Here is a 55223-nt window from a genome sequence, read left to right on the forward strand (position 1 = left end):
CGCCGTCGTCTCGCTCGAAGAAGGCTACGGCGACTTCACGATCGACAGCTACGTTCCGCATGTCGTCGGCGGCGTGAAGTGGACGCAGGGCTGGGGCGCGATCACCGGCGTCGTTGCTTACGACAGCAACTACGAAGAGGTGGCCGGTAAGGTTCGCCTCGACGTCACGCCGATGGAGAACCTGTCGCTGTTCATCATGGCCGGCTACGGCACGGACGACAACTACACGGATACGTCATATGTATTCGACGCCAACGGTCGCGGCATGTACAAGCTGTGGAGCGGCAATTGGGCAGTCTGGGGCGGTGGCACCTACACCATCAACGAGAAGACCTCGTTCAACACCCAGGTCTCGTATGACGAGGGCAAGAATCTCGGCGTCGTGGCGAACATCGCCTATGACATCGTCCCCGGCCTGACGATCACGGCGGAGGCCTCCTACTTCAGCTTAGGCGAGGATTCTGTCTCCAACTGGACCGGTGCGGACGACGACGACAGCTTTGGCGGCCAGCTCCGCTTCCAGCGCTCGTTCTAAGGGCTGGGCTTAAAACAAGTGAAATTCCAGCCCGGGCGCTTCAATGCCCGGGCTGTTTTGTTTCGTGACCTGGATCAAGGCAAACAGAAGGAACAGGGGGTAACGGTAGCTGAATAAGGTCCGTGGGAAGATTTCGTGGGATTCGTTGATGGCGGATGAAATCACAACTGCGTGATCAAAACTCTTGAAAGGACGCTCCCAGGCAGATAGGGCTGACCTATCCACTCCGGGGGTGTGGCAAGACAATGACAAACGAAGCGATTCAAGAGGGTGCTCCCTCTGACCATTTTTCGATGTTTTCTTCTCAAAACGCAAAAATAAAATACAGTTATAACAAGATCAGAGAAGTAAAGTCGTACAAGGTCGGGGAGCTGTTTTCAGCATACCGAGACATACTTTGGGATGATGGGCGGCATAAATACAATGTCAGCTCCTTCATCGGCGAAATAGACGAGATTCTCCTTGGGGAGCGTTTCAGCGCCTTTGACCAGAGTACCCTGGACAACCTTATCGGCACCTTGCGCCAGCGCGGCAACAGCAACGCAACCATCAATCGAAAGATGGCTGCTCTCAGCAAACTGCTGCGCAAGGCTCACAAGATGGGGGATATCCACAGCCTGCCCGAGTTCCGCCGCCAGAAGGAGCGGGCGGGACGGATTCGCTTCATCGAGCGGGATGAGGAAGCCCAGCTGTTCGCCGCCATAAAGAGACGCAGCGAGGACGCTTACCGGCTTTCGGTCTTTCTCGTCGACACCGGCTGTCGCCTCGGCGAGGCGCTGGGCTTGATCTGGAATGATATCCAGGAGCATCGCGTCAGCTTCTGGATCACCAAATCCGGCCGCAGCCGCACCATTCCACTCACTGCCCGGACCAAAGAGGTGATCAAGCTGCCGGTCACCGAGGGCCGTCGGCCCAAAGGTCCTTTCACCAAGCTCAGCCAGGCGCAATTTCGCGCCATCTGGAACGATGCGAAGGCCGAAGTCGGCCTTGGCGCCGACGAACAGGTCGTGCCGCACATATTGCGCCACACCTGCGCCTCGCGTCTCGTCCAGGGCGGCATCGACATCAGGCGTGTGCAGATGTGGCTTGGCCACCAGACGCTTTCGATGACCATGCGTTACGCGCATCTTGCCACGAACGACCTCGACGGCTGCGTCGTCGTGCTGGAAACCCCTCGGTGCAATGGATCGGAGGCGGAACGCCCTCTGTCTTCTGCGGAACCAAGGAGCGAGCCGGTCGCGGCGAAAGCCTCATCCAAGGCGCCCCGGAAAAATTCGAAGTCCGCGTAAGCCAAATTCAAGTAAAAACCTCCAGGATCGAAGTCGATCCTGGAGGTTTTACTTCGAGCCGATCTGCTGTTCGGCCGTATCCAGAAAAGCGGCGATGGCGCCGGGCAGGCCGCCGGTCTCGAGGAAAGGCGCATGGCCCTGGCCCTCGACCGTGATCGTTTCGATATGGGGAACACGCTTTCGCATCTGTTCGAGCGTCTCAGTGGACAGCAGCTTCGAATTGGCGCCACGTATGGTGAGCAAGGGCACCGCCGCCAGCGCCTCGAACTGCGGCCACAGTGCCGGCAACGGCTGGGTGAGATCGAGACCCGCCAGCGTGTCGACCAGCTTCGGGTCGAAATCCGGCACCAGCCCGTCATCCGTCTCTCGGTAGAGGGCCGATACCATGCGGTCCCAATCCACCTCAGTCAGGGCTGGAAAGTCGCTGCCATGCGCGCCGCGCAGGGCGCCGACCGCCTCGGCATGGGTTTTCGGCTTTGGCGCGCGCTCGAGATAGGAGCGGATATGGGCGAGGCCGCCGGCCTCGACCACCGGGCCGATATCGTTGAGAACGATGGCCCTCAGGATGGTCGGTCGCATCGCGCCGAGCACATGAATGATCAGCCCGCCACGTGACGTGCCGATGAAGCCCGCTTCCTCGATATCAAGCGCCGCCAGCCCGGCGAGAACATCACCGGCCTCGACGCCGACATTGTAGTGGCCGATATCGGGGTCGTAGGCGGACTGCCCGCGCCCGCGATAGTCGAAGGCGACGATTTTGCGCGGATTTTTCGCTCGTCGCGACAGGTGCAGCGCCAGCTCATGAAAGTCGCGGCTATTGCGGGTGAGGCCGGGCAGGCAGACGACCGGCCAGCGTCCGGAGTTCGCTTCGCCGTAGATACGGGCGTGGAGTTGCAGCCCGTCCGGCGAAGCGTAGAAGAAGTCGGAAAAACCGCTCGACATTTGGACTCGATTCCTCGCCGTTGCCGGATCGTCCCGACTGCTACAGGCGAGGGCAGGTAGGGTCAAAATCGACTTAGCCGTCGGCAGGACAGAGGGGGCGCGAAGGATCGCCAGCCTCTGGCTTAACCTGCCTTCCTTGGTTCAACTCCGCCCGTTCACCAGGTCGCCCACAATGTCGTATTTGCCGGAAATACGCATCTTGTAGACTTCGTAATTCTCCATCACGCGCTGGACGTAACTTCTTGTTTCCGTGTAGGGAATCCGTTCGATCCAGTCGACGACGGCGTCGATGTCCTTGCCGCGCGGGTCGCCGTATTTCGCCACCCACTGGGCGGCGCGGTTGGGGCCGGCATTGTAGCCGGCAAAGGTCAGCACGTAGGAGCCGTCGAAGCGGCCGAGCTGCTCGCCGAGGAAGGCGGCGCCCAGCGTCGCATTATAGCCGGCGTCGGTGGTCAGCCGCGCTTGCGAGAAAATCATTCCGGCCTTCTTTGCCAATTGCTTGGCGGTCCCCGGCATCAGCTGCAGCAGCCCGCGCGCGCCGGCGCTGGAGACGGCGCCGATGTTGAACTCGCTTTCCTGGCGGGCGATCGCATAGGCCAGCGCCTTGCCCGAGCCGGAAATGTTGGCGGTGTCGGGAATGACGCCGAGCGGATGCGACAGCGCGCCGACATCGATGCCGCGCGCGCCGGCGATCTTGCCGACTTTCAGCGCCAGGAAATGATTGCCCTGCTTTTCCGCCATCATGGCCAGCAGCGCCAGCTCTCCGGGACTGCTTAACTGTCCGGCGAGGTCGCGGTAAAGCGTGTCGGCATAGCGCTCATAGCCCGCCTCCTGCAGCCGCCTGATGGCGCTGACAGCTTCGCGGCCGGCGAAATTGCGGCGGTCGGTGGTATCAGGCGAGGGATAGGCGATGTTGAGCACCTGCCGGCCGACGCGCTCGCCGGCGAGTTGGCCGTAGAACGTCGTGCCATAGGCGGCGGCACGGGTGAAATGATCCTTCGCATTGCCGGGACCACCGACTTCGGCTGCACGGCCGAGCCAATAATAGGCGCGCGACAGCGATATCGGCCCCTGAGTGAGATCGGCGATCCGCGCGAAATGCTTGGCAGCGGTATTGGGGTCGTTGAGGCCGCGCAGCGCGTACCAGCCGGCATGGAACTCCGCATCCGCCGCATTGGCGGCACTTTCGGCGGCATGTGCTGCTACGATCCTGTAGGCGGTCTTCATGTCGCCCTGGTCGACCAGTTCGCGCGACAATACTCGACGCTCGGCCCACCAGGCATCCGGGTCGGCCAGCGCGTTGCGGTCGCTCGGCGCCTTCATCACCATTGCGACGGCGTCGGAAAGCTTGTCTTGCTTGCGCAGATATTGGGCTTGCGCAAAGAAATAGCCGGCCGAACGCTGCGCGGCGGGCACGGCCTTCAGCAGTTTGGCCGCGTTCTTGTCGCCCTTGGCCGCCGCCGCCCAGGCGTCGGCCAGTTGCTGGGCGTCGGCAAGGCCGGCGACGCGCAGCGCGGAATTGACCCGGTCGGCATAGAACATGCGCTCCATGCGGAAGCGGTGGTCGGCTGCGGGGATCAGCTTGCCGAATTCCTGGATGATGTCAGCTTCGTCCTTGGCTTCCAGTTTTTCGGTGCGCCAGAAAGGCGACAGCACCGAGCGCGCCGCCTTGACGTCGCCCCGCGACACATACGAGCGGGCGAGGATCACCACGCCCTCGACTGTTTGCGGCTGGCTGCCGCCGAATGCCTGCACCACGATCTCAGGCGCGGGGTTCTCGCGATAGAGCGCGCGCTCGCTGTTCTTGCGCAAGGCGATCATGCCCGGCCAGTTCGGCAACATCTTCGCAGCATCGGCGATGTCGCCGCTTGGCACCTTGTCGCCGCCATAGAGCGCGATCGCCCAGGCAAGGATGTGCCGGTCGAGCGACTTGACCGGCAGAGCCTCGCGCACTTGACGCGCTCCGGCAACGTCGTTTGCCGCCAGCGCGTCAAGGCCGCTCTTCAGCCTGGCGACGCTGGCGGATGGGGATCTCGTATCCTGCAGGCCCGTACCCTGCAGGTGGGGCATCGGAATGGCCGACGTGACCTGCACATCGATCTTGCCGGCGGCCACGCCGCTCGGCATCAGCAGGAGGATTGCGCCAAGCAGCGCAAAAAAATGAGGCTGCTTGGTCGGCATGGTCTTCATCATTTCCTGTCTACACATTACCAACAGGCACAGATCAACTGAAGCCTAGTTGGCTGCTATGAAGAGGCCGTAAACAAAGCGCTACCAAGGTCGTTCAAATTGCGCTTGCTGGCACTACTGCCATGCTTGCCGCGCAACGGTGTCGAGACTATGGTGCGCCGCTTCGCTTTCGGCTAGAAGGCGCGCACGACAAACCCGAGAAGTCAAAACCCGAGAAGTCCCAAGGAGTTGGACGACATGCTGAGAGGCTCGCTTACCGCGCTCGTGACACCGTTCGAAAAGAGCGGTCGTTTCGACGAGAAAGCCTTTCGCGCCCTCGTTGCCTGGCAGATCGCCGAAGGCACGACCGGTTTGGTTCCTGTCGGCACGACAGGCGAGTCGCCGACCCTGTCGCATGACGAGCACCGCCACGTCGTCAAGGTGTGCATCGAGGTGGCCAAAGGCCGCGCTCCGGTCGTCGCCGGCGCCGGCTCCAACAACACCGAAGAGGCGGTTGGCCTGGTGCAATATGCCGAGAAGGCGGGCGCCGACGCGGCACTGGTCGTCACGCCTTATTACAACAGGCCGACGCAGCGCGGCCTCTATGAACATTTCGCCGCCGTCGCCAGGGCGACCAGTCTGCCGATCATCATCTACAACATCCCGCCGCGCTCGGTGATCGACATGATGCCCGAGACGATGGGCCGGTTGGCTCACGACTTCAAGAATATCGTCGGCGTCAAGGACGCCACCGGCAAGGTCGAGCGGGTTTCCGAGCAGCGTGCGACCTGTGGCAAGGATTTCATCCAGCTTTCGGGCGAGGATGCCTCGGCGCTCGGCTTCAACGCCCATGGCGGCGTCGGTTGCATCTCGGTGACGTCGAATGTCGCACCTAGGCTGTGCGCCGAATTCCAGGAGGCGACGCTTTCCGGCGACGGCGCCAAGGCGCTGGATTTGCAGGACCGCCTGCTGCCGCTGCACAAGGCGATCTTCATTGAACCCGGCGTGTCCGGCGCGAAATATGCGCTGTCGAAGCTCGGCAAGGTCGAGAACGTGCTGCGCTCACCGCTGGTCACCGTCGAGCAGTCGACCGCCGAAAAGATCGATGCGGCCATGAAGCACGCCGGCTTGATTAATTAGCGAGCCCGTTTGGAAATTCTACTCCTGCGGCCATCTGAAGGCGTCACCTGCGCTTCCGGTGCTCACGTACTATATGTACGCTCCGCTCCGGGTCTCGGTGCCACCATCATCTGACTCGCAGGAGCGAGTTTCGAAACGGACTCTAGACGTCATGAATCAAGTCAGAAAAGCCGATCCCAACAACAAGACCGTTGCGGAAAACCGCAAGGCACGGTTTTCCTATGAGGTGCTCGACACGATCGAGGCCGGCCTGGTGCTGACCGGCACCGAGGTGAAGTCGCTGCGCCAGGGCCAGGCCAACATCCAGGACAGTTACGCCTCGGTCGAGGGCGGTGAGATCTGGCTGATCAACTCCTATTTGCCAGAATATCTGCAGGCCAACCGCTTCAACCACGAGCCACGCCGGCGCCGCAAGCTGCTGCTCAACAAACGCGAGATGGCCAAGCTGTCGCAGAGCGTCGATCGCGAAGGCATGACGCTGGTGCCGCTAAAAATCTACTTCAACGACCAGGGCCGGGCCAAAGTGCTGCTCGCCGTTGGTCGCGGCAAGAAACTGCACGACAAGCGCGAGACCGAAAAGCAGCGCGACTGGTCGCGCGAGAAAGGCCGGTTGCTGAAGGAGCGTGGGTAGGCTGGGAACCACTCTTTTGAAGAACCGGATCGTTCTTTGGGGTGCGGCCAGCCTGATCCTCGTGTGCGTCGTCGCGGCCGTCGGCTATTTCTACTTCCAGACGTTTTCTCCGGACCGAAGCAAATATCCGGTCAGAGGTATCGACGTTTCCCATCATCAGCGGCAGATCGACTGGCGCCGTGTTGCCGCCGACGATGTCGCCTTCGCCGTCATCAAGGCGACCGAGGGCGGCGACCATGTCGACGACGCCTTCGCCGCCAATCTGCGTGAGGCGCGTGCGGCCGGGCTGGCGGTCGGTGCCTATCATTTCTTCACCTTCTGCAGGCCTGGCGCCGATCAGGCGCGCAATTTCATCTCCGTCGTGCCGCGCGATCAATCGCTGCTGCCGCCGGTGGTGGACATAGAATTTGTCGGCAATTGTCCGCGGCGGCCATCGCCCGAAGAATTGAATGTCGAACTCTCGGCTTTCCTGCGCCCTGTCGAGGCAGCTTTCGGCAAGACAGCGATCCTCTATGTGACCGACGAGGCTGCGCGGGTCTATGCCGGTCAGATCGTCGGCCGACCGCACTGGGTTCGTTCGCTGGCGCTGTGGCCAGGTCATGACGACTGGATCTATTGGCAGTACCACGACAGGGGTCGCGTCGACGGCATCAGTGGCGATGTCGATCTGAATGTCCTTCAGGGCGGGCAGGAGAAATTGGCCGAGCTGTTTGCGCCACCGCCCGAATCTATCTCTCCAGAAACGCGGCTATATCACTGAACACGTTGACGAACATCGTTTCCGTCAGCACGCCGGTGTTGGTGTTGTAGCGCGAGCAATGATAGCTGGAGAACAGCGTGACGCCATTGGTTTGCTGCTGTCCGCCGTGGCGGAAGGGATAAGCGGCAACACGCCCACCCAGCGCCCGCACGGTCGACTGGTGCGCGATCGAGCCCAGCGCCAGCACGGCGCGCAGGTTTTTAAACCGCGCGATCGTCGGCACCAGGAACGTCCGGCAGGTGGCAATCTCGGCGCCGACCGGCTTGTTGTCCGGTGGCACGCAGCGCACCGCATTGGTGATCGCCGTGCCGACAAGCTCCAGCCCGTCATCGGGCCGCGCCTTGAATTGGCCGCGCGCAAAGCCGTGCGCGATCAGCGTGTTGTAGAGCAGGTCGCCGGCGTAGTCGCCGGTGAAGGGACGCCCCGTCCTGTTCGCCCCACGCAGGCCTGGCGCCAGCCCGACGATCAACAGTTTAACGGCATCCTCGCCCTCGGGCGGCAGGAAGGTCGGCACCGGCGCATTGAACCAGGACGGCTCGCGCTGCCGCCATTGCGCGATAAAATCATGCAGCCGCGGGCAGAGCGGGCAGTCGCGATCAGGCTCGGGGGATGCGACCAAGGGAGCGGTCAAGACCGCCGCCGTCAATAGTCGTCCTCGTCGACTTCGGCCGGCTCGGGCCGGCGCACCGGCCGCTCGGACGGATCGCGGCCGACCTCGCTCTTCAGCGTCATCAGGTCGATGAAATGGTCCGCCTGGCGGCGCAGATCGTCGGAAATCATCGGCGGCTGTGAAGCCATGGTGGAGACGATCGAGACCTTGCGCCCGCGCCGCTGCAGCGCCTCGACCAGCGTGCGGAAATCGCCGTCGCCGGAAAAGATGACATAGTGGTCGACGACATCGGCAAGTTCCAGCGCATCGACCGTCAGCTCGATGTCCATATTGCCCTTGATCTTGCGGCGGCCGGTCGAGTCGGTGAACTCCTTGGCCGGCTTGGTCACCACCTTGAAGCCGTTATAGTCGAGCCAGTCGATCAGCGGCCGGATCGAGGAATATTCCTGATCCTCGACCAGCGCGGTGTAGTAGTAAGCACGCAGCAGGTAGCCGCGCTTCTGGAAGCTCGACAAAAGCTTGCGGTAGTCGATGTCGAAGCCGAGCGCGCGCGACGTGGCGTAAAGATTGGCTCCGTCGATGAAAAGAGCGATTTTTTCACGAGGGTCGAACATGGAAAATATTCCTTTTCGAAAATAAGCGGCCGTCTAAATGCGCGTGACTATCGGTCGGCTTGAAATAACCGGCTGACCTTCGTCATTCGAGATAACGCCGGTTTTACGGCAATCCAAGGATATGATGCTGCATAGCAAGCAATTGTGATCGGTGCCGTATCGTCGCAGGCGACGCGCGCCCAGACCACGCCTTGGCCGGCCCCGGACTTGACCCGGACCTGGCCCCGGACTGATATTGCCAAAAAGCTTGTATTTTGGCGGCGTTCAGGTTATGGACCGCGCCTGTTTTCCATTAAATCCAGGCATGAAAGGGGCAGCTCATGGCCCGCGTAACCGTTGAAGATTGCATCGACAAGGTCGACAACCGCTTCGAGCTCGTGCTCCTGGCCGGCCACCGTGCCCGTCAGATCAGCCAGGGCGCGCAGATCACCGTTCCTCGCGACAACGACAAGAATCCGGTCATCGCGCTGCGCGAGATCGCCGAAGAGACGCTGTCGCCCGACGATCTCAAGGAAGACCTGATCCACTCGCTGCAGAAGCATGTCGAGGTCGATGAGCCGGAAGCCGATGGCGAGGCGATCGCCGACCAGACCGGTGCCGCCGCTGTGGCTACCGATGCCGACGACACCGAGGACAACATCACCTTCGACCGCATGACCGAGGAAGACCTCCTGGCCGGCATCGAAGGTCTGGTACCGCCGGAAAAAAGCGACGATTATTAATCTTCGCAACGACTGCCGACACTTTCGCGTCGGCGGTTTCGTGGTTATCTATGACATGCGCCGTACGCCAGTGCGGCGCATGATTCATTTCAGCACTGCGAGATCCCGCCCATGATGCGTCAGTATGAGCTTGTCGAGCGCGTCCAGCGCTACAAGCCTGACGTCAACGAGGCGCTGCTCAACAAGGCCTATGTCTACGCCATGCAGAAGCATGGCCACCAGAAGCGTGCCTCCGGCGACCCTTATTTCTCGCATCCGCTCGAAGTCGCCGCCATCCTCACCGAAATGCACATGGATGAGGCGACCATCGCGGTTGCGCTGCTGCACGACACGATCGAGGACACCACGGCGACCAGGGCCGAGATCGACGAGCTGTTCGGTCCGGAAATGGGCAAGCTGGTCGAAGGCCTGACCAAGCTGAAGAAACTCGACCTCGTCTCCAAGAAGGCCGAGCAGGCGGAAAACCTGCGCAAGCTCTTGCTGGCGATCTCGGAAGACGTTCGCGTGCTGCTGGTCAAGCTTGCCGACCGCTTGCACAACATGCGCACGCTCGACCATGTGCCTGAAGCCAAGCGCCTGCGCATCGCCGAGGAAACGATGGATATCTATGCGCCGCTGGCCGGGCGCATGGGCATGCAAGGCATGCGCGAGGAACTCGAGGAGATCGCCTTCCGCTTCATCAATCCGGAAGCCTACCGCGCTGTCACCGCGCGGCTCGCCGAAATCTTCGAGCGCAACAAGGATGTGCTGTCCGAGATCGAGAAGGCGCTGTCCGCGCTGTTCGAGAAATATGCGATCAAGGCCGAGGTCAAGAGCCGCCAGAAGAAGCCGTGGTCGGTGTTCCGCAAGATGGAAGCCAAGGCGCTGTCCTTCGAGCAACTGTCCGACATTTTCGGCTTTCGCGTCGTCGTCGATACCGTCGAGGACTGCTACCGGGCGCTCGGCGCCATCCATACGACATGGTCGATGGTGCCAGGCCGCTTCAAGGACTACATCTCGACGCCGAAGCAGAACGACTACCGTTCGATCCACACCACCATCGTCGGGCCGTCGCGCCAGCGCGTCGAGCTTCAGATCCGCACCTACCAGATGAACAAGATCGCCGAATATGGCGTTGCCGCGCATTCGATCTACAAGGACAGCGGCGGCAAGGTGAACGGCACCGCCCATGCGATCTCGAAGGAGACCAACGCCTATGCCTGGCTGCGGCGCACCATCGAGCAGCTTGCCGAAGGCGACAATCCCGAGGACTTCCTCGAAAACACCAAGCTGGAACTGTTCCAAGACCAGGTATTCTGCTTCACGCCCAAGGGCATGCTGATCGCGCTGCCGCGCGGCGCCACGCCGATCGATTTCGCCTACGCCGTGCACACCGATGTTGGCGACACCTGCGTCGGTGCCAAGGTAAACGGCCGCATCATGCCGCTGATGACCGAACTGAAGAATGGCGACGAGGTCGAGATCATCCGTTCCAAGGCGCAGGTGCCGCCGGCGGCGTGGGAATCGGTCGTCGTCACCGGCAAGGCGCGCTCGGCGATCCGCCGCGCCACCAAGAATGCCATCCGCAAGCAATATTCGGGTCTCGGCATCCGCATACTGGAACGCGCCTTCGAGCGGTCCGGGAAGACCTTTACCAAGGAGAGCCTGAAGTCGGTGCTGCATCGGCTGGCGCGCAAGGACATCGAGGATGTGCTGGCTTCGGTCGGCCGCGGCGAACTTGCTTCCACCGATGTCATGAAAGCGGTGTTTCCCGACTACAAGGACGAGCGCGTCACGCTGGCCGCGCCCAAGCAGCGCGAGGAGGGCTGGTCGAAGATCCGCAATGCCGCCGGAATGCTGTTCCAGATTCCGGGACGCGCGGCACGCAAGGATAAGGACCAGCCAAGGGACGGCGCCGTGCCGATCCGTGGCGTGCGCGGCGACCTGCCGGTGCGCTTCGCGCCGGAAGGTGCTGTGCCCGGCGACCGCATCGTCGGCATCGTGCAGCCGGGAACCGGCATCACGATCTATCCGATCCAGTCGCCGGCGCTGCAGGCTTTCGACGACCAGCCCGAACGATGGATCGACGTGCGCTGGGACATAGACGAGCGCACCAAGGAGCGGTTTCCGGCGCGCGTCTCGGTCACCGCCATCAACGCGCCGGGCTCGCTGGCCGACATCGCGCAGGTCGTTGCATCCAACGATGCCAACATCCATACATTGTCGATGGTGCGCACCGCGCCTGATTTCACTGAAATGCTGATTGATCTCGAAGTCTGGGATCTGAAGCACCTGAACCGGCTGCTGTCGCAGCTCAAGGACAATTCGAGCGTCAGCGATGCAAGGCGCGTGAACGGCTAAAAATCACTAGCGTGCTGGAGACAAGCGTGTTGGAGACAGGGCAGAGATGAACACCGACGAAGTGCTGGGCATTTTCCGTGAAGCCGGTGCCGTTTTGGAAGGGCATTTCATCCTGACGTCGGGTTTGCGAAGCCCGGTCTTCCTGCAGAAGGCACGGGTCTTCATGCATGCCGACAAGACCGAGCGCCTGTGCAAGGCGCTGGCCGAAAAGATCCGCGCAGCTGTGTCCGGCAAGATCGACTATGTCGTCGGCCCGGCGATCGGCGGGCTGATCCCGGCCTACGAGACTTCGCGCCATCTTGGCGCACCGGCGATCTGGGTCGAGCGGGAAGGGGGCGAGTTCAGGCTCCGCCGCTTCGAGATCGCCAAGGGTTCGCGCGTCGTCATCGTCGAGGACATCGTCACCACCGGACTGTCGATCCGCGAGACCATCGATTGCCTGCGCGCGCTTGGCGCCGAGGTCGTTGCCGCCGCCTGCATCATCGACCGCTCGGCCGGCAAGACCGATGTCGGCGTGCCGTTGATAGCGCTCGCCGAATATGAGGTTCCGGCCTATCCAGCCGATAGCCTGCCGCCCGAGCTCGCCGCCATTCCGGCGATCAAGCCGGGCAGCCGCAACATATAACGGAGGCGCTGCCGTGATCGCCGGCATCGATCATTTCGTGCTGACGGTTCGCTCCGTCGATGACACCTGCGCCTTTTATCAGCGCGTGCTCGGGTTCAGGCGTCTCGACACACCGAACCTGCCGACGGCACTGCTTTTCGGAACGCAGAAGATCAACGTGCATGAGGTAGGGCGCACCTTCGAGCCCAAGGCGAAAGCGCCGACTCCGGGCACCGCAGATTTCTGCCTGGTCGCCGCCCGTCCGCTCGCCGAGATATGCGCCAGTCTGGAGGCCAATGGCGTTGCCGTCGAAGTCGGGCCGGTCGAGCGGATCGGCGCCCGTGGCCCGATGATGTCGGTCTATTTCCGCGACCCGGACGGCAACCTCGTCGAGGTCAGCGACTATGGGCTGTAGATAGCTTGCGGGTTGCTGCTGATCTCCGCGCCGAACTCGCCTCCTCAAATCCGCCGCGATTGTACTGTGTTCGAAACGGCGAAACGCCGGCGCCGCAAGGTCGCTGCAAGCGGGCGCCCGACGAGTTCCGGTTGTTCTGCGGCCGGCGTATCGCTATATCAAGGTCGTTGTTGCCTTTCGACGGCCGCAAAGCGCAAGATGTGGCTGTCACGCCCGGCCCGGGATGGTCAGAGCGGCAGCTTTGGATATCAGGACAGGAACAGAGTGCTTTTTCGACGCCGCAATCCTGATGGTTTTCTCGAGCGGGTGCGTACCTATCTGTGGCCACGCCGCTCTATCTCGCGTTCGCTGCGATACTTTTCCAAGCGCATCCTGCGGCTGAAGGCCACTCCGCACGCCGTGGCCGCCGGTGTCGCGGCGGGCGTGTTCGCATCATTCTTTCCGCTCGGCTTTCACTTCATCATCGCCTTTGCCGTCTCTTGGCTAATCGCCGGGAATCTGGTCGCGGCAGCGCTCGGCACGGTTGTCGGCAATCCGCTGACCTTCCCGCTGCTGTGGGGCGCGTCGTGGGAGACCGGCAAGCTGGTCCTGCACGAGCGCCTGCCGGCGCATGGGCCGCCCGCGCATCTCGGCGAGATGCTGCACAATCTTTCGTTTTCGCAATTGTGGGGACCGGTGCTGAAACCGATGACCGTCGGCGCCGTGCCGCTTGGCCTGATCTTCGGCCTCTTGTTCTACGGCATCACGCGCTGGGGCATGGCCACCTTCCGCGAACAGCGGCGCATGCGCCTGGCGGACAGAGCTGGAACGGCCGGACGGGAAGTTCCTGCCGAATGATCATTGGCATCGGCAGCGACCTGATCGATATCAGACGCATCGAAAAATCGCTGGAGCGCCATGGCCAGCGCTTCATTCAGCGCATCTACACCGAGGTCGAACAGGCCCGCTCCGAAAGTCGCGGCGCCCGCGCCGCCTCCTATGCCAAGCGTTTCGCCGCCAAGGAAGCCTGCGCCAAGGCGCTGGGCACCGGTATGGCGCAAGGTGTTTTCTGGCGCGATATGGGCGTCGTCAACCTGGCCAGTGGCAAGCCGACCATGGCACTGACCGGCGGGGCGGCGGCGCAACTGGACAAAATCCTGCCTGAACGGCACAGGGCGGCAATCCATCTCACCATCACCGACGACTTTCCGCTTGCTCAAGCCTTTGTGATCATCGAGGCGTTGCCCGTCGAAGAAGCGCCATATTGATTGCATCTGACCACCGGCATGACGTTGCCCAGCGCGCGCCGAGCCCCTATACCAACCAACGCATAATCGAGGACGACATGAGCGTGGCTGAAAAATCCCAGAAGAAATCCGGCGGGCTTGGCGAAACCGTCAGCGTCATCGTCCAGGCGCTTTTGCTCGCTCTGGTCATTCGCACGCTCCTTTTTCAGCCATTTTCTATCCCGTCCGGGTCGATGCGGCCGACCTTGCTCGAAGGCGACTATCTCTTCGTCACCAAATGGTCCTATGGCTTTTCCCGCTATTCGCTGCCGTTCGGGCCGGATCTCTTTTCGGGCCGCATCTGGGGCGCCGAGCCGAAGCGCGGCGACGTGGCGGTGTTCAAGTTCCCGCCGGACCCCTCCGTCGACTACATCAAGCGCGTCATTGGCCTGCCGGGGGACAAGATCCAGGTCAGGGATGGCCAGCTCTTCATCAACGGCGTCGGCGTGCCGCGCCAGAAGGTCGGGCAGATCGACAATCGCGACATCACCGAGGAGAGCGGGCCGGTCGACGTCTATCGCGAGACTTTGCCGAACGGCGTCAGCTATGACACGCTCGACCTGACGCCGAACTCGATCGGCGACAACACCCGCGAATTCGATGTGCCGCCCGGCCACTATTTCATGATGGGCGACAACAGAGACAATTCCTCGGACAGCCGCTTCACCGTCGGATTCGTGCCCGACGAGAACTTGGTCGGCCGCGCCAACCTCATCTTCTTCTCGATCGGTGGCAGCGCCAGCCCGCTCGAAATCTGGAAATGGCCGTCGCTGATGCGCGCGTCGCGCCTGCTCCATTTCGTCAATTAGGGCCATGGCGGCGACAAAACGGCTGTCCGCAGAAGCGCTCGCCGAAGCGCTCATGGAGCGCACCGGCCATGCCTTTGCCGACCGCCAGCGCTTGCAGCGTGCGCTGACCCATGCCAGCGCCCGCAGCAGCAATGCCGGCGTCGACTATGAGCGTTTCGAATTCCTGGGCGACCGCGTCCTCGGCCTGGTCGTCGCCGACATGCTTCTGGCGGCGTATCCGGACGCTGCCGAGGGTGAGCTTTCGCTCAGGCTCAATGCGCTGGTCAATGCCGAGGCGCTGGCGGAGATCGCCGAGGAGATCGGCCTGCCGGAGCTGATCCGTGCCGGCTCGGACGTACGCGGCCTCGACGGACGCAAGCGCGTCAATCTGCGCGCCGATGCGCTGGAATCGCTGATCGCCGTGCTCTACCTCGACGGCGGGCTGGAGGCAGCCAGCGCCTTCATCCACAAATACTGGCGGCCGCGCTCGCAGGCCATCGGTGCCGCCCGGCGCGATGCCAAGACCGAACTGCAGGAATGGGCGCATCAGGCGGCAGGCGCCGTGCCGGTCTACATAATTGACAGCCGCGAGGGACCGGACCACGATCCGCTGTTCACCATCAGCGTCAAGGTCGGCGCCTATCCGCCGGCGACCGGCAGTGGGCGCTCCAAGCGCGAGGCCGAGCAGGCCGCCGCCACCGCACTGCTGTTGCGCGAAGGCATCTGGCTAAATAAGGGGAGCGCGGCATGACCGCCACCGACGACGTCCCGCCGGCAACAGAAGCCGCCGCAACACACTCCGGCTTCGTCGCGCTGATCGGCGCGCCCAATGCGGGAAAATCGACGCTGGTCAACCAGCTGGTCGGCGCCAAGGTGTCGATCGTCACCCACAAGGTGCAGACGACGCGCGCCATCGTGCGCGGCATCGCCATCCACAATAACGCACAGATAGTTTTCGTCGACACGCCGGGCATTTTCAAGCCGAAGCGGCGATTGGACACGGCAATGGTGACGACCGCCTGGGGCGGTGCCAAGGACGCCGATATCGTGCTGTTGCTGATCGACGCCGAGCGCGGCATCAGGGGCGACGCCGATGCCATCCTGGAACGGCTGAAGGATGTGCGGCAGCCGATGGTGCTGATCCTCAACAAGGTCGACCGGGTCAAGCCCGAGGCGCTGCTGGCCCTGTCCGCGGCAGCCAACGAAAAGGTGCCCTTCAAGCGCACCTTCATGGTCTCGGCGCTGACCGGGTCGGGCTGCAAGGACCTGCTGGATTATCTGGCCGAAACCCTGCCTGCCGGCCCCTGGTATTACCCGGAAGACCAGATCTCTGATCTGCCGATGCGTCAGCTCGCGGCCGAGATAACCCGCGAGAAGCTCTATCTCAGGCTGCATCAGGAACTGCCCTATTCTTCCCACATCGAGACCGAGAAATGGGAAGAGAAGAAGGACGGCTCGGTGCGTATCGACCAGACCATCTATGTCGAGCGTGACAGCCAGAAGAAGATCGTCCTCGGCCACAAGGGCGAGACGATCCGTGCCATCGGCCAGGCGGCACGCATGGAGATATCAGGTATCCTCGAACAGAAGGTGCACCTGTTCCTATTCGTCAAGGTGCGCGAGAATTGGGGTGACGACCCCGAGCGCTATCGCGAGATGGGGCTGGAGTTTCCGCATTAGAGCATGTTCCCGAAAAGTGGGAACCGGTTTTCGGAAAAGATCATGCTCAAGCAAGAAGTCACTATCGACACAGCTCTGGTGAGCCGGCTGGTCGCCACCCAATTTCCCCGCTGGAAGGATCTTGCCGTCAGGCCGGTTGCATCAGGCGGATGGGACAACAGGACCTTTCATCTCGGAGACCACATGCTCGTGAGGCTGCCGAGCGCGGCGGCCTATTCCTTGCAGGTGGAAAAGGAACATCGCTGGTTGCCAAGGCTTGCGCCTCTGCTGCCGCTGCCTGTCCCGATTCCGCTGGCGATGGGAGCCCCGGCCGACGACTATCCCTGGCATTGGTCCATCTACCGCTGGATCGAAGGCGAGACGGCGACGCTGGAGCGTATTGCCAGCCTGCCGCAGTTCGCGGCCAGCCTGGCCCAGTTCCTGGTCGCCTTGCAACACATCGATCCAGCCGGTGGACCGGCGCCGGGGCAGCACAACTTTTTTCGCGGCGGACCACTGAGCGTCTATGACGATGAAACCCGGCAAGCCATTGCAGCCCTCGACGGCAAGATCGACACACGTGCCGCGAGCGCGGTGTGGGAAGCGGCGCTTGCCGCGACATGGCACGGCGCGCCCGTCTGGTTCCACGGTGACGTCAGTTGGGGAAACCTGTTGGTCAGGCAAGGCAGCTTGAGCGCGGTGATCGACTTCGGGACTTCCGGCGTGGGCGATCCCTCGTGCGATCTGGCGATTGCATGGACACTCTTCGAAGGGAAAAGCCGAGAGGTGTTTCGCGTGGGTCTTCAGGCCGATGAGGCAACCTAGGCGCGAGGCCGTGGTTGGGCGCTATGGAAAGCGCTGATCACGGTCGCTGGACATATAGACATCAATCCAGTCGAAGTTGAAAAGTCGCGACGCGTGATCGATGAAGTGCTTGCCGACCACCAGCGCGCGGACGGTTGAAAGCCTAATCTTGATTTCGCCACCGAACCGGTGACAAGCTCCGTTCATGGAATGGCGCGACGAGGGAATCATTCTCGGCACCCGCAAGCATGGCGAAACCAGTGCCATTCTTGAGGTCATGACCCGTGCGCATGGCCGCCACCTCGGCCTCGTGCGCGGTGGCCGCTCGCGCAAGCAACAGCCCGTTCTGCAGCCCGGCAACCGTGTCGACCTCTTGTGGCGGGCGCGGCTTGACGAGCATCTCGGCACCTTCCAGGCCGAGGCCCTCGAGATGAATGCCGCCCGTCTCATCGACAGCGCCGTCGCCATCTATGGGCTGCAGACCATGGCCGCGCATCTGCGCCTATTGCCCGAGCGCGACGCCCATAGCGGCCTCTACGAGACGCTGGCCGTGATGATCGCCCACCTCGACGATGCGGATGTCGCCGGCGAGCTGGTGGCGCGCTTCGAGCTGCTGGTTCTCGACGAGCTCGGTTTCGGCCTCGATCTCAGCCAGTGTGCCGCGACCGGCACCAGGCAGAACCTTGCCTATGTCTCGCCGAAATCCGGGCGTGCCGTGTCGCGCGCGGCAGGCGCGCCATGGCGCGATAAGATGCTGGTGCTCCCCGCCTTCCTGCAGCGCGGCTCCGGCCTGCGCGCCGATCCGGCGGCGATCGAGGACGCCTTCCGACTGACCGGCTTCTTTTTTACCCGCCATGTCTACGAGCCGCGCGGCATAGAGGCTCCCGGCGCCCGCGCCGGCTTCCTCGCCGCCTTGCGCAAGCACCACGCGCCCGGCAAGACCCTGATCGAAGAACCCGCCGCCGGAGAAATCACCAGATGAGCGAAGTGGAGCTCTATCCCGGCCGGGTCTCGCCGCTCGGCCTCGGCACCATTCCGCACGGCGACATTCTCGAGTATACCGGCCTGGAATTGCTCCAGCGCATCATCGACAACAAATACCCGGCGCCACCGATTTCCTTCCAACTCAGTTTCGACCTGACCGAAGTGTCGGAAGGACGCGCGGTGTTCCGCGGCATGCCGAACGAGCGCTATCTCAACCCGCTAGGCGGGGTGCATGGCGGCTGGGCCGCGACGCTGCTGGATTCGGCTCTTGCCTGCGCGGTGCAGACGCTGCTCGACAGAGGCGAGGCCTATACGACGGCGGAGTTCAAGGTGAACCTGACGCGGCCGATCACGCCGAAGACCGGCGAGGTGGTGTGCGAGGGCAGGGTGGTGCACAAGGGCCGCACACTGGCGGTTTCGGAAGCGACGCTGAAGGATGCCAACGGCAAGCTGCTGGCTTTCGGCACCGAAACATGCTCGATCTTTCCGGCCGCCAATCTGGCGGCGCGCTGACCCGGCCGGCCGTCTGGCCGCCGCATTTGTCAGTAACTACTGGCCTGGTTTGGGGGAACCGCCATGTTCGAAAGCCTGATCGGCCTAGTCGCGATCATCGCGCTGTTCGTCATTATCTCGCGCCAGCAGAGCCGCATCGGCCTGATCGAGCGTGAGCTTGGTGCGCTGCGCAGCCTCGTGCTTTCGGGCGCGCATGTGGCTCCGCCGCAGGCCAAGCCGGTAGAACAGGCCGCAAACGACAGCAAGCCAGCGGACGCGGCAGTTGCAGCCGTGACCGACATTGCCCCGCCATCGGCGGGCGAAGTTGAGGAAAAGCCGTCCATAGAAGTTGAAGCCGGGGAGGCCGCATCCGGACCGTGGGCTGCGGGCGAAGCGGCGCCAGCTGGATCTGCACCTGCGCAACCGGCCGCAGCGACGGCGAAAGCGGCCCAAAAACCCGACATTGAAACGGCGCTCGGCACCCGCTGGGCGGTCTGGGTCGGCGGCATCGCGCTGGCGCTGGGCGGCCTGTTCCTGATCCGCTACACCATCGAGGCCGGCATTTTCGGTCCCGGCGTGCGGCTAAGCATGGCAGCAATGCTCGGGCTGGTGCTGGTCGCCGTCGGCGAGTTCATCCGCCGCACCGGCTTCAGGGTGCCCGTACAGGGCGTCGCCGGCGCCTATATTCCGGCGATCCTGACGGCGGCCGGTGCTTTCATCCTGTTCGGCACGGTTTATGTCGCGCATGGCGTTTACGGCTTCATCGGGCCGGCGCTTGCCTTCACGCTGCTCGGCGCCATCGGCGTGGCGACCATCGCAGCCGCCCTCATCCACGGCCAGGCGCTGGCCGGCATCGGCCTGCTCGGCGCGGTGGTGACGCCGATGTTGGTCGCCTCGCAGGCGCCCAATCCCTGGGCCCTATTCGGCTATTTGGCGATCGTGCTCGCCGCCACCGCCATCATCGCACGCCTGCGCGACTGGAACTTGCTGATGGCGGCGGCGTTGGTCGGCACCGGCCTCTGGACCGTTCTCTACATGACCGATGCGCCGGGCGCCAACCTGCCTGTCATCCTCTTTATCAATGCGGTGACCTTGGCCGTGCTTGCCTTCGTCTGGCTCGGCCGTCGTGGTGGCGAAACTGAACCCGCCAGAGGCTTCGACTGGCCGTCGATCGCACCGGGCTTCTTCGTCGGCCTTTCGGCCATGGCGTTGTTCGTCGACCCGGCATACGCTGCCGCCGGCGATGCTCTGCCGGGAGCAGCCCTTATCGCAGCCCTGGTCGCGGTGGCGCTCTACCGGCCGCTGGCGCTGGCGCTTCTGCACGCCGCAGGGCTGGCGACGGTGCTGGTCTATCTCGGCATCATTCCGCCAACCTCCGTCGCTTCAGACTTTTCAGGTGGCGCTCTCGGCGTCGATGGCCTGACGGCGACTGTCTCCGACACGCTGATGCTCAGGATCGGCATCGCACTCGGGCTTGTCTTCATCGGCGCCGGCTTCTGGGCGGCGCGCAGATTTGCCGCATCGGCTCACATCCGCGCCGCCTCATGGGCGGCATGGGGCGTTATCGCGCCGCTGGTCATTTTGTTGGCGCTCTGGTTCACCTTCGGCAATCTCGACCGCGATCTTGTCTACGCGGCGGTAGCAGCCCTTCTGGTCGTGGTCTTCGCCGCTGGCGGCGAGTGGGTCGCGCGCGGTGAAAAGCCGCCGTTACAGGGCGGTGCGGCCGTCTCGTTCGCGCTTGGCGGAGCAGCAGTCGCCGCCTTGTTGATGCTCTGCATGGCCTTCGGATCCGGTTGGACCACCATCCTTCTGGGTGCCGCGGCCATCGTGCCAGCGCTGGCCACCCGCTGGCGCGCCTATCCGGTGCTTGGCTGGATTTCGGTTGGCGCGGTCATCGCGGTGCTCGGCCGTGTCGCCTTCGATCCGACAATCGTCGGCGCCGAATTCCTGTCGACGACGCCGGTGTTCAACTGGCTGCTGCCGGGATACGGCGTGCCGGCGCTCGCCTTCGGCTTTGCCGCCTGGCAACTCGCCCGCACCACTAATGGCCGGCCGCGCCTCGCCATGGAAGCGGGCGCTGCGCTGTTTGCGCTGCTCACCGTTGCGATTCTGGTGCGCCATGCCATGCATGGCGGCGTCATCGACACGGGGGCTGCGACGCTCGCCGAACAGGCGATCTACACGCTGATCGCCCTCGGCGCCGGCGCCATCCTGGTCGCCATCGACATGCGCTCGCCAAGCTCGGTGCTGCGCTATGGTTCGCTTGCCGCGGGCGTGGTCTCGGTCGCCTTCATCGTCGTCCAGCATTTCCTGGCGCTGAACCCGCTGTTCACTGACGAATCGACCGGCCGGATCCCGGTGTTCAATCTTCTGTTCCTCGCCTATCTCTTGCCGGCCGTCGCTGCCGGGGGGCTCGCGCTCTATAGCAGAGACAAGCGGCCAAAATGGTACGCCGCGATGCTGGCTCTGGTGGCGGCTCTGCCTGCATTCACCTATGCGACGCTATCGGTCCGGCGGCTGTTCAAGGGTGAGTTCATTGGCCTGTGGAGCGGCCTCGGCCAGCTCGAAACCTACACCTATTCCGCGCTGTGGCTGATCATCGGCGTGGCGCTGCTCACCGCCGGCGTCTGGCTGAAGTCGCAGGTGCTGCGCGTCGCGTCGGCCGCGCTGATCTCGGTCGCCGTGCTGAAAGTCTTCCTCTTCGACATGTCGGAGCTCGAAGGCGTGCTGAGGGCGCTGTCCTTTATCGGCCTCGGCGCGGTGCTGATCGGCATCGGTCTGTTCTACCAGCGGCTGCTGACGCGCGCGGCCAAATCCGAACCCGGATAGTATTCAGGCCAGATCGGTCTGCAAGAAATCATTGCCCTTGTAGAGCAGGGGTACCCGGTAGGCCTTGGCACATGCATAGCTGAAGCAGTCGCCGAAGTTCAGCTTGGCGGGATGGCCGACATATCGACCGTAGTCGCGGGCGGCTTTGACTGCGAGTTCGCGAATGGCGGTATCCAGCGGAACTTCCACGGCCTTGAGTTCGGCCAGGAAGCCAATGACAATCGTTTGGCATTGATCGATCAGAGCAGGCGGTGTCGGAGCTTGATCGCCACTTTCAGCTACAGATTTTCTGCGGGCTATCCCCAGGATCGCTTCAAACGCGGAACTCGGCGAGAAATAAAGCGTCTCGGCAGTTTCAATCCTTCTCAGCAGACGATCCGCATCTGCCTCTCTCAAAATCAGCGCAATGATGGCGGAAGCATCAAGAAACATCGGGTTCCCCCCAGGCCTCGTCCATGAATTTCTTCATATCGAAGGTGGGGTCATCGGGACCAAGTGCGCTCGCGGCATCCTGATATTTTTTGATACGCTCTCTCAGCGGAAGGACAGAGTTCGCTCGTTCAAGCTCGCGCTTGAGAGCGATCCGCACTGCTTCAGTCTTCGTGGGGGCCTTGATGGCGGACTGTAACTGACGAGCCAGGGCGTCGACCTCATTATCGCGGATGTACAGAGACATATCAATTTCCCCGAACGTATATTCCAAGTCGGATATACCAAATATATAGCTTCGAATATACATCCTTCAGGGTGCGCTTTCAACCTCAGGCTTCTCATTCATGGCGCACGGTGCCTTGATAGGTGACCCTCCAGCCCTGGCGGGAATAAACCGGTCCGCGCCAGCGTTATTGCATTGCTTGGGTGACCGGGGCGGCGGACCGCTTCGCGCCGGCCACTTGCGCCGCGCCGTGAAGGCGCGTTCAATCGGGATGAACAAGGCACCTCAGAACCAGCGGTCATGGACGCAAAGAAGGCAGCAATCCTTGGCGAAATACCGCGTCTGCGCCGTTATGCGCGCTCGCTGTTGCGCGACCGCGATTCCGCCGACGACCTGGTTCAGGACTGTCTCGAACGGGCGCTTGTGCGGCTCGACAATTGGCAGACTGGAGAAAGCCCCAGGAGGTGGCTGTTTACGATCATGCATCATTTGTTCATCGACCAGATGCGCAAGGTGAACCGGCGCGGCGAGGGAGCGATGCTGCCGCTGGAAGCGGGCGAGGCGCAGGCAGCACCTGCCGAGCAGGTGGAGAGCATCGCGTCACGCGAGATTATCGACGCATTGCAGGCGATCAGCCCCGACCGGCGCGCAGCACTCGTCATGGTCGCCATCGAAGGCTTTTCCTATGCCGAGGCCGCCAACATCCTCGGCGTGCCGGCCGGCACGCTGATGTCGCGCATCGCGCGCGGCCGTGATGAGTTGCGCGGGCTGCTGGATGACGCCGCGCGTCGCCGAGCGATAAGGATCGTCGAGAAATGACCCGGCGCGATTTTTCCGAACGCGACATCCATATGGCCCTCGATGGCGAGTTGCCGGTTGACGAGCACGTGGCTTATGATGCTTGGCTCGATGCCAATCCCGAAATGAAGGCGAGGGGCGCCCGCTATGTCGCCGACCGCGCAGCGCTGCGCGCCGCCTTCGCCGGCGTGCTCGACGAGCCGGTGCCGGCGCGGTTGCAGAAGGTCGTGTTCGGTGAGGCGCCGGTCAAGGCGCCAGTATCGGGCTCGCGCTGGTGGCTTGCGGCCGCCGCAGCCGCGGTGCTGGCCATTGGCGGTGTTGGCGGTTACGTCGCAGGCATCGGCCATTTTGGTCTGGAAGACCCGGCCAAGGACCAACTCGCAGAGCAGGCGATCGCAGCCCATGTCATCTATGCCGCCGAGCAGCGGCATGCGGTGGAAGTGCCCGCCAGCGACAAGGATCATCTGCAGACCTGGCTGTCTAATAGGGTCGGCCTGAAGCTGGTCGCACCGGATCTGGCGGCGCAAGGATTTCAGCTCGTCGGCGGCCGGCTGCTGCCTGCAGGCGAGAACAAGGCCGCGATGCTGCTTTATGAAGACGACAAGGGCGAGCGCATCTCGCTGTTCGTCACGGCTGAATCGGCAGAGAAGGCCAAGGGCACTTATGGGTCGGAAGAAGGCGGCCCCGAGGCGATTTACTGGCTGGACAAGGGCTATGGCTGCGCCGTCGTCGGCTCGCTGCCGCGCGCGCAGATGACTGCGGTGGCGAAGAGCGCCTACAGCCAGCTTCTGGCCGGGCTGGCCAGCTGAACCGCGCCTGTTTTCCGAAGCTGACGCCACGGTCAAAACAGAGATCCTCTTCAAGCCTTTGCACTGATCTACAGGGCCACGTGCCCTCATGCGCCGGGCTGAAACTGTCACAATTCGGCCCGAATCGAGGTGCGATAGCGCTTGACGGATGCTGGCGCTTCGGCTGGTGTTATCAACGTTTCGACCAGGGCCTTCTCCACAACCCAATCGAGGTTTTCCGAGCCCGCATGCCTGCCGAGATTCGCACGGCCCGCGCGTCCGACGTCGATGACCTCGCCGTCATCGAGAAGGCTGTTTTTGCGACCGACCGCATTTCCCGCCGCTCCTTTCGCCAGTTGATCGAACGCGAAAGCGCCGAGCTGCTGGTCGCCGAAAACGACGGCCGCGTCGCAGGCTATGGGGTCGTGCTGTTCCGCAAAGGCAGCGGCGTCGCGCGGCTCTATTCCATCGCCATCGGCCCTTTTTTCGGCGGGCTCGGCATTGGCCGCATGCTGCTGGCATCGGCGGAAGAGACCGCCTTCAAGCACGACCGCATGATGCTGCGCCTAGAGGTGCGCGAGGACAACAGCCGAGCCATCCGCATCTACGAGCAGAGCGGCTACCGCAAGATCGGCCGCGAACCGGGCTATTACGAGGACGGCGCCACGGCGCTGCGCTACGAAAAGACCTTGCGGGGCGACATTCCGGTCGCCACCAAGGTGCCGTTCTATCAGCAGACCTGCGAATTCACCTGCGGCCCATGCTGCCTGATGATGGCGATGGCCAATTTCGATTCCGGCTTCGTGCCCGATCCGGTCATGGAGATCCGCTTGTGGCGCGAGGCGACCACTGTTTTCATGATGTCGGGGCCGGGCGGCTGCGAGCCGTTCGGTCTCGCCGTTGCCGGTCACGAAAGCGGGCTCTCTGCCGAGATATATGTATCCTTCCATGGCGCGCTGTTCCTGCAGTCGGTGCGCAGCCAAGACAAGCGCCGGGTGATGGAACTGGCGCAGGTCGACTTTCGCCAGCGCGCGGAACGTTACGGCATCCCGGTGAATTACCGTCCATTCGCCATCGACGATATCCGCACCGCGATCGCAGAAGGAAAACTGGTGTTGGTCCTGATCAGCGGCTTCCTGATGTTCGGCAAGAAGGTTCCGCACTGGGTGCTGGCCATCGGCGACGACGGCGACCATATCCTGATCCACGATCCCTGGGTCGAGGACGAGAGACAGGAGACCATCCTTGATGCCGCCAACATTCCCGTGCCTTACGGCATCTTCATGAACATGGCGCAGTTCGGCCGCGACGGATTGCGTGCCGCCATCACCCTCGGAAAGCGCGACAGACAATGACCTGGGTCATCCTTACCGGCAGGCAGAACGATCTCGATCAGGTGGCGACACCGCACAAGATCATCACCAACCGCGATTATCTTGCGCATCCGGCGCTGTTTCGCGGCCAGCGGCCGAAGGTCATCAACCTGTCGAACAATTACGGCTACCAGAGCCGCGGCTACTATGCCTCGCTGCTCGCCGGCTCGCGCGGCCACAAGGTGATCCCGACGGTCGAGACGATGATCGACCTGTCCGAGCGCAAGCTCTACGAGCATGCGCTGCCAGAGCTGGAGTTGGCGCTGAACAAATGCCGCAAGGATCTGGGCGGCGCCTTTCCGCAAAAAGTCTGCATCTTCTTCGGCATCGGCCCGTCGAAGATATGGGATCGCTTCGCCAAGCTTCTGTTCGACTGGTTCCGAGCGCCGGCGCTGGAAGTCCACATCACCGACAGCGCCGAATGGGCGTCGATCCGCAAGATCGGCTTCCATCCGCTGGCCAGGATGACCGAGGAGGAAGAAAAGCGCTTCCTTCAGTGCCTTGAGACCTACACCAACCGCGAATGGCGCGACACCAAGGGCCGCACCCCGTCACGCTACACCTTCGCCACGCTGGTCGATCCGCATGAGGAACTGCCGCCATCGGAGATCTCGTCGCTGCGCTACTGGGCCAAGATCGCCGAAAAGATGGGGGTAGAAATCGAGCCGATCACCAAAAAGGATCTGGCCAAGCTCGCCAATTACGACGCGCTGTTCATCCGCGAGACCACCTCGATTTCCAACCACACCTACCGTTTCGCCCGCCGCGCCCAGCAGGAAGGCATGCCGGTCATCGACGATCCGCTGTCGATGATCCGCTGCACCAACAAGGTCTATCTCAACGAGCTGATGACCTACAACAAGGTGCCGGTGCCGCCCACCGTGATGATCGCGGGCACGTCCGACCTTGAAGTGGCGGCGCAGACGCTGGGTTTCCCGCTGGTGCTGAAGATCCCGGACTCGTCGTTTTCGCGCGGCGTCAAGAAATGCGCCACCTTCGAGGAGCTGAAGACGCTTGCCACCGAATGGCTGGAGGATTCTGACCTTCTGATCGCGCAGAAATTCATTCCGACTGAATATGACTGGCGCGTCGGCGTGCTCGGCGGCCAGCCGCTGTTTGCCGTGCACTATCTGATGGCCAAGAAGCACTGGCAGATCGTCAACCACAAGGCCAATGGCAAGCCCGACCAGGGCGGCATCAAGACCTTCACGCTGAAGGAAGCGCCGGCCCATGTCGTGGAGACGGCGGTGAAGGCGGCGCGCTGCATTGGCGATGGCCTCTACGGCGTCGACCTCAAGGAGACCAAAGACGGTGTCTTCGTCATCGAGGTCAATGACAATCCCAACCTTGACCATGGCTGGGAGGATTCCGGCGAAAAAGATGAGGTCTGGGTGCGGCTGACGCAGTGGTTCCTGGAGCGACTCGACCGGCCGGGGCGGTAGACTTACCGCTCGCACCGTTCACGGGCGCAAATGAGGGGGGCGGTTTGTTCAGATATATTTACCTGATAGTTTGGTCGACTGTCCTGATGCTATATGTTATGGTAGTGATTTCGGATGTTATTTTCTATTCGCGCATAGGTTGGGAGTTTGGTCGGGATAACCCGCTTAAGGAAAGTAACGAATTTTATTGGGGAGAAGGAAAAGAACCATTTCACAGAATTTGAAATAAAACTAGAGTTTTGGTATTTCACCCGTTAATAACTGCGTTCCTTTCGACTGTGCTCTACGTGCTAATTTTTCTATTTTAGATTACAATTTACGTCCGGCCTGTCGCACTCAGCCTGATTGCCTGATCCCTGCGCGCGACTCCAGCAAGCGAGCGATATCCGCCGCCTTCGACGGTATGCCTATCAGGTAACCTTGGGCCTCGACGCAGCCTTCCTTTCTCAGGAACTCAAGTTGCGCTTCGGTTTCGACGCCTTCGGCGGTGACGGTCGTTCCAAGCTGCGCACCGAGCCCGATGACCGTGCGCACGATCGCGGCCGTGTCGCGGTTGTCGATGTCGCGGATAAAGGAGCGGTCGATCTTGATCTTGTCGACCGGGAAGCGGCGAAGATAGCCGAGCGACGAATAACCGATGCCGAAATCGTCCAGCGCGATACGGACGCCAAGATCGCGCAACTGCCTGAGCGTCTTGAGCACCGTATCGCTCTCGTCCATCAGCACTGTTTCGGTGATTTCCAGTTCAAGCCGATCGGCCGGCACGCCGGAAAATGCCAGCGCGGAGATGACGCTGCGGGCAAAGGTGCCGCTTTTGATCTGCACAGCCGAGACATTGACCGCGATACGCAGCCCATGCGGCCAGCCCGCCGCAACCGTGCAGGCTTTCCTCAGCGCCCATTCTCCCAGCGGCACGATCAGCCCAAACTCTTCGGCGACCGGAATGAAGTCGTCCGGCTGCACCAAGCCGCGTGCCGGCGAGTGCCATCGCACCAGGGCTTCGGCGCCGACGATTTCGCCCGAGGCGATGTTCATGATGGGTTGGAAAGCGAGTTCGAATTCCCGCCGCCGCAGCGCTGCCTCCAGATCGGTTTCGAGCGCGCGTCGTGCCCGCACCATCGCATCCATGGCGGGCTCGAAGAAACGATAGACGTTGCGTCCTTCGCTCTTCGCCCTGTAGAGGGCCATGTCGGCGTTTTTCAGCAGCGTGTCCGCATCCCTGCCGTCATCGGGGGAAAGGGCGATGCCCACGCTGATGCCGACATGCATGTCGCGGCTTTTGTCGCGAAAGGGTTTTCCGATGATGTCGACGATGCGTTTTGCCAGTTTTTCCGCATCGCCAGCACCTTTGGGATTGAACTGGATGATGACGAACTCGTCGCCTCCGAAACGAGCGACCACATCCGTTTCGTTGCGTAGGCAACGTTGCAGCCGCTCGGCCACGCATTTCAGCAGCCAGTCGCCCGCCGGGTGCCCCCAGGTGTCGTTGACGGCCTTGAAGCGGTCGAGGTCCAGAGAGAATATCGCCAGGTCCGTGGCCTCGCCCAAGGCCTGGTCGAGCCGTTCGCGGAACATCGAGCGATTGGGCAGGTTGGTCAGAGTGTCGTGATGCGCAAGGTGGGTCATGCGCTCTTCGACGCGCCTGCGCTCGGTGACGTCGTCGAACGTTGCGACCCAGCCGCCGCCACTCATCGGCTGCCGTACCACCAAAAGGGTCCTGCCATCGGCAAGATGGCGGTAGGTCGACCGCATTTCCCCGGCTTGAAGGCAGGCTGCGGTTTTCGAGATTTCGCCGTCGATATCGATTTCTGCATAGATACCCAGGCGGGCGAGCTGCTCGAGCGCGTCGCGGTGGCTCATGCCAAGCGGAAAATCGGCCGGCGTCACGTGGTAGAGTTCCAGGAAACGTTCGTTGCGGACGATCAGCCTGCCGTCGGCGTCATACATCAAAAGGCCTTGCGACATGTTGGCCAGTGCTGCGTCGAAGCGGCGGTGCTGCTCCTTCAGCTCCTGCTCGGCACGCCGTTGCTCGGTAATGTCCTCATAGATCGACACCCAGCCACCCGAAGCCAGCGGCCGGTGCGAGATGTTGATAATGCGGCCATCCGACAGCGTTTCTTCGTAGGTCGAGGGTTTCGCCCGGTCGATGTAGGGCTTGCGGATGGCGTAGAGTTCTTCGGCGCTGTGCGAGGCGACACCGATGTCGACGCTGTGCTGAAGGATGTCGAAAAACCGGACGCCGGGCTGCACGATCTCGGCGTTGAGGCAGAAGATGCTGATATAATTGCCGTTGCAGATGATCATGCGCTCGTCGGCATCGAACATGCACAAGCCATGCGACATGTTCTCGACGGCGGCCGAAAAACGATCATTCTGCTTACGCAGTTCGTCCTCTATCCGCGGCAGGCCTACGCCTTCGGCCCTCCGTCCGCGGACGGGCGAACCAGCCTTGACATGAGCGACGGACATGAGGCGTGCCTGCAGACCGTGATCGAACAAGGCACTGTTATCCCTTCCGGTTAATTTACCGTTTTTCAGTCGGCGGGCTGCACCGTTTGGCGCCGTGATTTCTCGATGGTCGCATACCGTTTGAGGAACGCGTCTTGCGCCCAGGTCACCGAACGCGGGGTGAAATCGAAGCGGTCGGCATTGAACCCGCGCGGCCGGCCGAAGAATTCGGTCGCCTCGGCGGTCGAAAAGCCGGCAAGCATTGTCGCCTCGAAATAGGCGGCGATCTGGTCGGCGCGCTTGATCTCCTTGCGCAGCTCTGCATCTGGTTCGACCGGCAGCGAAAAGCGCAGGTGGATGGCGCGCTGCAGCCTCAGTTCGCACTCCTTGTAGCTGCCGCCCATCACCGATTTGAACGGTGAGATCATGTCGCCGATGACATATTCCGGCGCGTCGTGCAGCAAAGCCGCCAGCCGCGCATCGGGCGGAGCGTCCGGCACCAGCTCGCTGAAAAGCGCCTCGACCAGCAGCGAATGCTGGGCGACGGAAAAGGCGTGGTCGCCGCTGGTCTGGCCGTTCCAGCGGGCGACGCGCGCAAGCCCATGGGCGATGTCCGAAATCTCGATGTCGAGCGGCGAGGGGTCGAGCAGATCGAGCCGCCGGCCCGACAGCATGCGCTGCCAGGCGCGCGGCGGCGCGCCGGGACGATCGGCCGCCATCAGGCCCCCTCCGTGCCGACGGGTTCCTGCGGGCCAGCAGTTTCCGGCGGAAAAGTGAACTTCGCCCAGGCGGGGATGGTGAGCGACACAGGGACATCATCCGCCATGATCGGCTGGCCGGCGTCGAGCGCTGCCTTGACGCGGTCGATACGGGCTACGGCGAGGCCTGTCTTGCCGGCGGTGGTGCCAAGCGTGCCGACCGGTCGCCCGGCAACGGTCAGTTCGGTGCCAGGAGCGGGCAGGGGCCGTTCTGCCCTGGCGATCAGCACCCGCCGTCTGGCAGTGCCGCGATGCTGCATGCGCGAGACCACCTCCTGGCCGACATAGCAGCCCTTCCTGAAGCCGACGCCGCCGGTCTCGTCGAGCAGCACATCGTGCGGGAAGGCATCGCCGAGCTGGTAGTCGCTGCCGCTCTCGGCGATGCCATGGGTAATACGCAAGCCCTGCCATGCGGCGAGGTCGCCGTCGTCTGCACCGCTCCCATAGAAGCGGCTGACGGCCACATCGCTGAAGCGCGCATCGGCAACCCTGGTTGAATCAAATTGTAAAGCGGTTGAATCAATGCCCCAGGCAACAGCGACAAGCCCTTGGTCGGCCTTGGCAATTTCGACCTTGGCGCGCAATTTGTAGAGCATCAGCCGGCGCACAAAATCGTCGGCGACATCGGCGCGACATTCGAGGTGGAAGGCATTGTCGCCGGCGCGCGAGATCAGGAAATCGAACAGGATCTTACCTTGCGGCGTCAAAAGCGCGCCTGGCTTTGCCTGGCCGGAAGCAAGCGTATCGAGATCGGTGGTGAGGATGTTCTGCAAAAAATGCTCGGCATCCGGGCCTGACACCGAAATGAGCGCACGGTCTCTAAGCAGGGAAAAGGGCATGGGCTGGAAAAAACCTGATCTTGCAAAACGGTCGGCCTTTACGTAAGCCGGCGACACTCCCCCCGCAAGAGACCGGATCGGCATGGCCACGACCTACGACCTCATCCTGACAGGCGGTATCGTGGTCAACCACGATGGCGAGGGTCGGCGCGACATCGGCATCAACGGCGGGCGCATCGCGGCAATGGGCAATCTCGGCCAGGCGTCGGCAGGCGAGACCATCGACTGCCGCGGCCTGCACATCCTGCCGGGCGTCATCGACAGCCAGGTACATTTTCGCGAACCGGGGCTGGAGCACAAGGAGGACCTGGAGAGCGGCTCGCGCGCGGCGGTGCTCGGCGGCGTCACTGCTGTGTTCGAGATGCCCAACACCAACCCGCTGACCACCAGCGAGGCAGCCCTTGCCGACAAGGTGCGGCGCGCCACCGGCCGCATGCATTGCGACTTTGCCTTCTGGGTCGGCGGCACCCGCGAGAATGCGAGGGATGCCGGCGAGCTCGAGCGGCTGCCGGGCGCGGCCGGGATAAAAGTGTTCATGGGCTCGTCCACGGGCGACCTCTTGGTCGAGGACGATGAGGGCGTCGCCTCGATCCTGAGGAACACGCGCCGTCGCGCCGCTTTCCATTCCGAGGACGAATTCCGGCTGCGCGAGCGGCTTGGCGAGCGCATCGAGGGCGATCCGTCCTCGCATCCGGTGTGGCGCGACGAGATCGCGGCTCTGCGCAGCACCGAGCGCCTGGTGCGCATCGCGCGACAGGCCCGCGCCCGCATCCATGTGCTGCATATCTCGACCACGGAGGAGATTGCCTTCCTCGAACAGCATAAGGATGTCGCGACCTGCGAGGCGACGCCGCATCATCTGACGCTGAGCGCGGATGATTACGCTCGGCTTGGCACGCTGATCCAGATGAACCCACCGGTACGGGCAGTGCGCCACCGCGACGGCATCTGGCACGGCGTTGCGCAAGGTATCGTCGATGTGCTGGGTTCCGACCACGCCCCGCACACGCTGGCCGAGAAGGCAAAACCCTATCCGGCCTCGCCGTCGGGCATGACTGGCGTGCAGACACTAGTGCCGATCATGCTGGATCACGTCAATGCCGGCCGGCTGACGTTGCAACGTTTCGTCGACCTCTCCAGCCACGGTCCGCAGCGCATCTTCGGCATGGCCAGGAAAGGCCGCATCGCCGCCGGCTATGACGCCGATTTCACGATTGTCGATCTGAAGCGCCGCGAAACCATCACCAATGCCCAGGCCGGCTCCAAGGCCGGCTGGACGCCTTATGACGGAAGGAAAGTGACTGGCTGGCCGGTCGGCACAGTCGTGCGCGGCCGGCGCGTGATGTGGGAAGGCGAGATCGTCACCCCCAGCCAGGGCAGAGCGGTGGAGTTTTCGGAGGCGCTGGCGGTCTAGGCGGGCTTGTGGGCAGGGAGGGTGATGCCGCTCAATCCCCTGCGACGAAGAACGTCCACTGTCCGGCGGGCGTGATGCCGACGCGGTAGAAGATGTAGGCGCCGAACTGCTTCATGCTGTCATAGTCGCCAGCGGTGACGATCTTGAAAAGCTCGACCCGCTGCCTGGCGTCGAGCTTGTCCAGCGGCAGCGCGAAGAAATATGGCCAGACATAGAGCTCCTGCGGCGTGCCGGCATCGACATGGACATAGCCGGCATTGAGCACCTCTTCCAGGATGGCGAGGATCTCTTGGCCTTCCGCGTCGCCCGAAAGACCTTTCAGGAAGGTGATCGGGTCGCCTTCGATCTCGCTCAGCGACAATTGAGTCATCGTGTCGCCCTTGCCGATCAGTGGCCGGAGCCTTTCGATGTCGCCGCTCTTGCAGGCCTCGACGATCAGATCGTGCATGCGCCTGACCGGCTCCGGCAGCTTGCCGAGATCATAGACGACCTCGGGCAAGGGTTCATCCGGATCGGCATGCGGATTGGCCATGCCACCATCGTTCGTTGGTCCCTCTGGTTCGACCTGTTCCGGCTCGTCGGGCTGCGTTGGCTGGCTGGCCGCGGGCGGCGGCGTGCCGAGCGGGTCGGGCATCGGCACCGTCGTTCCGGGCGGCGACATGTCGTCATCGGCGGGCGGCGCGACCGGCGAAGGAAGGTCCTCGCGCTTGATTTCACTCAGCGTATAGGCGGGGCTGCTTGCGAGGCAAAGCGTGAGCGGAGCCGCGGCGCAAAAAGCAGCGAGCCGGATGCTGAGGGCCAAGCCACGCGGCTGGCCTGACATCGAAAAATTCACCGCCTGCCTCTCCATGATTCCCGGGCCCTTAGAAGAGCCCCAGGCCCTTACAGGTGCCCCGGCCCTTACAGGTGCCCCGGCCCTTACAGGTGCCCCGGCCCTTACAGGTGCCCCGGCCCTTACAGGTGCCCCGGGGCAATGATGCCCAAGCGGCACGTCCTCGTCAAAGAGCCTGATGCCGGTTCAGTGCCGCAGCCGTCCTGGTTCGAAGGCCCCGGCTATCACCTTTTCACGCATGCGGTCGAGCAGGGCAAGGGCTGAGGTCTCGCCATTGGCGCGCAGCATTTCGCCGAAGGCGGTTTCGAGGGCCGCCTCGGCGATGATTTCCGGCTCGATTCCGGCCGAAAGCCCTTCCGCCCAGGCCTCGCTGTGGCTTTCCACTGCGGTCAGGCGCTTTTCTTCCCTGACCAGCGCGTCGATGTCGTTGACGCCATGTTCCATTGCGATGTCCACCCCTTTTCAAGCGGCGATCCGACAGATGCGGATCAGGCTTGGGCTGTCCTTTTTTACACGCAGGTTAAGTAAGTACTTGTAAATACGAAATTTCTAGGGTCGCTTCCGACAAGTCTCGTCGCGTTTTGTAAACCTGCGCTCGATCCGATTCAAAACTTAGCCGATTAGGCCGGCGAGCGGGACGAAAACCTTCAGTTTGAGTTAATTCCACATCCGCGCGGTAACGTTTCGTTAATACCGTTGCAGAAGTGCAACACAAGGATTGCACTAAGATGCCACCGGACACAAGCAGGCCGGACACAAGCAGGCAGGTGTCAAGGTCAGTTGCCGTAGCGCGAGGCGATGTCGCGCGACAGCGTCTCGCCTTCCTTCATGTAGCGGCTGATGGCTTCGGTCGCCGAGGCGGTGCACTGCGTGTAGGTGCTGCCGAACGAGCGGTAGCCGCGGTTGAAGCTGGCGATGAAGCGGGCGAGCCGCTCTGGGTCCGGGTTTTCCGAAGCAATCAGCTTCTCCATCTCGACCCGCCACTGGTCGCCCTTCTCGCCGCATAGATTACGCAGAAAATGCAGCGACCCCAAAACCTCCGCCAGCCGCATCAGCCCCGGCTCGAACGGCGACTCGGCGGCCAGAGCCGGCTGCGGCCCGATCGCCGTGCTGGCGGCGAGGCAAGCTGCAAGGAAAAACGAGGCGCGGATCATAAGTCCTTGTGGCGAAACATACTGTCGCCTGCAAGGCGATTTTCGAGGCTATGCCCCTTCGTTCCTGAGCAATCCGTCGGCAACGGCAAACACCGAAGCGGCAAGCGGCAGCGCCGTCATTTCGCTGAGCGTATAGAAGGCGGCGGTCTCGGCGTCGTCGCTGGCCACGGGCTCGCCGCCGGCATAGGTGGCGCCGAACACCGTCAGCAGATAGTCGACCGGGTGCCCGTCGCTGTTGCCATCGATGTGGATTTCCCGAAGGAGGCGGTAGTTGTGCGCCTGCAATCCGGTTTCTTCCAGCAATTCGCGTTGCGCGGCTTCCTCCAGCGTTTCGCCGGCCTCGACCTTGCCGCCTGGAAACGCGTAAAATCCTTGCGAAGGCTGCCGCGCCCGCTTGACCAGCAGCACGGTGTCGCCGCGGACGATGGCGACCGATACAGCCGGGAGTATTTTACGAACCTCGTCCATGGGTATCCGATCGTCATTTGCTGTGTCCGTTGTGGACCGGCCGGCGAGAAGAAGCATTAGCGGTTGCGCAACGCCGGTTCCATCGCCACCTTCGCATCCGACCAACTCAACGAGTTTTTAGCTTATGTGCGGACGCTTTGCCTTGACCGCCACGCCGGACCAGACCGCCGCTTTTCTCGGTCTGGCGGAGCTGGAGGATTTTCCGGCCCGCTACAACATCGCGCCGACGCAGCCGGTGCTGGTGGCGATCGCCGGTTTGCCGAAGGCGCCAGGCTCGAATTTGCCCGACCGCCAGCCGATGCTGGTGCGCTGGGGGCTGATCCCGGCCTGGGTGAAGGACACGCGTGAGTTTCCGCTGCTGTTCAACGCCCGCTCGGAGGGAGCAACGGAAAAGGCCTCGTTTCGCACCGCTATGCGCCATCGCCGCGCTTTGGTCCCGGCCTCCGGTTTCTACGAATGGCGTCAATCAGGCGGCAAGAAGGGGCAGCCCTATTGGGTGCGGCCGAAGCATGGCGGGCTTGTCGCGTTCGCCGGGCTGATCGAGACCTATGCCGAGCCGGGTGGTTCGGAAATGGACACCGGCGCCATCCTGACGGTCAACGCCAACGCCGACATCGCCCATATCCATGACCGGATGCCGGTGGTGATAAATCCGCAGGATTTCGCCCGCTGGCTGGATTGCCGCATGCTGGAGCCGCGCGACGTCGCCGACCTGCTCAGACCGGCACAGCTTGATTTCTTCGAGGCTGTCCCGGTTTCCGACCTCGTCAACAAGGTCGCCAACACCGGACCGGAGATTCAGGAAAAGGGCATCGTGGGGCCGGAGCCCGAGAAGACCAGGCGCCAGAAGTCCGGCGCGGACGACAGTCAGATGACCTTGTTCTAGCTGCTATTTTCCCGGCATACTTTCGGCGCCCTCATTGCCGGCGCATGGCGCCGGCGGACGTCACATCAGGCAGCGCGCGGCGATGTGATCTTCTGCGCCGGCTTTTTCTTCTTCGCGGTATGGAGAAGGGCCGCGACGATCGCGGCCGGGCCGATCGCTCGGTATTGGCTGGCGAGCGCCGGTTGCTTAGCGCTGCTGGAGTCCTGCTTGGTTCGGGGCATTTTTCTCTTCCCTGGTAACGTCTTCGTGTCCGCGTTTGCTGGTCGAATCCGACCAAATCGTGACATCTGGTGATCTAGCCGGCGAATGTTTCATGACTGTGCCGACATGTTTAATAAAATGTTTCACTGCGTCATAACCTGTGAATCAACGACTCTTTTGCCGAAAGTTGCGACTTGACGGCAACACTGGCTGAGGCGATAAAGCCGCTCATGAGAACGTCTTTCGCCATTTGTGGCATTTGCATTATTGGCTAGCCTCGCGCTGGTCCGGACGTTTTCGCCTATCTTCCTTCTAGAGTGGACAAACGCCCCGGCCAGCAGGCTGGCGCCTGATTTGCGTCTCGGCGCAAGGAAGACTCCAGCTCGAACAAGAATATCGGACCGGGAAGGCACGGAATGTCTGACGCATCGAAGGGCCTGCGCCTCTACAACACGCTGACGCGGACGAAGGAAGATTTTGTTCCGATCGATCCGCGCAATGTGCGCATGTATGTCTGCGGCCCGACGGTCTACGACTTTGCCCATATCGGCAATGCGCGGCCGGTGATCGTCTTCGATGTGCTGTTCCGCCTGCTGCGCCATCTCTACGGGCAAGCGCATGTCACCTATGTGCGCAACATCACGGATGTCGACGACAAGATCAACGCCCGCGCCTTGCGTGATTTCGGCGGCGAGATTGCCTCGGGAAAACTGTCGCTGAACGAGGCGATTCGGCGGGTCACCGAAAAGACTACCGACCAGTTCCACAAGGATGTGGCGACGCTCGGCTGCCTGGAGCCGACGGTCGAGCCGCGCGCCACCGAGTTCGTCGAGCCTAGGCCAGACGGCAAGACCGACATGATCTCCTTGATTCAACGGCTGATCGAACGCGGCCATGCCTATGTCGCGGCAGGCGAAGTTCTGTTCGACACCGCCTCGATGCCGGACTATGGCCAGTTGTCGAAGCGCAATCTCGACGAACAGCAGGCCGGCGCCCGCGTCGCCGTCGATGCGCACAAGAAGAACCCTGGCGATTTCGTGCTGTGGAAGCTGTCCTCGCCGGAAGAGCCGGGCTGGGACAGCCCGTGGGGCAGGGGCCGGCCGGGCTGGCACATCGAGTGCTCGGCGATGTCGGCCGCCTATCTCGGCGAGGTCTTCGACATCCATGGCGGCGGGCTCGACCTGATCTTCCCGCACCACGAGAACGAGATCGCCCAGTCGCGCTGCGCCCACGGCACCGAAACGATGGCCAAGGTGTGGATGCACAACGGCTTCCTGCAGGTCGAAGGGCAGAAGATGTCCAAGAGCCTGGGCAACTTCTACTCGATCAACGAGTTGCTGGAGACGGAGACCTTTGGTGGCCGCAAATGGCCGGGCGAGGTGCTGCGGCTGGCGATGCTGATGACGCATTATCGCGAGCCGATCGACTTTTCCGTGCGCAAGCTGGAGGAGGCGGAAAACACGCTGCGCAAATGGAAGCGGGCAGCGGACCTTGCGCCGGCGGCGGCAAAGCAATTGCCAGTGGACGTGGTGGAAGCCCTGTCGGACGATCTAGCAACCTATTCTGCGTTCCAGGTGCTGACGCAGTTGGCCGGCGAGGCTGTGGATTTCAATGCTGCTGCTGGCGGCAACGCTGGCGCAGCGGGCAACGATGCTGCCGCTTCGCTGAAGGCGGCGCTGTCGTTCCTCGGCTTCGATGTCGGCGCGGCCAAGGTCGATGAAGGCGAGATCGCCAGGGCGATCGCCAAGCGCCTGGAACTGATCGCCGCCAAGAACTGGGCGGAGGCCGATCGCATCCGCGACGACTTGCTGGCGCAGGGTGTTCAGTTGAAGGACGGCAAGGACCCCGTCACGGGCGCCCGCGTAACGACGTGGGAGGTCAAGCGGTGAGGATGGTGCCAAGCGCCCCCCTCTGGCCTGCCGGCCATCTCCCCCTCAAGGGGGGAGATTGGACGTCACTTCGGCTTTCGCCAATCGCCTACGTTGATGATTGGGCGCTGTCGGCGAAGCCGCCGATCTCCCCCCTTGAGGGGGAGATGGCCGGCAGGCCAGAGGGGGGCGCACTGCGATGACGCATTTCCCGGTACCCGCCAACAACCGCAGCAATGCGCGCAAGATGCGCAGGGCTATGACCGACGCCGAGCTGAAGCTTTGGAATGAGATTAGAGCGCACAGGCTGATGGGACTAGCCTTCAGGCGCCAGATGCCTATCGCCGGCTACATCGTCGATTTCGCCTGCCCCACCAAAAGGTTGATCGTCGAACTCGACGGCTCTCAGCACGCTCGGGCCGAAGCTTCGGCATCCGACGCTGCGAGAACAGCTAAGCTTGAGGCGCTGGGCTGGATCATCCTGCGCTTCTGGAACGACGACGTCATCCGCGATATCGACAATGTCTGCCAGCACATCGTGATCGAGGCCGGTCTGGCCCGTGCCGAAATGCCGGCCGACGAACATAGGAGGGAGGCAGTTCCATGATCGATCATCTCGGCATCACCGTTTCCGATTTTGACACCTCCAAGGCCTTTTACGACAAGGCGATGGCGCCGCTCGGTGCGTCACTCCTCTACATGGTGCCGCAGGAATATACCGGCGGCGCCAAGGTCGGGGGCTATGGCCGCGACCGGCCGGTGTTCTGGCTGCATGCCGGCAAGGACAAGACGAAGGACCGCCAACACGTCGCTTTCACCGCGCGCAGCCGCGCCGAGGTCGATGCCTTCCACTCAGCCGCCATCGCCGCCGGCGGCAAGGACAACGGCGCGCCGGGCCTGCGTCCGCACTATCATGCGAACTATTATGGCGCCTTTGTCTTCGATCCCGACGGCAACAATGTCGAAGCCGTCTGCCATGTTCCGGAGTGATCGATGATGAGCCTCGACAACAGACCGGTCTACACAGGCGGTTGCCAGTGCGGCGCCGTGCGCTTCCGTATCGAAGGCGCTCTGGGTGACGCCTCCGTGTGCCATTGCCGCATGTGCCAGAAGGCGAGCGGCAATTTCTACCTGCCGCTGGTGTCCGTGCGTGACGCAAAACTCGACTGGACGCGCGGTGAGCCCAAACGCTTCCGCTCGTCCAGTGCCGCATTGCGCGGTTTTTGTGCCGATTGCGGCACGCCGCTGACCTTCGAGGCGCCCGACGGCATCGCGCTCGCCATCGCCGCCTTCGACGACCCGGAGGAGATCGCGCCGACCATCCAATGGGGCATCGAAGCAAAACTCCCCTATGTGGATCACATCCACGAATTGCCCGGCGAGGACACGATGGCCGACGTCTCGTCGGCCTCCTATCTTGCCGATCTCGTCTCTTACCAGCATCCCGACCACGACACCGAACAATGGCCGCCGGAGGAAAGATCATGACCGAAACCGTTCGAACCGGCGGCTGCCAGTGCGGCGCCGTCCGTTTCCGTATCCGTGGAGCACTCGGGCGCCCGTCCATCTGCCATTGCCGCATGTGCCAGAAACAGTTCGGTTCCTTCTTCGGCGCGCTGGTGACGGTGCCGAAGGACGGCGTCGAATGGGTCCGTGAGGAGCCGAGTTATTTCCAGTCGTCTGTCAACATCGATCGCGGCTTCTGCGCCCGATGCGGCACGCCGCTGACCTACAGGCAGCCCGGCGGGCTCGAGATCGCTATCGGCGCTTTCGACGACCGTTCCGACCTCGCACCGCAGATCCAGGTCAATTACGCCGCGCGGCTGCCCTGGGTGGAGAAGATCTTCGACGCGCCGGTCCACGAGGATCCTGACTATTACACCCGGCAGGAATCGATCATCTCCTTCCAGCATCCGGATCACGAGACGGCCAACTGGCCGCAGCAGGGCCTGAAATTATGAGCAGTGAACTCCGCAACCTCTATCCCGAGATCGAGGCCTTCGAGTCCGGCATGCTCGATGTGGGCGACGGCCATCAGGTCTATTGGGAGCGTTCCGGCACCAGGGGCGCCAAGCCGGCTGTGTTCCTGCACGGCGGACCGGGCGGCACCATTTCGCCGAAGCATCGGCGGCTGTTCGATCCTAAGCTTTACGACGTCATCCTGTTCGACCAGCGCGGCTGCGGAAAATCGACGCCGAACGCCTCGCTCGAGGCCAACACCACCTGGCATCTGGTCGCCGACATCGAGCGCCTGCGCGACATGTGCGGCTTCGACAAATGGCTGGTGTTCGGTGGCTCGTGGGGCTCGACGCTGGCGCTGGCCTATGCCGAGACCCACCCCGAGCGGGTCAGCGAACTGGTCGTGCGCGGCATTTACACGCTGACGCGCGCGGAGCTCGAATGGTATTACCAGTTCGGCGTCTCGGAAATGTTCCCCGACAAATGGGAACGCTTCCTGGCGCCGATCCCCGAGGCCGAGCGCGGCGACATGATGGCCGCCTATCGCAAGCGGCTGGTCGGCAGCGACCGCAAGGCACAGGTCGAGGCGGCCCGCGCCTGGAGCCTGTGGGAAGGCGAGACGATCACGCTATTGCCCGAGCCGGAAACCAGCGGCCCGTTTGGCGAAGACGACTACGCAGTCGCCTTTGCCCGCATCGAGAACCACTATTTCGTCCATGCCGGCTGGCTGGAGGAAGGGCAGCTGCTGCGCGATGCGTTCAAGCTGAAGGACATCCCCGGCGCCATCATCCACGGCCGCTATGACATGCCGTGCCCGGCGCGCTATGCGTGGGCGCTGCACAAGGCGTGGCCGAAGGCGGATTTCCACCTGATCGAGGGCGCCGGCCATGCATATTCGGAGCCGGGCATCCTCGACCGGCTGATCCGGGCGACGGACCGGTTTGCGGGGAAATGATGATGGCTATTCGTGCTCTACGGCGCCCCCCTCTGCCCTGCCGGGCATCTCCCCCACTTGGGGGGAGATCGGCAGCTTCGGCCTTGCCGCTTGTCCTGCAACCTCGAAGGTTTGCGAAAGCAGACGGGACAGCCAATCTCCCCACCCGTGGGGGAGATGTCCGGCAGGACAGAGGGGGGCGCGACGGATCGCGGCCTTTCGGGCTATTGCCATGAAAAAACAACGCCTCTATCTCTTCGACACCACTCTGCGCGATGGCCAGCAGACGCCCGGCATCGACTTTTCCGTCGAGGACAAGATCGCCATCGCCAAGCTGCTCGACGAGTTCGGCATCGACTATGTCGAGGGCGGCTATCCCGGCGCCAACCCGACCGACACCGCCTTCTTTGCCGAGCACCGCACGACTAGCGCCAAATTCGTCGCCTTCGGCATGACCAAGCGGGCAGGGGTGTCGGCTTCGAACGATCCCGGGCTTGCCGCACTTGTTCAGTCGAAATCGGACGCAATCTGCTTTGTCGCCAAGAGCTGGGACTACCATGTCCGCGTCGCGCTGGGCTGCACCAACGAAGAAAACCTCGAGGCGATCAAGGCCTCGGTCGAGGCGGCGGTTGCTGCCGGGAAGGAAGCGCTGGTCGACTGCGAGCATTTCTTCGACGGCTTCAAGGCCAATCCCGATTATGCGCTGGCCTGCGCCAGGACCGCCTATGACGCCGGCGCGCGCTGGGTGGTGCTGTGTGACACCAATGGCGGCACGCAGCCCTCGGAAGTGCGCGCCATCGTCGAGAAGGTCATCGCCTCAGGCATTCCCGGAGACCATCTTGGCATCCATGCCCATGACGACACTGGCCAGGCCGTGGCGAATTCGCTGGCGGCCGTCGAGGCTGGCGTGCGTCAGATTCAGGGCACGCTGAACGGCATCGGCGAGCGCTGCGGCAACGCCAATCTGATCTCGATCGTGCCGACCCTGGCGCTAAAGCCGGCCTTTTCCAGCCGCTTCGAGACAGGCATTTCGGCCGAAGCATTGGCTGGGATATCGCGCCTATCCCGCGCCTTTGACGAATTGCTGAACCGTGCGCCGGAAGCGCAGGCGCCCTATGTCGGCGCTTCCGCCTTCGCCACCAAGGCCGGCATCCATGCCTCGGCGCTGGCCAAGGAGCCGGCCACCTACGAGCATGTGCCGCCGGAAGCGGTCGGCAACCGCCGCCGCGTCATGGTCTCGGACCAGGGCGGCAGGGCCAATTTCCTCGCCGAGCTGAAGCGGCGCGGCATCGACATGCCCCGGGACGACCACCGGCTCGATGCGCTGATATCAGTGGTCAAGGAGCGTGAGGCCGAGGGCTATGCCTATGAAGGCGCCGACGCCAGCTTCGAGCTTCTGGCGCGCAAGATGCTGCACGGCCTGCCGGAATTCTTCAGCGTCACCTCGTTCCGCTGCATGGTCGAGCGCCGGTTCGACGCCAACGGCCAGCTGAAGACGGTCTCCGAGGCGATCGTCAAGGTGATGGTCGACGGCGAGGAAAAAATGTCGGTGGCGGAAGGGCACGGCCCGGTCAACGCGCTCGATATCGCGCTGCGCAAGGATCTCGGAAAATTCCAGGACGAGATTGCCGACCTCGAGCTTGCGGACTTCAAGGTGCGTATCCTCAATGGCGGCACCGAGGCGATCACCCGCGTGCTGGTTGAATCGCATGACGGCACCGGCGCCCGCTGGTGGACGGTCGGCGTCTCAGAAAACATCATCGACGCCTCGTTCCAGGCGCTGATGGATTCGATCGTCTACAAGCTGATGAAGAACCGAGAGATGGCCGGGCTGGTAGCGGCGGAGTAAGATTGAACCATCAGCGAAAGTCCATTGATCCATCAGAACTTTGCGATGGTCTTGGCACGGCGGCTGGCGCATAGCGTTGGGCCATGGCCACGCAAGCAATTCAGCTCGAAGCAGACTCAAAGGCCCGGCGTGGCTTTCTGCTGGCGCTGGGCGCCTATCTCCTGTGGGGGTTGCTGCCTTTCTACATGAAGGCGGTCGCGCATCTGCCGCTGGCCGAAGTCATCGCGCACCGCATCGTCTGGTCTGTGCCGATCGCTGCGGCCGTTTTGGTCTGGGCCGGCCGCACGGCGGACTTCAAGGCCGCAATCCGTTCGCCGCGCATCATTTCGATGGCGGCGCTGACGGCAGCGCTGATTTCAGTCAACTGGGGCATCTATGTCTGGGCTATCGCGGTCGACCGTACCATCGAGACCGCGCTAGGCTACTACATCAACCCGCTTGTCAGCGTTGTTGTCGGCGCGCTGCTGCTCGGCGAACGGCTCGACCGGCTGCAGATCGCGGCGGTGGTGCTGGCGGCGATCGCGGTCGCAGTGCTGACGATCGACGCCGGCAAGCTACCCTGGGTATCACTGGTGCTGGCGTTTTCCTTTGCCGCCTATGCCTTCTTCCGCAAGACGCTGCCAATCGGTCCGAGCCAGGGCTTTCTGCTCGAAGTGCTGTTGTTGTCGGTGCCGGCGCTCGGCTACATCATCTTCCTCATCGTCACCGGGCAGGACCATTTCGTCTCCAGTTCCCTGGACGATACGGCGCTGCTGATCGGCTGCGGCCCGGTCACCGCCATACCGTTGCTGCTGTTTGCCTTCGGGGCCAAGCTGCTGCGTCTCTCCACCATCGGCATCATGCAGTATATCGCGCCGACCATTGTGTTCCTGATCGCCGTGCTGATGTTCGGCGAACCCTTCGGCAGCACCCAGGCCATCGCCTTCGGCCTGATCTGGACGGCGCTGGCGATCTATTCCTGGTCGATGTTCCGCGGTCGCGAGATCCGGCCGGCAGTGCGTTAGGGGGATTTTCGATGTACTTGCTGCACATAGCAAACAAGAATTATTCCTCGTGGTCGCTGCGGCCCTGGGTGCTGATGCGGACATTGGACGTCCCCTTCGAGGAGCGGCTGACACCGTTTCCGACCGGGTCGAGCTGGAGCCTCTACCGGCCGTTCTCGCCGAGCGGCCGCGTACCTTGCCTGATCGACGACGGCTGGGCGGTTTGGGATTCGCTCGCCATCGCCGAATATCTGGCCGAGCGCCACGCCGGCGTCTGGCCTGCCGACGCGAAGGCGCGAGCCTGGGCGCGGTCGGCTGCGGCCGAAATGCATTCGAGCTTCACCGCCTTGCGCGGCTCCTGTCCGATGAACTGCGGTGTCCGCATCGCGCCGGTGCCGATCTCCGATGAGCTGAAGCACGACCTCTTCCGTCTCGGCGATCTCTGGGACGATGGGCTGCGCCGCTTCGGCGGACCGTTCCTGGCTGGCGATCGCTTCACCGCCGTTGACGCCTTCTTTGCCCCGGTGGCGTTTAGGGTTCAGTCCTACGGACTGTCTTTCGAGGGCGCAGCTGCCGCCTATCCGGCGCGATTGCTTGCTCTGCCGGCGATGCGCGAATGGTACGCGGCAGCCCTTGCCGAGACGTGGCGCGAGCCGAACCACGAAGCGGAGGTGCGCGCCGCCGGCACTGTCGTCGAGGAGTTTCGCGCAACCTTGTAACGGTTGCCGCTACATCCCGCGCCCCAGCCGCCTGACGAACAGGTAGACGACCGCCGCGACTGCCAGCGATATCGCCGACGCCACCCAAAAACCCATCGGCGTGTCGACCAGCGGCAGGCCGCCGACATTCATGCCGAACAGGCTTGAGATGATCGTCATCGGCAACAGCACCGCCGTCATCACCGACAGCATGTAGAGCAACTGGTTCGACTGCGTCGTCAGCTTGGCCATCAGCTCGTCCTGCAAGAGCCGCGCGCGCGCCTGCAATTGCTCGCCGTCATGGTGCAATGTGTGGGCGCGGTGCGAAAGCCGTGCCGCCATGTCGTTGATTGTGTCGGGCAAATCGTTGCGATGCGAATGGTCGAGATGACGGAACAGGCTGGTCAGCGCCGCCATCTGCCGGTGGATCACCACCAATTGCCGGCGTGCATCGACCAGAGCCTGCCGCTCACTGTGCCATGCATCGCAGACGATGCGGTCCTCGATGCCGTCGAGCGCATCGCCAAGGCTACCGAGCTCCGTCGCCATGCCGTCGAGCGACTGGCCCATGACAGCCTCGATCAGTTCGGCAGGAGAGCGGAATTTGCGCGACCCATTGTCGATCGCCTTACGGACGTTGTCGACCGACTGCAGCGGTTGCTTGCGGCCGCCGATCAGCATCGTGTCGTTGAAGGCGAAGCGGAAATGGCCGAGCCCACGCGCTTCCGCCGAATAGTCGTGGCGCAGGTCCGGCAGATCGCCGTAGAGCCAGTCGCCCTCAAGGTCGATATGGCAGCCATGGCCGGCCGACAGGAAGGCATCGCGCACCGGCGGCGGCAAAGCCTGATCGGCGGCGATCTCGTGGCGGGCACGCATGTCGGAAAGCTGATAGCTGCGCCATGTCCAGTGTGCGGCGGCCGGGTCTTTGGTTCGCGTGCCTTCGGCGGTGAAGTGATAGATGAAGAACAACCCATGCTCGTCGGGCAGGTACGGCGACAGGTCGGTGCCTTCCGGGTTGAGGGCGATGTTCATGGTCGCTTGGCCAGCTTTTTGAAAACAACGCCGCGCGGCCGCAGCGGCCGGTGATTCCTAGCACGGGCGCTCCCGGTTTCGTGTGACGGTTTCTTGACACTTTGACCGTGGTCCGAGGCGCACACACGAACGCCGCTGTTTGGAGGCAATTTGGAATAATACGTCGTTGACTGGCGTTTACGCAAAGAGCACGACGCAAATCCATGCGGAGGACGTCCGATGCATGCCGGCTTCCCACGAAGCATATTCATAGCGGTATTGGGAGCCGTCATGGCGAGTTGCGCCGGCTTTCCAGCGCAGAAAACGGAGGCAATAACCGGCTATGGCCCCAACCCCACTTTGCCGAAGCCAAGACCGACGCTGATCCCGACCGTCAACATCGCCGAGGCGAAAGGCTGGCAGGAAGGTGGTATGCCGACCCCCGCGACGGGGCTGACGGTGAGCGCCTTCGCCACCGGCCTTGACCATCCGCGCTGGCTGCATGTGCTTCCGAACGGCGACGTGCTGGTTGCCGAAACCAACGCCCCTGCCAAGCAGGATGAAGGCTTCAGCCTTAGAAAGGTCTTCATGGACCTGGCTATGAAGCGGGCCGGCGCCGCGACCCCAAGCGCCAACCGCATCACGCTCCTGCGCGACACCAATGGCGACGGCGTTGCGGATGTGCGCACCACGTTCGCGGAAGACCTCAATTCACCCTTCGGTATGACGCTGTCCAAAGGCAAGCTCTACGTCGCGAATACCGACGCGCTCGTCGCTTTCCCCTACTCCAATGGCCAGACCCGAGTCACCACGCCGCCGGAAAAGATCATCGACTTGCCGGCCGGAGAGCTCAACCATCATTGGACCAAGGACGTGATCGCAAGTCCGGATGGACGCAAGCTCTATGCCACCGTCGGCTCCAACAGTAACGTTGGAGAAAACGGCATGGCCGCCGAGAAGAACCGCGCCGCCGTCCTTGAAGTGGATTTGTCCACCCGCCGCACCCGGGTCTTCGCGTCGGGGCTGCGCAACCCGAACGGGCTCTCCTGGAACCCTGAAACTGGCGAGCTTTGGGTCGCCGTGAACGAGCGTGACGAGATCGGTGACGATCTCGTGCCGGATTACATGACCTCGGTTCGTGACGGCGCGTTCTACGGCTGGCCTTACAGCTACTACGGACAGAACGTCGACAAACGCGTCAAGCCGCAGCGCCCCGATCTCGTGGCGAGGGCGGTCAAGCCCGACTATGCCCTGGGTTCCCATACCGCCTCGCTGGGACTGACCTTTTCCAAAGGCGCGTCGCTCGGTCCGGCCTACGGCAACGGCGCCTTCGTCGGCCAGCACGGCTCGTGGAACAGAAGCGTGCACAGCGGCTACAAGGTGATCTTCGTGCCGTTCCGCGGTGGTAAACCGAGCGGTCCCCCGAAGGATGTGCTCACTGGCTTCATTGGGCATGATGGCAAGGCGATGGGCCGTCCGGTCGGCGTTGCTATTGATCAGACCGGCGCATTGCTCGTCGCCGACGATGTCGGCAATGTCATCTGGCGGGCCAGCCGGGCAAGTCGCCGACTTGCGGGGGCAGTAGGGCAGTAGGGCAGTAGGGCAGTAGGGCGGCCTTATGTAGCAAAGGCACCAAGCCCCGACGACGGGAGGGGACCGTGAGCTAGGCGCCGTGTGGGCGCGAGCGGTATTGGCCGCATTCTTTCTAACTAGCGTAGTTCTCTTCGCTAGTTATAGAGAAAGTTTTCCCATCGGCGATCCCGTTGGGACCGGGATGATATTCGAACTTGAAAGCTGTTTCTCTCGGGTTGTCGAACGCATCGGAATAGTCGATTCTGCCATAAACGAAGAACCGGCCAGCGCCATTTTCCATGGTGCTTTTGGACATTTTCCAGACCATGTGGAAAATGAAAACCGGATGATTGAAGTCCTGTCCAGGTCCGATATCAAAGCCGCGCACCGTTCTGTCTTTGGTGAGATCAGAACGAGGATCATGGCCAACAAAATTCAGGTTGTAGCCGCTGGTAATCGCGATCTTGTGGGCTGGACTGGAACCGGCATTCTTGATCGAGATAATGATTGTAGGAGAGGCGGTGTCGGTGCCCTCTATCGATATATCGGTTACGCCGACATAAGCTCGCGTTTCGATAATTCCCAAGCGCCTAGTTTCAAGCAAGGTGTTGCGAACGTAGATAACGCCGGCAATGGTGGCGAGGAGGGTTACAAAGGAAACCGCCAAGACGCCGAACGCCCAATCAGCCATCGCCTGCTGAGCGGAAAGATCATATTCGGAGCGTTTGGATTCCTGCTCGGCGCGTACTTTTTCCTCTATGCATTTTCTGATCGCAGAAACGTCAGCGCCGACACACTCGCGCTCTATGGCGCTCTCGGTTTCGCTGGCATGGTTTGCGGCATTGTAATCTGCGCGCTGGTCATATTTGGCGTTTCTGGCTGATACATCCCAAATCGTAATCGCGCACAAAATCAGTAGCAGTCCAACAAAGAACCACGTTACAATTGTACGGACGCTACCCCTATCGCCGTCAGGCATTGTAAGAAAAACGCTGCTGTGAATTTGCCCCTAGAGAGCTTATTCCGCACGTTTACCTCCTCCTCGTCAACGTTCTATTCGGCAGCGTCGTCGCACGGAATGGCGTCATGAACGTCCGTGACGATGTAGCCTTTCGGCTCGCCGGCCACCGACTGGACAAGCACGTCCACCACAAAGGTACTGGTTAGTGGGTTTACCTCTTTGGTGATCTGCCCTTTGAGGTCGTTAATGGACTTTCGGAAATAGACAGGCAGTGCCTTGTCCGAAATTGAGGGGATAATGCCCTTGTCGCCTGTGCGGCCCTTCTCTTTGCCAGGGCCGCGATTTGCCTGGTCCATAAACAGCATCACCTCGCGCTTGATCTGGTTATCCGGGACGAGCGGCTGTCCCATGCCCCGGATTTTATGGGAACCCACTAGGTAGCGGCTATGGGAATGTTGGTGCTTTTGCTACATAAGACCGCAGTAGGGCAGTAGGGCAGTAGGGCAGTAGGGCAGTAGGGCAGTAGGGCAGTAGGGCAGTAGGAGAGTGCCTCATCATGAGCGCGGCATTCACTACATACTGCCCTACTGCCTTACTCCCCTAAAGCTTGTCGATTACCGACTGCACACCCTCGGTCGGCGCATCGACCGACGATCCAGCGACCATGATGGCGGCGACGATTGCTTCGGGGTCGTCAACCACCAGCGGCTTGACCCGCTGCGCGGTGTGGATGAAGCCTTCGGCCATCATATGGTCGAGCAGCGCCAGCATCGGGTCCCAGAATCCCCCAACATTGCCGAAGACGATCGGCTTGCGATGATGGCCGAGCTGCGCCCAGGTCATGATCTCGATAATTTCCTCGACCGTGCCGATGCCGCCCGGCAGCGCCACAAAGGCGTCGGATTTCTCGAACATGGCGTGTTTGCGCTCGTGCATATTATCGGTGATCACGAGCTCGTCGAGCCGGTCAAGCGCGGTTTCGGTGGCCTCCCTGTTGATCAGGAAGCGCGGAATGATGCCCGTCACCTTGCCGCCGGCTCGCAATGCGCCTTCGGCAACGGCTCCCATGATGCCCCTGGTGCCGCCGCCATAGATCAGACGCAGGCCGGACTTGGCAATCGAGCGCCCGAGCAGGTGTCCGGCCTTGGCATAGGTCTGATCGCGGCCCGGCGATGAGCCGCAATAGACGCAGACGGATCGAATCGTATTCATGAGATGATTGGTGATTGGGTCTTTATTCGTGGTCAAGCCCGGGGCGGGCTTTTTCTTGTCTGCCCGTTTTTCTTGTCTGCCCGTTTTTCTTGTCGGTATGGGCAAAACAGGCTAGACCGGCATTAGGTGGCTAAGGGCAGGGAAATATGGCAATTAATCCATTGAAGGCGTTTTTGTTCGCCGCCGGCGGCTCCGTCGCCGCGGCGGGAACCGCCTATGTGTCGGGCGCGCTCGATCCGTATCTCAATCGCACGCCACCGGCGGAAGTGGTATCGCTGACGCCGCCGGTCCAGAAGCCGGCCGAGCCAGGGACCGATGGGCCGCCTCCGCCCGCGCCGGCCACAGATGCGATGGCACCGGCAGCGCCGGCCACGGCCGATGCGATCGCGCCGACCTTCGATATCGTTCGGGTTGAAATCAAAGGCTCTATCGTCGTCGCCGGCAATGCCGCACCCAACGCCAAGGTCGAGATCCTCAACGGTTCGACGGTTCTCGGCTCGACCGTCGCCGGCGCCGATGGCGCTTTCGCCATCGTTCTCGACGATCCGCTGAAACCCGGCGATTACACGATCGCGCTGCGGTCAATGACCGGCAATGTCGTGACCCCCTCTGTGCAGACAGCCGTCGTCTCGATCCCCCAGAGTCCTGCTGGCCAGGTGCTGGCGATGATCGAAGAACCCGGCAAGCCCTCCGAATTGCTCACCGTTCCTGCACCCGAGAAGAAGCCTGAATCGCCTGCCGGCGACAAGGCGGCCGCTCCGGCTGCCGAGGACCCCGCTGCCGCGGCACCGGCCCCAGCCGCACCGGCCACTGTCGATGCCGCCCCCGCCGCTCCGGAAGTGCCGGTCGCACCCGCAACGCCAGCCGCAGGGCCCAAGATCGTCGTCGAAGCGATCGAGATCGACGGCAGCAAGATCTTCGTCGCCGGACTCGCCGATCCCGGCCGCAAGGTACGCGCCTATGCCAACGATATCTTGCTCGGCGACGCGAAGACATCACCCGACGGCCATTTCCTGGTCGAGGCGACGCGCAACATTCCGGTCGGCACCTACACCATCCGTGTCGACGCGCTCGATGCCGATGGGATCAAGGTGGTGGCCCGTGCCGCCGTGCCGTTCGAGCGCGAGCCGGGCGAGTCGGTCGCCGCCGTTGCGAAGCCGGCCGCGCCTGCAACCGACCCCGCCACGCCGCCTGCGGCCGCTGACGCGACGACGCCTGCGGCTTCTGCTGCCGAGGCTCCGGCCGATGCAGCGGCTGCGACGCCCCCGGCTGAAGTGCCCGAGACCGCGGCGCCGAAACTCGAACACGCCGACAGCGCCGTCATCATCCGCCGCCACGATACGCTGTGGCGGATTTCGCGCCGGGTCTACGGCCAAGGTGTTCGCTACTCGACCATCTACCTCGCCAATCAGGATCAGATCAGGAATCCCGACCGCATCTGGCCGGGGCAGGTCTTCAAGGTCCCGGAAACGTCGAAGGAAGGCGAGGCCGCCGACTTCAAGGCAATGGGCGACCAGATGACGACGGCCCCGAAAAAGGCCGATTAGAAAACCTTTTCTTCTTTCCGAGCTCTTGCGGAAAGTTCGTTCATCGCCTATCGCCGATAGACGATGAATACTCCCCTGATCGAGAAGACCTGCGGCGTCGCCGATAGTCGCGCCGTGGCCGCGAAGCTCGCCGCGCTTTCGCACCCGGCGCGGATCGAGATCCTTAGACATCTTTCGGCCAGCCGCTCCTGCTGCTGCCGGGAGGTCGTCGACCATCTCGACCTGGCACAGTCCACTGTCTCCCAGCACTTGAAGATATTGGTCGACGCTGGGCTCGTCCGCTACGAACCGGACCGGCAACGCTCGCGCTATCAGGTCGACGGCGATGCGCTAGCTGATGTTTCTGCATCGCTGGCCGCGCTCGTCAATTCCTGCTGCTCTGGTCGCTAAGAAATACGAAAAGGCATAGAAATGGCCGAAAAAACCGTCTCCGCCGATTCCGGCTCGACCTTCAGGACATTGCGCAATCTGTGGCCCTACATGTGGCCGGCCGACCGTGCCGACCTTAGGGCGCGGGTGGCATGGGCGACAGTGCTTCTGGTCGTCGCTAAGCTGACACTGGTTGCCGGTCCCTATTTCTTCAAATGGGCCACCGATGCGCTGGCCGGCGACGCCAAGTCGGTGCCGCCATTGCCGACCTTCCTGCTGGCGCCGGTCATGCTGGTCGTCGCCTATAATGTCGTGCGGCTGGTGCAGCTCGGTTTCAACCAATTGCGCGACGCGCTGTTTGCCCGAGTCGGACAATATGCGGTGCGCCAACTCGCCTTCCGCACCTTCATCCATATGCATCAGCTGTCGCTGCGCTTCCATCTCGAGCGGCGCACCGGCGGCCTGTCGCGCATCATCGAGCGTGGCACCAAGGGCATCGAGACGATCGTCCGCTTCACCGTGCTCAACACCTTGCCGACCATTCTCGAATTCGCGCTGACAGCCGGCATCTTCGCCGTCACCTATGGCTGGAAATACGTGGCTGTGGTGGCGGTGACGGTCTGGCTCTACATCTGGTTCACCATCAGGGCGAGCGATTGGCGCATCGTCATTCGCCGCGACATGAACGACAGCGACACCGACGCCAGCACCAAGGCGATCGACTCGCTGCTCAATTTCGAGACGGTCAAATATTTCAACAACGAGAGCATGGAGGCCGAGCGCTTCGACCGGTCGATGGCGCGCTACGAGATATCAGCCACCAGGATCTGGACCTCGCTCGGCTGGCTGAACTTCGGCCAGGGCGTCATCTTCGGTCTCGGCACGGTCGTCGTCATGTGCCTTTCGGCGCTGGAGGTGCAGGCTGGCACGCAGACGGTTGGCGACTTCGTCTTCATCAACGCCATGCTGGTGCAGCTTTCGGTGCCGCTCAATTTCATCGGCTTCATCTATCGCGAAATCCGCCAGGGGCTGACCGACATCGAGCAGATGTTCGATCTGCTCGATGTGCCGCAGGAGATCGTCGACAGACCGGGTGCCAAGCCGTTGGTCGTCGGCGCCGGCAAGGTCGAGTTCCGCGACGTGCACTTTTCCTACGATCCCAACCGTAAAATCCTGAAAGGTATCAGCTTCGAGGTGCCCGCCGGAAAAACGGTTGCCATTGTCGGGCCGTCGGGCGCCGGCAAATCGACCATTTCGCGGCTCCTGTTCCGCTTCTACGACATTCAGGGCGGCAAGATACTGATCGATGGCCAGGACATTCGCGACGTGACCCAGGAGAGCCTGCGCGCTGCGATCGGCATGGTGCCGCAGGACACCGTGCTGTTCAACGACACCATCGCCTACAACATCCGCTACGGTCGCGTCGATGCCAGCGAAGAGGACGTCCGCAAGGCGGCTGAACTCGCTCAGATCGGGCCGTTCATCGAGCGGCTGCCCGACGGCTACCGTTCGATGGTCGGCGAGCGTGGGCTGAAACTGTCCGGCGGCGAGAAGCAGCGCGTGGCGATCGCCCGCACCATCCTGAAGGCGCCGCCGATCCTGATGCTCGACGAGGCGACCTCGGCGCTCGACAGCCATACCGAACAGGAGATACAGGCAGCGCTCGATCTCGTCAGCCAGGGCCGCACCACCATCGTCATCGCCCATCGGCTGTCGACGGTAATTTCGGCCGACGAGATCATCGTGCTGCAGGACGGCCAGATCGCTGAGCGCGGCACGCATGCCGCCTTGATGCGCAAGGCCGGTCTGTACGCGTCGATGTGGGACCGCCAGCGCGAAGCGACCGAGGCCGAGGAGCGGCTGCGCATAGCGCGCGAAAGCGATGAGTTCGGCGTCGTCGTCCGCCGCCGCCCCTCGGAGGTGAATTGAGGTGTCGAGAATGAGTTGAATTTTCCGCTTGACCTCAACCTAAGTTGAGATCGTAGACCGCCGATCGAAGGGGCACGGTGCGCCTGTTTGCGGTCGGAGAGCGGAAATGGAACAGCTAAATCAACAACATGGCAGTGGTAGCGTGTTCAGGGTCGACAAGTTCGTCGTCCCTAGCGAAGCCCGCGAAGAAATCATCGCCAAGGTCAGGATGACGCACGAATTGTTGCGCCAGCAGAAAGGCTTCGTTCAGGATTTCTTGCTCGAGCAATTCTCCGGGCCGGGGGAGTTCAACCTCGTGACCATTGTCGAATGGGAAAGCCAGGCAGCCATCGACAATGTGGTGCCGATCGTCAAGGCCGCGCATGAGCACATTGCCTTCAACCCGCAGGAGACGATAGCCCGGCTCGGCGTCAGGGCCGACATCGCCAACTATCATCGGATTCCTGGCGTGTAGGCTCTACGGCCAGCCGGCACCCGGTGCCGGAGCCTCGATGCTGAGCAAGTGGCCGGTGCGGGCATCGCTGATCATGTATTCGAAGCCGCGCCATTCGGCGGCGACGATGAACAGCGTCTTGCCTTCAGCGCCGCCGAGCATGCAGGCAAAGCAGCCGCGATCGGCGTCGACGCTCTCGAGCATTGCGCCGCCTTCTCTCACGCGCACGCAGTGCCGGTTGGGCACGTCGGCATACCAGATGGCGCCCTCGGCATCGAGGCAGATGCCGTCGGGAAAGCCGTTGCCGAGGTCGACCCATCGCCGCCGGTTGGCAAGGCTGCCATCGGCGGCGATGTCGAAGGCGGTCAGCCTGTTGGCGTGGGATTCGGCGACGATCAACGTCTTGTTGTCAGGCGTCACCGCCATGCCATTGGCGAAGGCGATCTTGTCCGCCACCTGCCGCACCGACCCGTCCGGCGCAATCAGCACGACAGTGCCGGGGCCGAAATGCTGGCCGGGAGCCGGCGCCGGCCCGCCACCATTGACGTAGATGTTGCCTCGCCCGTCGACGACGATCTCGTTCCAAGGGTTCTCTGAGAGGTGTCGCAGATCGGCGTGCGTGACCAGCCTCCCGTCTGCTTCTTGCCGCAGCACCAGCCCTTCACGCCCGCAGACGACGAGCAGGCGCCCGTCCGGCAGCCAGTCGATCGAATAGGGCAGGGTGGCAGGCACGGTGAGCATGATCTCGCTGCTGCCGTCGGCATCGACGGCGATGATTTCTCCGGTTCCCCAATTGCAAAACCACAGGCGGCCGTCATGCCAGCGCGGCGACTCGCCGAAGGCCAGGCCGTTCATGACGATGTGCGCCTGTTTGGCCGCTGATTTCTGTGATGGCATTCGTTAGCTCCAGCTGTGGTTCGGCGGCCGCTTCGATAAAGGCACCGTATCTCCAAGGACGAGTGAGGCCGGGTCGCCCCGACAACAGTCACGGTTTTTTCGGACAGGCTCATTGGGTCCCTCCAACGCCTGCGGTCGACAAACGCTGACGGGACCTAGCCAAGCCGGCCAGCCCTCATTGCCGCGTTGCGGCCACGGGGGCTTTCCGCTATTGAGGCCGGACCTGAAACTAGGGCTGTTTCCAACCCATGGACCTCGTCGACACGATCAAGAAAACGTTCGTTCCGATCCATCGCGAAGGCTATCCGTTCATCGCGGCATTCGCCGCGGTGACGCTTTTCCTCGGCTATTTCTCTTCGATCCTGTTCTGGGTCTGCCTCATGCTGACCGCATGGTGCGTCTATTTCTTCCGCGATCCCGAGCGCGTCACGCCTGTCGACGACCGGCTGGTGGTGAGTCCGGCCGACGGCATCATCACTGCGGTCGGCCCGGCCGCGCCGCCGCGCGAACTTGGCCTCGGCGGTGGTGAAATGACCCGTATCTCGGTGTTCATGGATGTTTTCTCCTGCCATGTGAACCGCGCCCCTGTGCGCGGCCGCATCACAAGGATCGAGCATCGGCCGGGCCAATTCCTCAACGCCGCGCTCGACAAGGCGAGTGCCGACAACGAGCGCAACGGGCTGGTCATAGATAGTCCCAACGGCACGGTAGCCGCGGTGCAGATCGCCGGCCTGGTGGCGCGGCGCATCGTCTGCTGGGCCGAGACCGGCGGCACGATCGGCATCGGCGAGCGCTTCGGGCTGATCCGCTTCGGCTCGCGCGTCGACGTGTTCCTGCCGTCGACCGCGACGCCGCGTGTCGCCGTCGGCCAGACCGCGGTTGGCGGTGAAACCATACTGGCCGAATTCGGCGGCATTGCCGCAACGCCGCTCGTGCGGGTGTCCTGAGCCGTGGGCGCGCCGTTCAAGAAGTTCGAGGCACATGGCAGCGGCGGTCCGCGCATCCATGAAATCCCGATGCGCATGGTGCTGCCCAACCTTGTCACCGTGCTCGCCATCTGCGCCGGCCTGTCCGGCATCCGCTTTGGCTTCGAAGGCCGCTTCGAGCCGGCGGTGGTGATGGTGCTGCTCGCCGCCTTCCTCGACGGCATCGATGGCCGCCTGGCTCGGATGCTGAAGGCGACGTCCAAATTCGGCGCGCAGATGGATTCGCTGGCCGATATCGTCAATTTCGGCGTTGCACCCGCGCTGGTGCTCTATGCCTTCCTGCTCGACCAAGCCGGCTCGCCGGGCTGGATCGCCGCGCTCCTGTTCGCCATCGCCTGCGGACTCCGGCTTGCCCGCTTCAATGTGC

At 62.7% G+C, this 55223-nt stretch carries 59 protein-coding genes and 1 pseudogene (1 of these 60 running past the window's edge); 40 read left to right on the plus strand and 20 right to left on the minus strand.

The genetic code is table 11. The features are described 5' to 3' along the window. Positions 1–535 (plus strand): porin (locus tag EN885_RS29520; protein ID WP_164897940.1); only part of this gene is annotated, 535 nt, incomplete at its 5' end. A 245-nt stretch (positions 536–780) separates the two neighbouring features. Then, positions 781–1824, plus strand: a complete 1044-nt coding sequence (locus EN885_RS29525; protein WP_128244116.1) for a site-specific integrase — start codon at positions 781–783, stop codon at positions 1822–1824. Positions 1825–1872: 48 nt separating this feature from the next. On the opposite strand, the gene EN885_RS29530 is transcribed toward EN885_RS29525, so the two are convergent. Both EN885_RS29530 and EN885_RS29535 read right to left on the minus strand, forming a co-directional pair. Beyond that, on the minus strand, positions 1873–2766 hold the full coding sequence (locus EN885_RS29530) for an alpha/beta hydrolase (RefSeq protein WP_128244117.1): 894 nt from the start codon (positions 2764–2766) through the stop codon (positions 1873–1875). Positions 2767–2907: 141 nt separating this feature from the next. Then, the gene (locus EN885_RS29535) at positions 2908–4947 is read right to left on the minus strand and encodes a lytic transglycosylase domain-containing protein (RefSeq protein ID WP_127205202.1); all 2040 of its coding nucleotides are present in this window, start codon (positions 4945–4947) and stop codon (positions 2908–2910) included. A gap of 246 nt (positions 4948–5193) precedes the next feature. Between EN885_RS29535 and dapA the strand changes: the two genes are divergently transcribed. The 3 genes from dapA (at position 5194) to EN885_RS29550 (ending at position 7466) form a co-directional block, all read left to right on the plus strand. Next, on the plus strand, positions 5194–6075 hold the full coding sequence (gene dapA, locus EN885_RS29540; protein ID WP_095483131.1) for a 4-hydroxy-tetrahydrodipicolinate synthase: 882 nt from the start codon (positions 5194–5196) through the stop codon (positions 6073–6075). Positions 6076–6226: 151 nt separating this feature from the next. Then, a complete protein-coding gene (gene smpB / locus EN885_RS29545; protein ID WP_023719895.1) occupies positions 6227–6706 on the plus strand; it encodes an SsrA-binding protein SmpB in 480 nt (159 codons plus the stop codon). A gap of 16 nt (positions 6707–6722) precedes the next feature. Further along, positions 6723–7466 (plus strand): GH25 family lysozyme, encoded by a 744-nt coding sequence (locus tag EN885_RS29550; RefSeq protein ID WP_095483132.1) that lies wholly within the window; start codon positions 6723–6725, stop codon positions 7464–7466. On the opposite strand, the gene EN885_RS29555 is transcribed toward EN885_RS29550, so the two are convergent. Continuing rightward, a complete protein-coding gene (locus tag EN885_RS29555; protein WP_164759170.1) occupies positions 7435–8097 on the minus strand; it encodes a uracil-DNA glycosylase in 663 nt (220 codons plus the stop codon). The two genes, EN885_RS29550 and EN885_RS29555, sit on opposite strands and share 32 nt — an antisense overlap. Before the next feature lie 11 nt (positions 8098–8108). Beyond that, positions 8109–8690: an NYN domain-containing protein gene (locus EN885_RS29560; RefSeq protein ID WP_095483134.1), complete on the minus strand. Its 582-nt coding sequence runs from the start codon at positions 8688–8690 to the stop codon at positions 8109–8111. A 320-nt stretch (positions 8691–9010) separates the two neighbouring features. Here EN885_RS29560 and rpoZ point away from each other — a divergent pair, with 320 nt between their 5' ends. The 13 genes and pseudogenes from rpoZ (at position 9011) to EN885_RS29625 (ending at position 21592) form a co-directional block, all read left to right on the plus strand. Next, positions 9011–9412 (plus strand): DNA-directed RNA polymerase subunit omega, encoded by a 402-nt coding sequence (rpoZ, locus tag EN885_RS29565; RefSeq protein WP_095483135.1) that lies wholly within the window; start codon positions 9011–9013, stop codon positions 9410–9412. Between the two features lie 111 nt (positions 9413–9523). After that, a complete protein-coding gene (locus EN885_RS29570; RefSeq protein WP_095483136.1) occupies positions 9524–11752 on the plus strand; it encodes a bifunctional (p)ppGpp synthetase/guanosine-3',5'-bis(diphosphate) 3'-pyrophosphohydrolase in 2229 nt (742 codons plus the stop codon). A gap of 46 nt (positions 11753–11798) precedes the next feature. Continuing rightward, entirely contained in the window at positions 11799–12377 is a 579-nt protein-coding gene (gene pyrE, locus EN885_RS29575) for an orotate phosphoribosyltransferase (protein WP_095483137.1), read from the plus strand. Between the two features lie 13 nt (positions 12378–12390). Continuing rightward, positions 12391–12771 (plus strand): VOC family protein, encoded by a 381-nt coding sequence (locus tag EN885_RS29580; RefSeq protein WP_206072912.1) that lies wholly within the window; start codon positions 12391–12393, stop codon positions 12769–12771. 264 nt (positions 12772–13035) lie between these two features. After that, positions 13036–13608 (plus strand): DUF2062 domain-containing protein, encoded by a 573-nt coding sequence (locus tag EN885_RS29585; RefSeq protein ID WP_128244118.1) that lies wholly within the window; start codon positions 13036–13038, stop codon positions 13606–13608. After that, complete coding sequence (gene acpS / locus EN885_RS29590; protein ID WP_127205200.1) at positions 13605–14018, plus strand: holo-ACP synthase; 414 nt, start codon at positions 13605–13607, stop codon at positions 14016–14018. Before EN885_RS29585 ends, acpS begins: the two co-directional genes overlap by 4 nt. 77 nt (positions 14019–14095) lie before the next feature. Then, positions 14096–14845, plus strand: a complete 750-nt coding sequence (lepB, locus tag EN885_RS29595; RefSeq protein WP_126107172.1) for a signal peptidase I — start codon at positions 14096–14098, stop codon at positions 14843–14845. A 4-nt stretch (positions 14846–14849) separates the two neighbouring features. Beyond that, on the plus strand, positions 14850–15575 hold the full coding sequence (gene rnc, locus EN885_RS29600; RefSeq protein WP_128244119.1) for a ribonuclease III: 726 nt from the start codon (positions 14850–14852) through the stop codon (positions 15573–15575). Next, positions 15572–16504 (plus strand): GTPase Era, encoded by a 933-nt coding sequence (gene era / locus EN885_RS29605; protein ID WP_128244120.1) that lies wholly within the window; start codon positions 15572–15574, stop codon positions 16502–16504. Before rnc ends, era begins: the two co-directional genes overlap by 4 nt. Before the next feature lie 42 nt (positions 16505–16546). Next, a pseudogene (locus EN885_RS29610) lies at positions 16547–17446 on the plus strand (aminoglycoside phosphotransferase family protein). Between the two features lie 46 nt (positions 17447–17492). Further along, positions 17493–18269: a DNA repair protein RecO gene (gene recO, locus EN885_RS29615; RefSeq protein WP_128244121.1), complete on the plus strand. Its 777-nt coding sequence runs from the start codon at positions 17493–17495 to the stop codon at positions 18267–18269. Beyond that, positions 18266–18784 carry a PaaI family thioesterase gene (locus EN885_RS29620; RefSeq protein ID WP_128244122.1) on the plus strand — a complete coding sequence of 173 codons (519 nt, stop codon included), beginning with the start codon at positions 18266–18268 and terminating at the stop codon, positions 18782–18784. The genes recO and EN885_RS29620 overlap by 4 nt, the downstream gene beginning before the upstream one ends. A 63-nt stretch (positions 18785–18847) precedes the next feature. Next, on the plus strand, positions 18848–21592 hold the full coding sequence (locus EN885_RS29625) for a DUF2339 domain-containing protein (protein ID WP_128244123.1): 2745 nt from the start codon (positions 18848–18850) through the stop codon (positions 21590–21592). 3 nt (positions 21593–21595) lie between these two features. On the opposite strand, the gene EN885_RS29630 is transcribed toward EN885_RS29625, so the two are convergent. After that, positions 21596–22024, minus strand: coding sequence for a type II toxin-antitoxin system VapC family toxin (locus tag EN885_RS29630; protein WP_128244124.1), 429 nt, complete (start codon positions 22022–22024; stop codon positions 21596–21598). Continuing rightward, positions 22014–22268 (minus strand): type II toxin-antitoxin system VapB family antitoxin, encoded by a 255-nt coding sequence (locus tag EN885_RS29635; RefSeq protein ID WP_127295269.1) that lies wholly within the window; start codon positions 22266–22268, stop codon positions 22014–22016. Before EN885_RS29635 ends, EN885_RS29630 begins: the two co-directional genes overlap by 11 nt. Positions 22269–22547: 279 nt before the next feature. Here EN885_RS29635 and EN885_RS29640 point away from each other — a divergent pair, with 279 nt between their 5' ends. The 4 genes from EN885_RS29640 (at position 22548) to EN885_RS29655 (ending at position 26648) form a co-directional block, all read left to right on the plus strand. Beyond that, complete coding sequence (locus EN885_RS29640) at positions 22548–23066, plus strand: RNA polymerase sigma factor (protein WP_095483148.1); 519 nt, start codon at positions 22548–22550, stop codon at positions 23064–23066. After that, positions 23063–23854 carry an anti-sigma factor gene (locus tag EN885_RS29645; protein ID WP_128244125.1) on the plus strand — a complete coding sequence of 264 codons (792 nt, stop codon included), beginning with the start codon at positions 23063–23065 and terminating at the stop codon, positions 23852–23854. The genes EN885_RS29640 and EN885_RS29645 overlap by 4 nt, the downstream gene beginning before the upstream one ends. 227 nt (positions 23855–24081) lie before the next feature. Further along, positions 24082–25188, plus strand: a complete 1107-nt coding sequence (locus EN885_RS29650) for a peptidase C39 family protein (protein WP_128244126.1) — start codon at positions 24082–24084, stop codon at positions 25186–25188. Continuing rightward, a complete protein-coding gene (locus EN885_RS29655) occupies positions 25185–26648 on the plus strand; it encodes a RimK family protein (protein WP_128244127.1) in 1464 nt (487 codons plus the stop codon). Before EN885_RS29650 ends, EN885_RS29655 begins: the two co-directional genes overlap by 4 nt. Before the next feature lie 336 nt (positions 26649–26984). Here the strand turns inward: EN885_RS29655 and EN885_RS29660 are convergent, their stop codons facing one another. The 3 genes from EN885_RS29660 to EN885_RS29670 form a co-directional block, all read right to left on the minus strand. Continuing rightward, positions 26985–29117: an EAL domain-containing protein gene (locus EN885_RS29660; protein WP_128244128.1), complete on the minus strand. Its 2133-nt coding sequence runs from the start codon at positions 29115–29117 to the stop codon at positions 26985–26987. A gap of 65 nt (positions 29118–29182) precedes the next feature. Beyond that, a complete protein-coding gene (locus tag EN885_RS29665; RefSeq protein WP_095483152.1) occupies positions 29183–29815 on the minus strand; it encodes an HD family hydrolase in 633 nt (210 codons plus the stop codon). Beyond that, positions 29815–30693, minus strand: coding sequence for a folate-binding protein YgfZ (locus EN885_RS29670; protein WP_126107164.1), 879 nt, complete (start codon positions 30691–30693; stop codon positions 29815–29817). Before EN885_RS29670 ends, EN885_RS29665 begins: the two co-directional genes overlap by 1 nt. A gap of 82 nt (positions 30694–30775) precedes the next feature. On the opposite strand from EN885_RS29670, the gene EN885_RS29675 reads away from it, so the two are divergent. Next, on the plus strand, positions 30776–32107 hold the full coding sequence (locus tag EN885_RS29675; RefSeq protein ID WP_128244129.1) for a dihydroorotase: 1332 nt from the start codon (positions 30776–30778) through the stop codon (positions 32105–32107). Positions 32108–32138: 31 nt separating this feature from the next. Here the strand turns inward: EN885_RS29675 and EN885_RS29680 are convergent, their stop codons facing one another. From EN885_RS29680 to EN885_RS29695, 4 genes are all read right to left on the minus strand, one after another. Then, complete coding sequence (locus tag EN885_RS29680) at positions 32139–32942, minus strand: hypothetical protein (protein WP_164759169.1); 804 nt, start codon at positions 32940–32942, stop codon at positions 32139–32141. 183 nt (positions 32943–33125) lie between these two features. Next, positions 33126–33383, minus strand: coding sequence for a hypothetical protein (locus EN885_RS29685; RefSeq protein WP_077381793.1), 258 nt, complete (start codon positions 33381–33383; stop codon positions 33126–33128). Positions 33384–33715: 332 nt separating this feature from the next. Continuing rightward, positions 33716–34093 (minus strand): TIGR02301 family protein, encoded by a 378-nt coding sequence (locus EN885_RS29690; RefSeq protein WP_128244174.1) that lies wholly within the window; start codon positions 34091–34093, stop codon positions 33716–33718. A gap of 48 nt (positions 34094–34141) precedes the next feature. Beyond that, positions 34142–34561, minus strand: coding sequence for an NUDIX hydrolase (locus EN885_RS29695; protein ID WP_128244175.1), 420 nt, complete (start codon positions 34559–34561; stop codon positions 34142–34144). 124 nt (positions 34562–34685) lie between these two features. On the opposite strand from EN885_RS29695, the gene EN885_RS29700 reads away from it, so the two are divergent. Beyond that, positions 34686–35447, plus strand: coding sequence for an SOS response-associated peptidase (locus EN885_RS29700; protein ID WP_128244176.1), 762 nt, complete (start codon positions 34686–34688; stop codon positions 35445–35447). 65 nt (positions 35448–35512) lie between these two features. Here the strand turns inward: EN885_RS29700 and EN885_RS29705 are convergent, their stop codons facing one another. Further along, complete coding sequence (locus tag EN885_RS29705; protein ID WP_082982528.1) at positions 35513–35668, minus strand: hypothetical protein; 156 nt, start codon at positions 35666–35668, stop codon at positions 35513–35515. 396 nt (positions 35669–36064) lie between these two features. Here EN885_RS29705 and cysS point away from each other — a divergent pair, with 396 nt between their 5' ends. The 9 genes from cysS (at position 36065) to EN885_RS29760 (ending at position 43960) form a co-directional block, all read left to right on the plus strand. After that, positions 36065–37537 carry a cysteine--tRNA ligase gene (cysS, locus tag EN885_RS29710; protein WP_128244177.1) on the plus strand — a complete coding sequence of 491 codons (1473 nt, stop codon included), beginning with the start codon at positions 36065–36067 and terminating at the stop codon, positions 37535–37537. Between the two features lie 178 nt (positions 37538–37715). Beyond that, complete coding sequence (locus EN885_RS29720; RefSeq protein WP_128244178.1) at positions 37716–38123, plus strand: DUF559 domain-containing protein; 408 nt, start codon at positions 37716–37718, stop codon at positions 38121–38123. Then, the gene (locus tag EN885_RS29725; RefSeq protein WP_128244179.1) at positions 38120–38506 is read left to right on the plus strand and encodes a VOC family protein; all 387 of its coding nucleotides are present in this window, start codon (positions 38120–38122) and stop codon (positions 38504–38506) included. The genes EN885_RS29720 and EN885_RS29725 overlap by 4 nt, the downstream gene beginning before the upstream one ends. Before the next feature lie 6 nt (positions 38507–38512). Next, positions 38513–39004 (plus strand): GFA family protein, encoded by a 492-nt coding sequence (locus EN885_RS29730; RefSeq protein WP_128244193.1) that lies wholly within the window; start codon positions 38513–38515, stop codon positions 39002–39004. After that, positions 39001–39477, plus strand: coding sequence for a GFA family protein (locus tag EN885_RS29735; protein WP_126107160.1), 477 nt, complete (start codon positions 39001–39003; stop codon positions 39475–39477). The genes EN885_RS29730 and EN885_RS29735 overlap by 4 nt, the downstream gene beginning before the upstream one ends. Then, the gene (gene pip / locus EN885_RS29740) at positions 39474–40430 is read left to right on the plus strand and encodes a prolyl aminopeptidase (protein ID WP_128244180.1); all 957 of its coding nucleotides are present in this window, start codon (positions 39474–39476) and stop codon (positions 40428–40430) included. The genes EN885_RS29735 and pip overlap by 4 nt, the downstream gene beginning before the upstream one ends. A gap of 211 nt (positions 40431–40641) precedes the next feature. Continuing rightward, complete coding sequence (cimA, locus tag EN885_RS29750) at positions 40642–42258, plus strand: citramalate synthase (RefSeq protein WP_127205989.1); 1617 nt, start codon at positions 40642–40644, stop codon at positions 42256–42258. A gap of 83 nt (positions 42259–42341) precedes the next feature. Next, positions 42342–43262, plus strand: coding sequence for an EamA family transporter RarD (rarD, locus tag EN885_RS29755; RefSeq protein ID WP_128244181.1), 921 nt, complete (start codon positions 42342–42344; stop codon positions 43260–43262). An 11-nt stretch (positions 43263–43273) separates the two neighbouring features. Then, on the plus strand, positions 43274–43960 hold the full coding sequence (locus EN885_RS29760; protein ID WP_128244182.1) for a glutathione S-transferase family protein: 687 nt from the start codon (positions 43274–43276) through the stop codon (positions 43958–43960). Positions 43961–43969: 9 nt separating this feature from the next. On the opposite strand, the gene EN885_RS29765 is transcribed toward EN885_RS29760, so the two are convergent. Then, entirely contained in the window at positions 43970–44971 is a 1002-nt protein-coding gene (locus tag EN885_RS29765) for a transporter (RefSeq protein WP_127292560.1), read from the minus strand. Between the two features lie 219 nt (positions 44972–45190). Between EN885_RS29765 and EN885_RS29770 the strand changes: the two genes are divergently transcribed. After that, positions 45191–46543: a sorbosone dehydrogenase family protein gene (locus tag EN885_RS29770; protein WP_128244183.1), complete on the plus strand. Its 1353-nt coding sequence runs from the start codon at positions 45191–45193 to the stop codon at positions 46541–46543. A 112-nt stretch (positions 46544–46655) separates the two neighbouring features. Here EN885_RS29770 and EN885_RS29775 read toward each other — a convergent pair whose 3' ends face one another. From EN885_RS29775 to EN885_RS29785, 4 genes are all read right to left on the minus strand, one after another. Next, positions 46656–47501, minus strand: coding sequence for a hypothetical protein (locus tag EN885_RS29775; RefSeq protein ID WP_128244184.1), 846 nt, complete (start codon positions 47499–47501; stop codon positions 46656–46658). After that, the gene (locus tag EN885_RS34405; RefSeq protein WP_245493167.1) at positions 47462–47551 is read right to left on the minus strand and encodes a DUF6471 domain-containing protein; all 90 of its coding nucleotides are present in this window, start codon (positions 47549–47551) and stop codon (positions 47462–47464) included. Before EN885_RS34405 ends, EN885_RS29775 begins: the two co-directional genes overlap by 40 nt. A 24-nt stretch (positions 47552–47575) precedes the next feature. Beyond that, positions 47576–47893, minus strand: a complete 318-nt coding sequence (locus EN885_RS29780; RefSeq protein ID WP_128244185.1) for a hypothetical protein — start codon at positions 47891–47893, stop codon at positions 47576–47578. 190 nt (positions 47894–48083) lie between these two features. After that, entirely contained in the window at positions 48084–48695 is a 612-nt protein-coding gene (locus tag EN885_RS29785) for a TIGR00730 family Rossman fold protein (protein ID WP_095483169.1), read from the minus strand. 146 nt (positions 48696–48841) lie between these two features. On the opposite strand from EN885_RS29785, the gene EN885_RS29790 reads away from it, so the two are divergent. From EN885_RS29790 to EN885_RS29805, 4 genes are all read left to right on the plus strand, one after another. Beyond that, on the plus strand, positions 48842–50242 hold the full coding sequence (locus tag EN885_RS29790; RefSeq protein ID WP_128244186.1) for a LysM peptidoglycan-binding domain-containing protein: 1401 nt from the start codon (positions 48842–48844) through the stop codon (positions 50240–50242). Positions 50243–50305: 63 nt separating this feature from the next. After that, positions 50306–50632: a metalloregulator ArsR/SmtB family transcription factor gene (locus tag EN885_RS29795; protein ID WP_095483171.1), complete on the plus strand. Its 327-nt coding sequence runs from the start codon at positions 50306–50308 to the stop codon at positions 50630–50632. A gap of 21 nt (positions 50633–50653) precedes the next feature. After that, positions 50654–52540, plus strand: coding sequence for an ABC transporter ATP-binding protein/permease (locus EN885_RS29800; protein ID WP_128244187.1), 1887 nt, complete (start codon positions 50654–50656; stop codon positions 52538–52540). Positions 52541–52646: 106 nt separating this feature from the next. Beyond that, positions 52647–52994: an antibiotic biosynthesis monooxygenase gene (locus EN885_RS29805; protein ID WP_126107152.1), complete on the plus strand. Its 348-nt coding sequence runs from the start codon at positions 52647–52649 to the stop codon at positions 52992–52994. Positions 52995–52997: 3 nt separating this feature from the next. Here the strand turns inward: EN885_RS29805 and EN885_RS29810 are convergent, their stop codons facing one another. Then, positions 52998–53870, minus strand: coding sequence for an SMP-30/gluconolactonase/LRE family protein (locus EN885_RS29810; protein WP_128244188.1), 873 nt, complete (start codon positions 53868–53870; stop codon positions 52998–53000). 248 nt (positions 53871–54118) lie between these two features. Between EN885_RS29810 and EN885_RS29815 the strand changes: the two genes are divergently transcribed. Both EN885_RS29815 and pssA read left to right on the plus strand, forming a co-directional pair. Beyond that, positions 54119–54817 (plus strand): phosphatidylserine decarboxylase, encoded by a 699-nt coding sequence (locus EN885_RS29815; protein ID WP_128244189.1) that lies wholly within the window; start codon positions 54119–54121, stop codon positions 54815–54817. A gap of 3 nt (positions 54818–54820) precedes the next feature. Then, positions 54821–55223, plus strand: the 5' portion of a protein-coding gene (gene pssA, locus EN885_RS29820; protein WP_095483176.1) for a CDP-diacylglycerol--serine O-phosphatidyltransferase. It continues 413 nt past the right edge of the window; the window shows 403 of its 816 coding nt (coding positions 1–403); the start codon lies at positions 54821–54823; the stop codon falls past the right edge of the window.

The sequence above is a fragment of the Mesorhizobium sp. M6A.T.Cr.TU.014.01.1.1 genome, from assembly GCF_004022765.1.
GTDB lineage: Bacteria > Pseudomonadota > Alphaproteobacteria > Rhizobiales > Rhizobiaceae > Mesorhizobium > Mesorhizobium mediterraneum.

What these genes read in the sequence shown, in the direction of transcription:
- EN885_RS29525 (WP_128244116.1), top strand. Translation starts at nt 781, where the DNA reads ATGACAAACGAAGCGATTCAAGAGGGTGCTCCCTCTGACCATTTTTCG.
- EN885_RS29530 (WP_128244117.1), bottom strand. Translation starts at nt 2,766, where the DNA reads ATGTCGAGCGGTTTTTCCGACTTCTTCTACGCTTCGCCGGACGGGCTG.
- EN885_RS29535 (WP_127205202.1), bottom strand. Translation starts at nt 4,947, where the DNA reads ATGCCGACCAAGCAGCCTCATTTTTTTGCGCTGCTTGGCGCAATCCTC.
- dapA (WP_095483131.1), top strand. Translation starts at nt 5,194, where the DNA reads ATGCTGAGAGGCTCGCTTACCGCGCTCGTGACACCGTTCGAAAAGAGC.
- smpB (WP_023719895.1), top strand. Translation starts at nt 6,227, where the DNA reads ATGAATCAAGTCAGAAAAGCCGATCCCAACAACAAGACCGTTGCGGAA.
- EN885_RS29560 (WP_095483134.1), bottom strand. Translation starts at nt 8,690, where the DNA reads ATGTTCGACCCTCGTGAAAAAATCGCTCTTTTCATCGACGGAGCCAAT.
- rpoZ (WP_095483135.1), top strand. Translation starts at nt 9,011, where the DNA reads ATGGCCCGCGTAACCGTTGAAGATTGCATCGACAAGGTCGACAACCGC.
- EN885_RS29570 (WP_095483136.1), top strand. Translation starts at nt 9,524, where the DNA reads ATGATGCGTCAGTATGAGCTTGTCGAGCGCGTCCAGCGCTACAAGCCT.
- pyrE (WP_095483137.1), top strand. Translation starts at nt 11,799, where the DNA reads ATGAACACCGACGAAGTGCTGGGCATTTTCCGTGAAGCCGGTGCCGTT.
- acpS (WP_127205200.1), top strand. Translation starts at nt 13,605, where the DNA reads ATGATCATTGGCATCGGCAGCGACCTGATCGATATCAGACGCATCGAA.
- lepB (WP_126107172.1), top strand. Translation starts at nt 14,096, where the DNA reads ATGAGCGTGGCTGAAAAATCCCAGAAGAAATCCGGCGGGCTTGGCGAA.
- rnc (WP_128244119.1), top strand. Translation starts at nt 14,850, where the DNA reads ATGGCGGCGACAAAACGGCTGTCCGCAGAAGCGCTCGCCGAAGCGCTC.
- era (WP_128244120.1), top strand. Translation starts at nt 15,572, where the DNA reads ATGACCGCCACCGACGACGTCCCGCCGGCAACAGAAGCCGCCGCAACA.
- recO (WP_128244121.1), top strand. Translation starts at nt 17,493, where the DNA reads ATGGAATGGCGCGACGAGGGAATCATTCTCGGCACCCGCAAGCATGGC.
- EN885_RS29620 (WP_128244122.1), top strand. Translation starts at nt 18,266, where the DNA reads ATGAGCGAAGTGGAGCTCTATCCCGGCCGGGTCTCGCCGCTCGGCCTC.
- EN885_RS29625 (WP_128244123.1), top strand. Translation starts at nt 18,848, where the DNA reads ATGTTCGAAAGCCTGATCGGCCTAGTCGCGATCATCGCGCTGTTCGTC.
- EN885_RS29630 (WP_128244124.1), bottom strand. Translation starts at nt 22,024, where the DNA reads ATGTTTCTTGATGCTTCCGCCATCATTGCGCTGATTTTGAGAGAGGCA.
- EN885_RS29635 (WP_127295269.1), bottom strand. Translation starts at nt 22,268, where the DNA reads ATGTCTCTGTACATCCGCGATAATGAGGTCGACGCCCTGGCTCGTCAG.
- EN885_RS29640 (WP_095483148.1), top strand. Translation starts at nt 22,548, where the DNA reads ATGGACGCAAAGAAGGCAGCAATCCTTGGCGAAATACCGCGTCTGCGC.
- EN885_RS29645 (WP_128244125.1), top strand. Translation starts at nt 23,063, where the DNA reads ATGACCCGGCGCGATTTTTCCGAACGCGACATCCATATGGCCCTCGAT.
- EN885_RS29650 (WP_128244126.1), top strand. Translation starts at nt 24,082, where the DNA reads ATGCCTGCCGAGATTCGCACGGCCCGCGCGTCCGACGTCGATGACCTC.
- EN885_RS29655 (WP_128244127.1), top strand. Translation starts at nt 25,185, where the DNA reads ATGACCTGGGTCATCCTTACCGGCAGGCAGAACGATCTCGATCAGGTG.
- EN885_RS29660 (WP_128244128.1), bottom strand. Translation starts at nt 29,117, where the DNA reads ATGTCCGTCGCTCATGTCAAGGCTGGTTCGCCCGTCCGCGGACGGAGG.
- EN885_RS29665 (WP_095483152.1), bottom strand. Translation starts at nt 29,815, where the DNA reads ATGGCGGCCGATCGTCCCGGCGCGCCGCCGCGCGCCTGGCAGCGCATG.
- EN885_RS29670 (WP_126107164.1), bottom strand. Translation starts at nt 30,693, where the DNA reads ATGCCCTTTTCCCTGCTTAGAGACCGTGCGCTCATTTCGGTGTCAGGC.
- EN885_RS29675 (WP_128244129.1), top strand. Translation starts at nt 30,776, where the DNA reads ATGGCCACGACCTACGACCTCATCCTGACAGGCGGTATCGTGGTCAAC.
- EN885_RS29685 (WP_077381793.1), bottom strand. Translation starts at nt 33,383, where the DNA reads ATGGAACATGGCGTCAACGACATCGACGCGCTGGTCAGGGAAGAAAAG.
- EN885_RS29690 (WP_128244174.1), bottom strand. Translation starts at nt 34,093, where the DNA reads ATGATCCGCGCCTCGTTTTTCCTTGCAGCTTGCCTCGCCGCCAGCACG.
- EN885_RS29695 (WP_128244175.1), bottom strand. Translation starts at nt 34,561, where the DNA reads ATGGACGAGGTTCGTAAAATACTCCCGGCTGTATCGGTCGCCATCGTC.
- EN885_RS29700 (WP_128244176.1), top strand. Translation starts at nt 34,686, where the DNA reads ATGTGCGGACGCTTTGCCTTGACCGCCACGCCGGACCAGACCGCCGCT.
- EN885_RS29705 (WP_082982528.1), bottom strand. Translation starts at nt 35,668, where the DNA reads ATGCCCCGAACCAAGCAGGACTCCAGCAGCGCTAAGCAACCGGCGCTC.
- cysS (WP_128244177.1), top strand. Translation starts at nt 36,065, where the DNA reads ATGTCTGACGCATCGAAGGGCCTGCGCCTCTACAACACGCTGACGCGG.
- EN885_RS29720 (WP_128244178.1), top strand. Translation starts at nt 37,716, where the DNA reads ATGACGCATTTCCCGGTACCCGCCAACAACCGCAGCAATGCGCGCAAG.
- EN885_RS29725 (WP_128244179.1), top strand. Translation starts at nt 38,120, where the DNA reads ATGATCGATCATCTCGGCATCACCGTTTCCGATTTTGACACCTCCAAG.
- EN885_RS29730 (WP_128244193.1), top strand. Translation starts at nt 38,513, where the DNA reads ATGAGCCTCGACAACAGACCGGTCTACACAGGCGGTTGCCAGTGCGGC.
- EN885_RS29735 (WP_126107160.1), top strand. Translation starts at nt 39,001, where the DNA reads ATGACCGAAACCGTTCGAACCGGCGGCTGCCAGTGCGGCGCCGTCCGT.
- pip (WP_128244180.1), top strand. Translation starts at nt 39,474, where the DNA reads ATGAGCAGTGAACTCCGCAACCTCTATCCCGAGATCGAGGCCTTCGAG.
- cimA (WP_127205989.1), top strand. Translation starts at nt 40,642, where the DNA reads ATGAAAAAACAACGCCTCTATCTCTTCGACACCACTCTGCGCGATGGC.
- rarD (WP_128244181.1), top strand. Translation starts at nt 42,342, where the DNA reads ATGGCCACGCAAGCAATTCAGCTCGAAGCAGACTCAAAGGCCCGGCGT.
- EN885_RS29760 (WP_128244182.1), top strand. Translation starts at nt 43,274, where the DNA reads ATGTACTTGCTGCACATAGCAAACAAGAATTATTCCTCGTGGTCGCTG.
- EN885_RS29765 (WP_127292560.1), bottom strand. Translation starts at nt 44,971, where the DNA reads ATGAACATCGCCCTCAACCCGGAAGGCACCGACCTGTCGCCGTACCTG.
- EN885_RS29770 (WP_128244183.1), top strand. Translation starts at nt 45,191, where the DNA reads ATGCATGCCGGCTTCCCACGAAGCATATTCATAGCGGTATTGGGAGCC.
- EN885_RS29775 (WP_128244184.1), bottom strand. Translation starts at nt 47,501, where the DNA reads ATGCCTGACGGCGATAGGGGTAGCGTCCGTACAATTGTAACGTGGTTC.
- EN885_RS29780 (WP_128244185.1), bottom strand. Translation starts at nt 47,893, where the DNA reads ATGGGACAGCCGCTCGTCCCGGATAACCAGATCAAGCGCGAGGTGATG.
- EN885_RS29785 (WP_095483169.1), bottom strand. Translation starts at nt 48,695, where the DNA reads ATGAATACGATTCGATCCGTCTGCGTCTATTGCGGCTCATCGCCGGGC.
- EN885_RS29790 (WP_128244186.1), top strand. Translation starts at nt 48,842, where the DNA reads ATGGCAATTAATCCATTGAAGGCGTTTTTGTTCGCCGCCGGCGGCTCC.
- EN885_RS29795 (WP_095483171.1), top strand. Translation starts at nt 50,306, where the DNA reads ATGAATACTCCCCTGATCGAGAAGACCTGCGGCGTCGCCGATAGTCGC.
- EN885_RS29800 (WP_128244187.1), top strand. Translation starts at nt 50,654, where the DNA reads ATGGCCGAAAAAACCGTCTCCGCCGATTCCGGCTCGACCTTCAGGACA.
- EN885_RS29805 (WP_126107152.1), top strand. Translation starts at nt 52,647, where the DNA reads ATGGAACAGCTAAATCAACAACATGGCAGTGGTAGCGTGTTCAGGGTC.
- EN885_RS29810 (WP_128244188.1), bottom strand. Translation starts at nt 53,870, where the DNA reads ATGCCATCACAGAAATCAGCGGCCAAACAGGCGCACATCGTCATGAAC.
- EN885_RS29815 (WP_128244189.1), top strand. Translation starts at nt 54,119, where the DNA reads ATGGACCTCGTCGACACGATCAAGAAAACGTTCGTTCCGATCCATCGC.